49 protein-coding genes and 1 pseudogene (1 of these 50 cut by a window edge) are annotated in these 56,747 nt (G+C 72.8%); 32 read left to right on the forward strand and 18 right to left on the reverse strand.

The features are described from left to right. Both ACIODU_RS27425 and ACIODU_RS27430 read left to right on the forward strand, forming a co-directional pair. Positions 1–442: the 3' portion of a class I SAM-dependent methyltransferase gene (locus tag ACIODU_RS27425; RefSeq protein WP_401770830.1), read on the forward strand. It extends 356 nt beyond the left edge of the window; 442 of the gene's 798 nt are visible here — the last part of the coding sequence; its start codon lies beyond the left edge, outside the window; its stop codon occupies positions 440–442. Between the two features lie 75 nt (positions 443–517). Further along, complete coding sequence (locus ACIODU_RS27430) at positions 518–1,621, forward strand: S1C family serine protease (RefSeq protein WP_401770648.1); 1,104 nt, start codon at positions 518–520, stop codon at positions 1,619–1,621. Between the two features lie 227 nt (positions 1,622–1,848). Here ACIODU_RS27430 and ACIODU_RS27435 read toward each other — a convergent pair. After that, positions 1,849–2,049 (reverse strand): annotated as a pseudogene (locus ACIODU_RS27435) (hypothetical protein); the annotation flags it as partial. A gap of 93 nt (positions 2,050–2,142) precedes the next feature. Between ACIODU_RS27435 and ACIODU_RS27440 the strand changes: the two are divergent. After that, positions 2,143–3,357 (forward strand): bifunctional adenosylcobinamide kinase/adenosylcobinamide-phosphate guanylyltransferase, encoded by a 1,215-nt coding sequence (locus ACIODU_RS27440; RefSeq protein ID WP_401770651.1) that lies wholly within the window; start codon positions 2,143–2,145, stop codon positions 3,355–3,357. 94 nt (positions 3,358–3,451) lie between these two features. Beyond that, positions 3,452–4,549, forward strand: coding sequence for a nicotinate-nucleotide--dimethylbenzimidazole phosphoribosyltransferase (gene cobT / locus ACIODU_RS27445; protein WP_401770833.1), 1,098 nt, complete (start codon positions 3,452–3,454; stop codon positions 4,547–4,549). A 37-nt stretch (positions 4,550–4,586) separates the two neighbouring features. On the opposite strand, the gene ACIODU_RS27450 is transcribed toward cobT, so the two are convergent. Further along, positions 4,587–5,345, reverse strand: coding sequence for a hypothetical protein (locus ACIODU_RS27450; protein WP_356430786.1), 759 nt, complete (start codon positions 5,343–5,345; stop codon positions 4,587–4,589). Positions 5,346–5,474: 129 nt separating this feature from the next. On the opposite strand from ACIODU_RS27450, the gene ACIODU_RS27455 reads away from it, so the two are divergent. The 7 genes from ACIODU_RS27455 to ACIODU_RS27485 all read left to right on the forward strand — a co-directional run bounded on the left by ACIODU_RS27455 (position 5,475) and on the right by ACIODU_RS27485 (position 16,418). Further along, positions 5,475–6,323: an adenosylcobinamide-GDP ribazoletransferase gene (locus ACIODU_RS27455; protein WP_401770653.1), complete on the forward strand. Its 849-nt coding sequence runs from the start codon at positions 5,475–5,477 to the stop codon at positions 6,321–6,323. A 179-nt stretch (positions 6,324–6,502) separates the two neighbouring features. Beyond that, entirely contained in the window at positions 6,503–8,035 is a 1,533-nt protein-coding gene (locus ACIODU_RS27460) for a leucyl aminopeptidase (protein ID WP_327236951.1), read from the forward strand. Positions 8,036–8,329: 294 nt separating this feature from the next. Continuing rightward, complete coding sequence (lpdA, locus tag ACIODU_RS27465; protein ID WP_356430789.1) at positions 8,330–9,718, forward strand: dihydrolipoyl dehydrogenase; 1,389 nt, start codon at positions 8,330–8,332, stop codon at positions 9,716–9,718. A gap of 53 nt (positions 9,719–9,771) precedes the next feature. Next, entirely contained in the window at positions 9,772–11,691 is a 1,920-nt protein-coding gene (gene sucB / locus ACIODU_RS27470) for a 2-oxoglutarate dehydrogenase, E2 component, dihydrolipoamide succinyltransferase (RefSeq protein ID WP_401770657.1), read from the forward strand. Positions 11,692–11,799: 108 nt separating this feature from the next. Beyond that, positions 11,800–12,423: a GntR family transcriptional regulator gene (locus ACIODU_RS27475; RefSeq protein ID WP_161309229.1), complete on the forward strand. Its 624-nt coding sequence runs from the start codon at positions 11,800–11,802 to the stop codon at positions 12,421–12,423. 217 nt (positions 12,424–12,640) lie between these two features. Continuing rightward, a complete protein-coding gene (aceE, locus tag ACIODU_RS27480) occupies positions 12,641–15,325 on the forward strand; it encodes a pyruvate dehydrogenase (acetyl-transferring), homodimeric type (protein ID WP_401770659.1) in 2,685 nt (894 codons plus the stop codon). Positions 15,326–15,452: 127 nt separating this feature from the next. Beyond that, positions 15,453–16,418 carry a helix-turn-helix transcriptional regulator gene (locus tag ACIODU_RS27485; protein WP_401770662.1) on the forward strand — a complete coding sequence of 322 codons (966 nt, stop codon included), beginning with the start codon at positions 15,453–15,455 and terminating at the stop codon, positions 16,416–16,418. Positions 16,419–16,472: 54 nt separating this feature from the next. Here ACIODU_RS27485 and ACIODU_RS27490 read toward each other — a convergent pair whose 3' ends face one another. Next, positions 16,473–17,390 (reverse strand): SDR family oxidoreductase, encoded by a 918-nt coding sequence (locus tag ACIODU_RS27490; RefSeq protein ID WP_401770665.1) that lies wholly within the window; start codon positions 17,388–17,390, stop codon positions 16,473–16,475. A 159-nt stretch (positions 17,391–17,549) separates the two neighbouring features. Between ACIODU_RS27490 and ACIODU_RS27495 the strand changes: the two genes are divergently transcribed. Then, positions 17,550–18,071, forward strand: coding sequence for a DUF4240 domain-containing protein (locus tag ACIODU_RS27495; protein WP_356430812.1), 522 nt, complete (start codon positions 17,550–17,552; stop codon positions 18,069–18,071). Between the two features lie 31 nt (positions 18,072–18,102). Here ACIODU_RS27495 and ACIODU_RS27500 read toward each other — a convergent pair whose 3' ends face one another. Then, positions 18,103–18,597: a GNAT family N-acetyltransferase gene (locus tag ACIODU_RS27500; protein WP_401770667.1), complete on the reverse strand. Its 495-nt coding sequence runs from the start codon at positions 18,595–18,597 to the stop codon at positions 18,103–18,105. Positions 18,598–18,640: 43 nt separating this feature from the next. On the opposite strand from ACIODU_RS27500, the gene ACIODU_RS27505 reads away from it, so the two are divergent. Together ACIODU_RS27505 and ACIODU_RS27510 are read left to right on the forward strand one after the other, a co-directional pair. After that, entirely contained in the window at positions 18,641–19,531 is an 891-nt protein-coding gene (locus tag ACIODU_RS27505; RefSeq protein ID WP_356430799.1) for a TIGR01777 family oxidoreductase, read from the forward strand. Positions 19,532–20,642: 1,111 nt separating this feature from the next. Beyond that, positions 20,643–22,073 (forward strand): NAD(P)/FAD-dependent oxidoreductase, encoded by a 1,431-nt coding sequence (locus ACIODU_RS27510; protein WP_401770670.1) that lies wholly within the window; start codon positions 20,643–20,645, stop codon positions 22,071–22,073. Between the two features lie 22 nt (positions 22,074–22,095). On the opposite strand, the gene ACIODU_RS27515 is transcribed toward ACIODU_RS27510, so the two are convergent. Continuing rightward, entirely contained in the window at positions 22,096–23,649 is a 1,554-nt protein-coding gene (locus ACIODU_RS27515; protein WP_401770672.1) for a regulator, read from the reverse strand. Positions 23,650–23,966: 317 nt separating this feature from the next. On the opposite strand from ACIODU_RS27515, the gene lipB reads away from it, so the two are divergent. The 4 genes from lipB to ACIODU_RS27535 all read left to right on the forward strand — a co-directional run bounded on the left by lipB (position 23,967) and on the right by ACIODU_RS27535 (position 27,326). Continuing rightward, positions 23,967–24,776, forward strand: a complete 810-nt coding sequence (gene lipB / locus ACIODU_RS27520) for a lipoyl(octanoyl) transferase LipB (protein WP_401770674.1) — start codon at positions 23,967–23,969, stop codon at positions 24,774–24,776. Positions 24,777–24,985: 209 nt separating this feature from the next. Further along, positions 24,986–25,954, forward strand: a complete 969-nt coding sequence (lipA, locus tag ACIODU_RS27525; protein ID WP_401770676.1) for a lipoyl synthase — start codon at positions 24,986–24,988, stop codon at positions 25,952–25,954. 330 nt (positions 25,955–26,284) lie between these two features. Beyond that, positions 26,285–26,617, forward strand: coding sequence for a hypothetical protein (locus tag ACIODU_RS27530; protein ID WP_401770679.1), 333 nt, complete (start codon positions 26,285–26,287; stop codon positions 26,615–26,617). 10 nt (positions 26,618–26,627) lie between these two features. After that, positions 26,628–27,326: a DUF4191 domain-containing protein gene (locus ACIODU_RS27535; RefSeq protein ID WP_356430262.1), complete on the forward strand. Its 699-nt coding sequence runs from the start codon at positions 26,628–26,630 to the stop codon at positions 27,324–27,326. A 117-nt stretch (positions 27,327–27,443) separates the two neighbouring features. Here the strand turns inward: ACIODU_RS27535 and ACIODU_RS27540 are convergent, their stop codons facing one another. After that, entirely contained in the window at positions 27,444–27,911 is a 468-nt protein-coding gene (locus tag ACIODU_RS27540; protein WP_401770683.1) for an RDD family protein, read from the reverse strand. A 223-nt stretch (positions 27,912–28,134) separates the two neighbouring features. Between ACIODU_RS27540 and glnA the strand changes: the two genes are divergently transcribed. Continuing rightward, a complete protein-coding gene (glnA, locus tag ACIODU_RS27545) occupies positions 28,135–29,544 on the forward strand; it encodes a type I glutamate--ammonia ligase (protein WP_356430268.1) in 1,410 nt (469 codons plus the stop codon). A gap of 388 nt (positions 29,545–29,932) precedes the next feature. Here glnA and ACIODU_RS27550 read toward each other — a convergent pair whose 3' ends face one another. Then, a complete protein-coding gene (locus ACIODU_RS27550; RefSeq protein ID WP_401770687.1) occupies positions 29,933–32,419 on the reverse strand; it encodes a hypothetical protein in 2,487 nt (828 codons plus the stop codon). A gap of 249 nt (positions 32,420–32,668) precedes the next feature. Here ACIODU_RS27550 and ACIODU_RS27555 point away from each other — a divergent pair, with 249 nt between their 5' ends. Continuing rightward, on the forward strand, positions 32,669–32,923 hold the full coding sequence (locus ACIODU_RS27555) for a hypothetical protein (RefSeq protein ID WP_401770689.1): 255 nt from the start codon (positions 32,669–32,671) through the stop codon (positions 32,921–32,923). Between the two features lie 43 nt (positions 32,924–32,966). Here the strand turns inward: ACIODU_RS27555 and ACIODU_RS27560 are convergent, their stop codons facing one another. Then, positions 32,967–33,143, reverse strand: a complete 177-nt coding sequence (locus tag ACIODU_RS27560) for a hypothetical protein (RefSeq protein ID WP_401770692.1) — start codon at positions 33,141–33,143, stop codon at positions 32,967–32,969. Between the two features lie 68 nt (positions 33,144–33,211). Beyond that, positions 33,212–33,784, reverse strand: coding sequence for a dihydrofolate reductase family protein (locus ACIODU_RS27565; RefSeq protein ID WP_401770694.1), 573 nt, complete (start codon positions 33,782–33,784; stop codon positions 33,212–33,214). Positions 33,785–33,945: 161 nt separating this feature from the next. Between ACIODU_RS27565 and ACIODU_RS27570 the strand changes: the two genes are divergently transcribed. Both ACIODU_RS27570 and ACIODU_RS27575 read left to right on the forward strand, forming a co-directional pair. Further along, complete coding sequence (locus tag ACIODU_RS27570; RefSeq protein ID WP_356430283.1) at positions 33,946–34,377, forward strand: Rid family hydrolase; 432 nt, start codon at positions 33,946–33,948, stop codon at positions 34,375–34,377. 96 nt (positions 34,378–34,473) lie between these two features. After that, positions 34,474–35,580 carry a Gfo/Idh/MocA family protein gene (locus ACIODU_RS27575; protein WP_401770696.1) on the forward strand — a complete coding sequence of 369 codons (1,107 nt, stop codon included), beginning with the start codon at positions 34,474–34,476 and terminating at the stop codon, positions 35,578–35,580. Between the two features lie 46 nt (positions 35,581–35,626). Here ACIODU_RS27575 and ACIODU_RS27580 read toward each other — a convergent pair whose 3' ends face one another. Beyond that, positions 35,627–36,484, reverse strand: coding sequence for an NAD-dependent epimerase/dehydratase family protein (locus ACIODU_RS27580; RefSeq protein ID WP_401770698.1), 858 nt, complete (start codon positions 36,482–36,484; stop codon positions 35,627–35,629). Positions 36,485–36,614: 130 nt separating this feature from the next. Next, complete coding sequence (locus ACIODU_RS27585) at positions 36,615–37,376, reverse strand: RraA family protein (protein WP_401770700.1); 762 nt, start codon at positions 37,374–37,376, stop codon at positions 36,615–36,617. A gap of 101 nt (positions 37,377–37,477) precedes the next feature. Here ACIODU_RS27585 and ACIODU_RS27590 point away from each other — a divergent pair, with 101 nt between their 5' ends. Further along, positions 37,478–39,232: an SMI1/KNR4 family protein gene (locus ACIODU_RS27590; protein ID WP_401770703.1), complete on the forward strand. Its 1,755-nt coding sequence runs from the start codon at positions 37,478–37,480 to the stop codon at positions 39,230–39,232. Beyond that, positions 39,229–39,804 (forward strand): GNAT family N-acetyltransferase, encoded by a 576-nt coding sequence (locus ACIODU_RS27595; protein ID WP_401770706.1) that lies wholly within the window; start codon positions 39,229–39,231, stop codon positions 39,802–39,804. The genes ACIODU_RS27590 and ACIODU_RS27595 overlap by 4 nt, the downstream gene beginning before the upstream one ends. Positions 39,805–40,450: 646 nt before the next feature. On the opposite strand, the gene ACIODU_RS27600 is transcribed toward ACIODU_RS27595, so the two are convergent. From ACIODU_RS27600 to ACIODU_RS27610, 3 genes are all read right to left on the reverse strand, one after another. Beyond that, positions 40,451–41,236, reverse strand: coding sequence for an SDR family NAD(P)-dependent oxidoreductase (locus ACIODU_RS27600; protein WP_401770709.1), 786 nt, complete (start codon positions 41,234–41,236; stop codon positions 40,451–40,453). 50 nt (positions 41,237–41,286) lie between these two features. After that, positions 41,287–42,570, reverse strand: coding sequence for an RNA polymerase subunit sigma-70 (locus ACIODU_RS27605; RefSeq protein ID WP_401770711.1), 1,284 nt, complete (start codon positions 42,568–42,570; stop codon positions 41,287–41,289). A 249-nt stretch (positions 42,571–42,819) separates the two neighbouring features. After that, positions 42,820–43,095, reverse strand: a complete 276-nt coding sequence (locus ACIODU_RS27610; RefSeq protein ID WP_356430301.1) for a hypothetical protein — start codon at positions 43,093–43,095, stop codon at positions 42,820–42,822. A gap of 376 nt (positions 43,096–43,471) precedes the next feature. On the opposite strand from ACIODU_RS27610, the gene ACIODU_RS27615 reads away from it, so the two are divergent. After that, complete coding sequence (locus tag ACIODU_RS27615; protein ID WP_401770714.1) at positions 43,472–44,149, forward strand: hypothetical protein; 678 nt, start codon at positions 43,472–43,474, stop codon at positions 44,147–44,149. Between the two features lie 73 nt (positions 44,150–44,222). Here the strand turns inward: ACIODU_RS27615 and ACIODU_RS27620 are convergent, their stop codons facing one another. Then, on the reverse strand, positions 44,223–45,137 hold the full coding sequence (locus ACIODU_RS27620) for a Gfo/Idh/MocA family protein (RefSeq protein ID WP_401770717.1): 915 nt from the start codon (positions 45,135–45,137) through the stop codon (positions 44,223–44,225). Positions 45,138–45,318: 181 nt separating this feature from the next. Here ACIODU_RS27620 and ACIODU_RS27625 point away from each other — a divergent pair, with 181 nt between their 5' ends. From ACIODU_RS27625 to ACIODU_RS27640, 4 genes are all read left to right on the forward strand, one after another. Beyond that, complete coding sequence (locus tag ACIODU_RS27625; protein WP_401770719.1) at positions 45,319–46,887, forward strand: hypothetical protein; 1,569 nt, start codon at positions 45,319–45,321, stop codon at positions 46,885–46,887. Beyond that, a complete protein-coding gene (locus ACIODU_RS27630; protein ID WP_401770721.1) occupies positions 46,884–48,146 on the forward strand; it encodes an ARPP-2 domain-containing protein in 1,263 nt (420 codons plus the stop codon). Before ACIODU_RS27625 ends, ACIODU_RS27630 begins: the two co-directional genes overlap by 4 nt. Positions 48,147–48,245: 99 nt before the next feature. Further along, on the forward strand, positions 48,246–49,265 hold the full coding sequence (glnII, locus tag ACIODU_RS27635) for a glutamine synthetase (RefSeq protein ID WP_161307831.1): 1,020 nt from the start codon (positions 48,246–48,248) through the stop codon (positions 49,263–49,265). A 441-nt stretch (positions 49,266–49,706) separates the two neighbouring features. Further along, positions 49,707–50,345 (forward strand): winged helix-turn-helix domain-containing protein, encoded by a 639-nt coding sequence (locus ACIODU_RS27640; protein ID WP_356430316.1) that lies wholly within the window; start codon positions 49,707–49,709, stop codon positions 50,343–50,345. A 100-nt stretch (positions 50,346–50,445) separates the two neighbouring features. Here ACIODU_RS27640 and ACIODU_RS27645 read toward each other — a convergent pair whose 3' ends face one another. Continuing rightward, the gene (locus ACIODU_RS27645; RefSeq protein WP_401770725.1) at positions 50,446–51,984 is read right to left on the reverse strand and encodes a PepSY-associated TM helix domain-containing protein; all 1,539 of its coding nucleotides are present in this window, start codon (positions 51,982–51,984) and stop codon (positions 50,446–50,448) included. Between the two features lie 72 nt (positions 51,985–52,056). Then, on the reverse strand, positions 52,057–52,770 hold the full coding sequence (locus ACIODU_RS27650; protein WP_401770727.1) for a hypothetical protein: 714 nt from the start codon (positions 52,768–52,770) through the stop codon (positions 52,057–52,059). A gap of 130 nt (positions 52,771–52,900) precedes the next feature. On the opposite strand from ACIODU_RS27650, the gene ACIODU_RS27655 reads away from it, so the two are divergent. Then, positions 52,901–53,893 (forward strand): NAD-dependent epimerase/dehydratase family protein, encoded by a 993-nt coding sequence (locus tag ACIODU_RS27655; protein WP_401770729.1) that lies wholly within the window; start codon positions 52,901–52,903, stop codon positions 53,891–53,893. Between the two features lie 63 nt (positions 53,894–53,956). Here ACIODU_RS27655 and ACIODU_RS27660 read toward each other — a convergent pair whose 3' ends face one another. Next, positions 53,957–54,454 (reverse strand): DUF4259 domain-containing protein, encoded by a 498-nt coding sequence (locus ACIODU_RS27660; RefSeq protein ID WP_401770731.1) that lies wholly within the window; start codon positions 54,452–54,454, stop codon positions 53,957–53,959. Between the two features lie 225 nt (positions 54,455–54,679). Between ACIODU_RS27660 and ACIODU_RS27665 the strand changes: the two genes are divergently transcribed. Continuing rightward, entirely contained in the window at positions 54,680–55,942 is a 1,263-nt protein-coding gene (locus ACIODU_RS27665; protein ID WP_401770734.1) for a sensor histidine kinase, read from the forward strand. Continuing rightward, complete coding sequence (locus tag ACIODU_RS27670) at positions 55,927–56,580, forward strand: response regulator transcription factor (RefSeq protein WP_356430331.1); 654 nt, start codon at positions 55,927–55,929, stop codon at positions 56,578–56,580. Before ACIODU_RS27665 ends, ACIODU_RS27670 begins: the two co-directional genes overlap by 16 nt. Positions 56,581–56,747 lie beyond the last annotated feature (167 nt).

Raw genomic sequence — 56,747 nt, forward strand, 5'->3', positions numbered from 1 at the left:
CGACGTGGTGCTCTGTCACGGCGTGCTGATGTACGTCCAGGAGCCCGACGCGATGCTCGCGGGGCTGGCCAGGATGCTGGCGTCCGGCGGCCTCCTCTCGTTACTGGTGAGGAACGCGGACGCGCTCGCGCTGCGCCCCGGCCTCGCCGGGGACTGGCCGGGGGCGCTGAACGCCTTCGACACGGACACGTACACCAACCGCCTGGGTGTCCAGGTCCGCGCGGACCGGCTCGACGCCCTGACGGCGACGCTCGCGGGGATCGCCGCGCCGCTGCACGCCTGGTACGGGGTGCGGGTCTTCACGGACCTCGCCCCGAACGGCACCCCGCCGCCGGACGACGGTGACCTGGAGCGGCTGCTGGCCGCGGAGGACCGCGCGGGGCGGACGGAGCCGTACCGGCGGGTCGCCGCGCTGCTCCATCTGTGCGGCGTGCGGGGCTGAGACCGCGCGGACGGCACCCCCTGATCGGCCGCGTACCGCAGGCGCCCCCCTGCGGACAAAAGGGATACTCCGGGCATGAATGCTTCCCTTCTCCGGGGCCGTGCGCGCCGGCTGCTGCTGCCCCTGACCGCCGGGATCTGCGCGGTGGCCCTCGCCGCCGGCTGCTCGGGCACCGGCTCGGGGCGCGACGACACGGGGGCCGCCGACGTGGCCGGGGCCGGCCTCCCGGCGCGGGCCGCGTCCGTGGAGCGCGCCCAGAACGACCTCCAGAGCGCCTACGAGAGCGTCATCAAGAACGTGCTGCCGTCGGTCGTCGAGATCGACGCGGGGAACGCCCTCGGCTCCGGCGTCATCTTCGACACCCAGGGCCACATCGTCACCAACGCCCATGTCGTCGGCTCGAGGAAGACCTTCGCGGTCACCGTCGCCACGCGGGAGCAGCCGTTGGAGGCGCGCCTGGTCGCCAGCTTCCCGCAGGGGGACCTCGCCGTCATCAAGTTGACGAACGTCCCCTCCGGGCTCAAGGCGGCGAAGTTCGGCGACTCCTCCCAGGTGGCGGTGGGTCAGATCGTGCTGGCCATGGGGTCGCCGCTGGGCCTGTCGAGCAGCGTCACCCAGGGCATCGTCTCGGCGGTCGGCAGGACCGTGACCGAGAGCGACTCGGGCGGCGGGACGGGCGCGACGATCGCCAACCTGGTGCAGACGTCGGCGGCGATCAACCCGGGCAACAGCGGCGGGGCGCTGGTCAACCTGGACAGCCAGGTCATCGGCATCCCGACGCTGGCCGCGACCGACCCCCAGGAGGGCGACAGCGCCGCGCCGGGCATCGGGTTCGCGATCCCCGGGTCGACGGTGCAGAACGTCGCCGGGCAGATCATCAAGAGCGGGCGTGTCACCAACTCGGGCCGGGCGGCCCTGGGGATCACCGGCCGTACGTTCCTCGGCACCGACTTCCAGCCGGCCGGGGTGGCCGTCGTCTCGGCCACCAAGAACGGCCCGGCGGCCGGCGCGGGGATCAAGGCCGGGGACATCATCACGAAGGTGGGCCCCGACCAGATCACCACGATCCAGTCGCTGTCCGAGACGCTCGCGTCGGACAGCCCCGGGGAGAAGGTCCGGGTGACGTACGTCCGCCAGGGCACGACCCATACGGCGAACGTGACCCTCGGCGAGATGTAGGGGTACGGGGTACGGCTCCGGGCGCACGGCGCGCGGGGCACTGCACGCGGGGCGCGGGGCGCGGGAAAGGGCGTCCGGGGACCGCCTGGTCCCCGGACGCCCCGCCCCGGTCAGACCTGGTCGGTGGCCGGGTCCTCGGCCTTCGCGTCGGACGCCGTGTCGGACGCCGTGTCGGCCTTCGCCCCGGCCTCGGCCCCGGGCGCCGCCTCGTCGGGCGCGTCGCCCTGGTCCGCGTGCAGGCTCATCGGGCCGTAGATCTTGGTGCCGTCCTCGAAGAGGTGCACCTGGTCGGCGCCGCCCGCGAGCAGCTCCTTCCACGCCTCACCGATCCAGGACTCGGCGTCCCCCTGCGTGGTGAACTCCTCGGGCTCCACCGCCGGCGGGACCTCTGTCCCGTCGGACTTCTCGAACCGCCACGTCCACGCCATGTGCGCCTCCCGGATCCCGCCCGACTGATCAGCTTCCTGCCCGCAGCGTAGCCGGGCGCGCACCGTACGAGGCGACACGGGAGGATCATCTCCGTGGAACTGACTCTGCTCGGCACCGGAGCCCCCGCCGGACTCCCCCGCCCCGACTGCCCCTGCGCCGCCTGCGCCGCCGCCCGCGGCGCCCTGGCCCGCGCCGCGACGGCGCTGCTGGTGGACGGGGTCCTGCTGCTCGACCTGACCCCCGGGGCCGCGCTGGCCGCCGCGCGCGCGGGGCACTCCCTGGCGGGTGTCCAGCAGGTCCTGCTCACCCATCCGCACGACGGGCCCGCGGTGGAGCTGCCGGCGGGGCTTCCGGCGGCGGGGCGGGTCGCGGACGGGCGGGTGCTGACGCTCCTGAGCGGGCACCGGGTCAGGGCGCTGGCGATGGACGCGCCCGGCACGGGGTACGAGGTGACGGCGCCCGGCGGCGAGCGCCTGCTGTACCTGCCGCCGGGCGGCGCGCCCGCCGGGCTCCCGGACGGCTCCGGGAGGGGTGCGACGGCTCCGTACGACCTGGTGGCGGCAGATGTGACCGGCCGGCCCGACGCGGTGGCGCGGCTGCGGGCGGCCGGGGCGGTCGGGCCGTCCACGGACCTCGTCGCCGTCCACCTCGACCACGACGTGCCGCCCGGGGCGGAGCTGGACCGGCGGCTCGCGGCGGCGGGCGCGCGGGCGGTGGCCGACGGGACGACGGTGACGGTCGGCGCGTACCGCGCGGTGCCCCGGGTGCCGCGCCGCACGCTGGTGACGGGCGGGGCCCGGTCGGGCAAGTCGTGGGAGGCGGAACGGCGGCTGGCCACGTTCCCGGGGGTGGTGTACGTGGCGACCGGCGGCGGCCGGGACGGCGACGCGGAGTGGGACGCGCGGGTGCGGGCCCACCGGGAGCGCAGGCCGGGCAGCTGGGGGACGGTCGAGACCCGCGACCTGGTGCCGCTGCTCGCGCGGGAGGGGCCGCCGCTGCTGATCGACTGTCTGTCGCTGTGGCTGACGGACGCCATGGACCGGGTGGACGCGTGGAATGAGGAGGCGTGGGAGCCGGGGGGCCGCCGGGCGCTGCGGGAACGGACGGCGGAGCTGGTCGCGGCGGTCCGGGCGACCCCCCGCACGGTGGTCCTGGTGACGAACGAGGTCGGCTCGGGCATCGTCCCGGCGCACGTCTCGGGGCGCCTGTTCCGCGACGAACTGGGCCGCCTGAACGCGGCGGTCGCCGAGCAGTGCGAACACGTCCTGCTGGTGGTGGCGGGCCAGTCCTTGGCGCTGCGGGGGTGAGGCGGGGGCGGCGGCGGGCCGGGGCGCGCGCCGCCGCCGGTCCCTCCGCCGGTCAACCACGGCCCCGTTCGCTAATGTTCGGGCAATGAGCTCGCTGAATCTCGACGACTTCTCCGATCTGATCGAGCGCCCCGACGGCGGTACGCGGCGTGACGCCGAGGAACGCCGGGAGCGGCTGGTCGTGCCGCCCGGGGCGCTCGGGCGCCTCGACGAGCTGGGCGAGTGGCTCTCCGCCGCGCAGGGGTCCGTCCCGGTCGGGGCGATCCGCCAGCCGCGCGCGGTGGTGTTCGCCGGGGATCACGGGGTGGCCTCACTGGACGTCTCGGGACGCCCCGCCGGCAGCACCCACGCACTGGTGCGGGCGATGCTGGAGGGCGAGAGCCCCGCCGCCGTGCTGGCCCGCCGGACGGGCGTGCCGGTGCGGATCGTTGACGCCGGGCTGGACTGCGATCCCGGGCTGCTGCCCGACGAGGTCGTACGGCACCGGGTGCGGCGCGGCAGCGGCCGTATCGACGTCGAGAACGCGCTGACCGTCGAGGAGGCCGAGCAGGCCGTACGCCTCGGCATGCGGATCGCCGACGAGGAGGCGGACTCCGGTACCGATCTGCTCGTCCTGGGCGACCTGAGCGTCGGCGGTACGACTCCGGCCTCCACCCTGATCGCCGCCCTGTGCGGCACGGACGCGTCGGTGGTCACCGGGCGCGGCGGCGCGGGCATCGACGACCTGGCGTGGATGCGCAAGTGCGCGGCCGTCCGGGACGCGCTGCGCCGGGCGCGGCCGGTCCTCGGCGACCAGCTGGAGCTGCTGGCGACGGTGGGCGGCGCGGACCTGGCGGCGATGACGGGCTTCCTGCTCCAGAGCGCGGTGCGCCGGGTGCCGGTGGTCCTGGACGGTGTGGTGTCGGCGGCGTGTGCGCTGGTCGGCCAGCGGGCGGCGTTCCGCGCCCCCGACTGGTGGCTGGCGGGCCACCTGAGCGGCGAGCCCGCCCAGGCGAAGGCGCTGGACCGGATGGCGCTGGTGCCGCTGCTCGACCAGGGCGTCACGCTCGGCGGGGGTACGGGGGCGCTGTTGGCGCTGCCCCTGGTGCAGGCGGCGGCCGCCCTGGCGGCGGAACTGCCGGAGGCGCCCCTCTCCCCCGCTCCGGAGACGGACGCGGAGGACGACCCGGAGGACGGGACGGACACGGACTGACCGCGCGCCCGCCCTCGTACCGGCGCACGCGGATCCCTCAGTGCGGGGTCCGCGCGGGGTCCGGGGTGGGGGCGCCGCCGATCAGGTCCTGGAAGCGGCGGCGCGGGCCCACCCAGCGTTTGTCGTGGTGGTACGCGCGCAGCGTGCTCCTCGCCCGCTTCTTGTGGCGCCCCCGGTAGAAGCGTTTGGCCCAGGGCGAGCCCGGCCGCGCCAGCCGGATCGCGCCCGTCAGCGCCACGAACGGCACCAGCGTGCCGATCAGCGCCATGCGCAGCTTGCCCTTGAACGCCGCGATCAGCACGAACGCGAAGTTGACCAGGAGCGTCACGATGACCGACGCCCGGTTCTCCTGCTGCTGGGTCGTCAGGGAGTTGACCTCCACCGGCGAGAACCCGCTGAGCACGAGCAGCGCCAGCGCCGCCGCCGTCACCACCACCTCCACGCTCTGGCGGCCCTGTTCGGACCAGTAGACGTCCTGGAGGTGCAGGATCAGCGCGAACTCGTCCAGCACGAGCCCCGCGCCGAGGCCGAAGATCACCGCGCACACGCAGGCCGTGACCCCCTGGGTCCCGCTGCCGACCGCGCCGAAGCCGCCGATGACGGTGAGGATCACCCCCGGGACCACATGATGGATGTGCGTCCCGCCCGGTGAGATGTTCCGGAACGGCCCCTTCCCGGCCCGGATGAGCCGGGTCACCGTACGGGTCACGGCGAAGGTCAGCACGAAGGACGCGAGCGCGAGCAGGGCGGGCAGCTTGCCCGGCTCGACGATGTTCTGGTGAAACCAGTTACCCATGCCACCTGCTTCCGAGTGCCGGACGGGACGGTACGACGTGACGGTATGGGAAGTTTGCGGGATTCAGCGCCTTTTGAGGGGGCGTTGGGTGTCAGCGTCCGGTGACACCCCCCGGCTACCCTTCGCGCGATGACTTCTACGGACGGCTCCACCGACGGCTCGACGGACGGCCCCGCGGGCGGCATACCGGCGGACACCTCCCGCGCCTCGCCCGCCGACGGCGTGCGGTTCGCCTTCGGCACCCTCACGGTGCTGCCCGTCCGGGTGACCCGCTGGGACCGGCCGGCCGCCGGCGCCGGGATGCGGGCCGCGCCGCTCGTGGGCCTGGTGGTCGGCGTGGCAGCGGCGGCCGTCGGCGCCGTCCTGCTGCGAGCGGGCGCCGGGCCCCTCCTCGCCGCCGTCGCCGCCGTCGCCGTACCGGCCGTACTGACGCGGGGACTGCACCTGGACGGCCTCGCGGACACGGCGGACGGGCTGGGCAGCGGGAAGCCGGCCAAGGACGCCCTGCGGATCATGAAGCGCTCGGACATCGGGCCGTTCGGCGTGATCACGCTGCTGCTCGTCCTGCTCGGGCAGGTCGCGGCGGTGTCCGAGCTGTACGGGGAAGGCCCCGCGCACGGCGCGGTGGCCGTGGCCGTGTCCGGGGTGGCCGCCCGGCTCGCGCTCACCGTCGCCTGCCGTACGGGCGTGCCCCCGGCCCGCCCCGACGGCCTGGGCGCGGCCGTCGCCGGAGCCGTACCGGTGCGCGCGGCGGTCCTCACGGCGCTGGCGGCGACGGCGGTCTGCGCGGTGGCGGGCGGGGTGTTCGGCTTCACCGGGGCGATCCACCACGCGCTGGCGGTGGCGGCCGCGCTGGGCGCCGCACACCTGCTGCTCGGGCACTGCGTCCGGCGCTTCGGCGGGGTGACGGGGGACGTCCTCGGCGCGCTGGCCGAAACCGCCGCCACCACCGCGCTCGTCGTGCTGACCCTCGGCTGACCCCGGTACGGGCGACCGGGGCCCGTCCGCTCCGCCAACGCCCCCGTGAAGGCCGGATCTCACCGAGCGTAGGCTCGTTCCCGGCGGGCACCAGGCCGAATCGGTCTTACTATGCGGCGGGCACGGTCGGCCCATCCCTCGACCGCCGAAAAACTCAACGGAAGCGAGAATTCACCACCGTGACTGCTCTCACTCTCAGCACAGCCGGGGCGGCGACGCTGCGCGCCGACGTGATCGTCGTCGGCGTCGCGAAGGGCGCCGGGGGGCCGGTTGTCGCGCCCGGCGCCGAAGCCGTGGACCAGGCGTTCGACGGCAAGCTCGCCGCCGTCCTGGAGACCCTGGGCGCGTCGGGCGCCGAGGGCGAGGTGACCAAGCTCCCCGCCCCGTCCGGCCTGAAGTCGCCGGTCGTCCTCGCGGTCGGCCTGGGCTCCGCCCCGGACAAGGACGGGGCGTACGGCTCCGAGGCGCTGCGCCGCGCCGCCGGCGCCGCCGCCCGCGCCCTGTCGGGCACGAAGAAGGCCGCGTTCGCGCTGCCCGTCGAGGCCGCCGAGGACGTCGAGGCCATCGCCGAGGGCGCCCTCCTGGGCGCGTACGCCTTCACCGTCTACCTGGGCGGCGAAAAGTCGGCCAAGAAGAACGGCAACGGCCCGAAGCTGCCGCTCGGCGAGGTCGCCCTGCTCGGCGCCAAGCCCCGCGACAAGGCCCACAAGGCCGCCGCGGACCGCGCGATCGCGCTGACCGAGGAGGTCAACCGCGCCCGCGACCTGATCAACACCCCGCCGAACGACCTCACCCCCGAGGGCTTCGCCGCCGTGGCCACCGCCGCCGGCAAGGACCACGGCGTCAAGGTGCAGGTGCTCGACGAGAAGGCGCTCGCCAAGGGCGGCTTCGGCGGCATCCTCGGCGTGGGCCAGGGCTCGGTGAACCCGCCGCGCCTGGTGCGGCTCGCGTACACCCACCCCGAGGCGGAGAAGACGCTCGCGCTGGTCGGCAAGGGCATCACGTACGACTCGGGCGGCATCTCGCTCAAGCCCCCGGGGCACAACGAGACGATGAAGTGCGACATGAGCGGCGCCGCCGCCGTGTTCGCCGCCGTCGTCACGGCCGCCCGGCTCGGCCTGCGCGTCAACGTGACGGGCTGGCTCGCCCTGGCCGAGAACATGCCCTCGGGCTCCGCCACCCGCCCGGGTGACGTCCTGCGCATGTACAGCGGCAAGACCGTCGAGGTCCTCAACACCGACGCCGAGGGGCGGCTGGTCCTCGCGGACGCGCTGACCCGCGCCTCGGAGGAGAGCCCCGACGCGATCGTGGACGTGGCGACGCTGACCGGCGCGATGGTCCTGGCGCTGGGCAACCGCACCTTCGGGATCATGTCGAACGACGACGCGTTCCGTACCTCCATCCACGAGATCGCCGAGGAGGTCGGCGAGGCCTCGTGGCCGATGCCGCTCCCCGCCGACCTGCGCAAGGGCATGGACTCCCCCACCGCCGACATCGCCAACATGGGCGAGCGGATGGGCGGCGGCCTGGTCGCCGGACTCTTCCTGAAGGAGTTCGTCGGCGAGGGCATCACGTGGGCGCACCTCGACATCGCGGGCCCCGCCTTCCACGAGGGGGCGCCGTTCGGCTACACCCCCAAGGGCGGTACGGGCTCCGCGATCCGCACCCTCGTCAAGCTCGCCGAGCGCACCGCCTCCGGCGACCTGGGCTGAGCCTTCCGCCCGGTCCGGTCCCGCCACGGCGCGGGCCGGACCGGGCGGGCCCGCGCGGCGGGCGGCTCCCCGCGAAAGAAATACGGACGTTCGTGCGGGCGTTACGGCATCCGGGGTGCTCCATCACACGTCCCGGACCCCGGCCCCGCGTCCCGCGTGCCGTGAACAAGTGCGAAGATGGGTTCTCGGCAGGACAGGGCCCCCACCACAGGGCCGAAGAATCAGCGGCCGAAGACCAGCCGCCGCGACGGTCGTCGACGACCGCGCCCGGCGCACATGCATGGAGGACGTGACGTGGCGAACGACGCCAGCACCGTTTTCGACCTAGTGATCCTCGGCGGCGGGAGCGGCGGTTACGCCGCGGCGCTGCGCGGAGCGCAGCTGGGCCTGGACGTCGCACTGATCGAGAAGAACAAGCTGGGCGGCACCTGCCTGCACAACGGCTGCATTCCCACGAAGGCCCTGCTGCACGCGGGCGAGATCGCCGACCAGGCGCGCGAGAGCGAGCAGTTCGGGGTCAAGGCCACCTTCGAGGGCATCGACATCGCGGGCGTCCACAAGTACAAGGACGACGTGATCGCCGGCCTGTACAAGGGGCTCCAGGGCCTGGTCGCCTCGCGCAAGGTGACGTACATCGAGGGTGAGGGCCGGCTGTCCTCCCCCACCTCCGTGGACGTGGACGGGCAGCGGATCCAGGGCCGTCACGTCCTGCTCGCGACCGGTTCCGTACCGAAGTCGCTGCCGGGTCTGGTCATCGACGGCGAGCGGATCATCTCCTCGGACCACGCGCTGACGCTGAACCGCGTCCCGGAGTCCGCGATCATCCTGGGCGGCGGCGTCATCGGCGTCGAGTTCGCCTCGGCGTGGAAGTCCTTCGGCACCGACGTCACGGTCATCGAGGGCCTCAAGCACCTCGTCCCGGTCGAGGACGAGAACAGCTCCAAGCTGCTGGAGCGGGCCTTCCGCAAGCGTGGCATCAAGTTCAACCTCGGCACCTTCTTCGACAAGGCCGAGTACACGCAGGACGGTGTCCGCGTGACGCTGGCCGACGGCAAGACCTTCGAGGCGGAGGTGCTGCTGGTCGCGATCGGCCGCGGCCCGGTCTCGCAGGGCCTCGGGTACGAGGAGCAGGGCGTCGCGATCGACCGCGGCTACGTCGTCGTGGACGAGTACATGCGCACGAACGTGGAGACGATCTCCGCCGTCGGCGACCTCGTCCCGACCCTCCAGCTCGCGCACGTCGGCTTCGCCGAGGGCATCCTCGTCGCGGAGCGGCTGGCCGGGCTCAAGCCCGTCCCGATCGACTACGACGGCGTGCCCCGGGTGACGTACTGCCACCCCGAGGTCGCCTCCGTGGGCATCACCGAGGCCAGGGCCAAGGAGGTCTACGGCGCGGACAAGGTCGTCGCCCTCAAGTACAGCCTCGCGGGCAACGGCAAGAGCAAGATCCTCAAGACCGCGGGCGAGATCAAGCTCGTGCAGGTCAAGGACGGCGCCGTCGTCGGCGTCCACATGGTCGGTGACCGTATGGGCGAGCAGGTCGGCGAAGCTCAGCTGATCTACAACTGGGAGGCTCTGCCGGCCGAGGTCGCGCAGCTCATCCACGCGCACCCGACCCAGAACGAGGCGCTCGGCGAGGCCCACCTGGCGCTCGCGGGCAAGCCCCTCCACTCCCACGACTGACTCAGTCCGGGCGACGACCACCTACCGCACATTCGTTAGGAGCAACTGAAACCATGGCGGTTTCCGTAACCCTGCCGGCGCTCGGCGAGAGCGTCACCGAGGGCACTGTCACCCGCTGGCTGAAGGCCGAGGGTGAGCGCGTGGAGGCCGACGAGCCGCTGCTCGAGGTCTCCACCGACAAGGTCGACACCGAGATCCCCGCGCCCGTCGCCGGTGTGCTCGCGTCCATCAAGGTCGCCGAGGACGAGACCGTCGAGGTCGGCGCCGAACTGGCCGTCATCGACGACGGCTCCGGCGCGCCCGCGGCCGACGCGGCGCCGGCCGCCGAGCCCGAGGCCGCACCGGCCCCCGCCCAGGAGGCCCCCGCCCCCGAGCAGGCACCGGCCCAGGAGGCCCCGCAGCAGCCGGCCCCGACGGCCGAGGCGGTCCCCTCGACCGAGACCCAGGCCCCGGCTCCCGCCCCCACCGCGCAGGCGGCGGCGGGCGGCGGCAGCTCCGAGGGCACCGACGTCGTCCTTCCCGCGCTCGGCGAGAGCGTCACCGAGGGCACCGTCACCCGCTGGCTCAAGGAGGTCGGTGAGTCGGTCGAGGCCGACGAGCCGCTCCTGGAGGTCTCCACCGACAAGGTGGACACCGAGATCCCCGCCCCGGTCGCCGGCGTCCTGCTGGAGATCGTGGTCGCTGAGGACGAGACCGCCGAGGTCGGCGGCCGGCTCGCCGTCATCGGCGCCCCGGGTGCCACTCCGGCCCCGGCGGCCGCTCCGGCCGCTCCCGCCCCGGCGGCGGCTCCGGCCCCGGCTCCCGCGCCGGCCGCCCAGGCTCCGGCACCGGCGGCTCCCGCGCCGACTCCGGCTCCGGCTCCGCAGGCCCCGGCCGCGCCCGCCCCGCAGCAGGCCGCCCCGGCGCCCGCTCCGGCGGCTCAGGCACCGGCTGCCCCCGCCCCCGCCCCGGCCCCTGCCCCGCAGAAGGCCGCCCCCGCCCCGGCCAAGCCCGCCACCCCGGCCCCGGCTCCCGCCGCGACCGCCGGTGACGACGGCGCGTACGTGACCCCGCTGGTCCGCAAGCTCGCCTCCGAGAACGGTGTCGAGCTGGGCTCGGTCAAGGGCACCGGCGTCGGCGGCCGGATCCGCAAGCAGGACGTCCTCGCCGCCGCGGAGGCCGCCAAGGCCGCCGCCGAGGCCGCCGCTTCCGCCCCCGCCGCGCCGGCCCCGGCCGCCGCGCCGAAGGCACCGAAGCTGGAGACGTCCCCGCTGCGCGGACAGACCGTCAAGATGACCCGGATGCGCAAGGTCATCGGCGACAACATGATGAAGGCCCTGCACGAGCAGGCGCAGCTGACCACCGTGGTCGAGGTGGACATCACCAAGCTGATGCGTCTGCGCAACCAGGCGAAGGAGTCGTTCGCGGCCCGCGAGGGCGTCAAGCTCTCGCCGATGCCGTTCTTCGTCAAGGCGGCGGCCCAGGCGCTGAAGGCCCACCCGGTCATCAACGCCCGGATCAACGAGGGCGAAGGCACGGTCACCTACTTCGACACCGAGAACATCGGTATCGCGGTGGACTCCGAGCGCGGTCTGATGACCCCGGTCATCAAGGGCGCGGGCGACCTGAACATCGCCGGCATCTCCAAGAAGACCGCGGAGCTGGCGGCGGCGGTCCGCGCCAGCAAGATCACGCCGGACGACCTGGCCGGCGGCACCTTCACCATCAGCAACACCGGTTCGCGCGGCGCGCTGTTCGACACGATCATCGTGCCCCCGAACCAGGCCGCGATCCTCGGCATCGGTGCCACCGTCCGGCGCCCGGTGGTCATCAACCACCCGGACCTCGGCGAGACCATCGCGGTGCGCGACATGGCGTACGTCGCGCTCTCCTACGACCACCGCCTGGTGGACGGCGCCGACGCGGCCCGTTACCTGACGGCGGTCAAGGCGATCCTGGAAGCCGGCGAGTTCGAGGTGGAACTCGGCCTGTAAGGCTCTCGGAGACACCCATACGGCGACGGCGCCCCTGTCCGGATCACTCCGGGCGGGGGCGCCGCCGTATCGTCTACCCATCGACCCTGTCCCCGAGGAGCGCCTCCCATGACTCCGCCCGTCGTCCACTCGCTGCGCGAACAGATCCGCGAGCACATCGTGGAGGGGATCGTCAGCGGCCGCTGGAAGCCGGGCGAACGGATCGTCGAGCGGCGGATCGCCACCGAGCTCCAGGTCAGCCAGACGCCGGTGCGCGAGGCGCTGCGGGAGCTGGAGAGCCTGCGGCTGATCGAGTCGGCGCCGAACAAGGGTGTACGGGTACGGAACCTGACGGCGGCCGACCTGGAGGAGAGCTATCCCGTACGGGCCGGCCTGGAGCAGATCGCGGCGGAGCTGGCGGCGGAGCGGCTGGCCCGGGACTGCTCGGCGCTGGAGCCGCACGTGGCGGCGCTCTACGACGCGGACCGCACGGCCGACGGGACCGCGCAGGTGCGGCACACCGTGGGGTTCCACCGGGAGCTGGTGCGGGCCGCCGGGAACGCGGTGCTGCTGCACACCTGGGAGGGGCTGGGCATCGAGGTGTTCACCGCGCTGTCGATCCGCTGGCTCGGCACCGTACAGAAGTCGTACGCGGAGGAACACCAGGATCTCGTCGAGGCGTTCCGGCGGCGGGATCCGACCATCGGCGCTCTGGTGAAGGTCCATGTGCTCGGATGCGCGCCGCGCGCCTGATTCATGCCCTTTTGACGCGGCTTATCGAGCGTCACTGGGTGCCCTGGTCCACGGCACCGGATGCCACTTTCTTCAGAACGTGAAGTTTTACCCCGTACCCCTTTGATCGATCATCGATCAGCGATTTACAGTCGAACACGGGCTGCACCCAGTCCTTCGCCCTGTCCTGCCAGACAAGGCCTTTCTCCACCCCCCTCCTGTCCGGAAGGCGGCGACCATGCCCGACCCCGTAGGCAAGCTTCCGAGCGAGCTCGACCAGCTCCCGGACCGTGACACCGAGGAGACCGCCGAATGGGCGGCCTCCCTGGACGCCGTCACCGAGCATGCCGGCCCCCACCGCGCCGCGTACCTGCTGCGCCGCACCCTCCAGCACGCCGGGACCGCCGGGGTCCAGGTGCCGGCCCTGCTGGAGTCCGACTACGTCAACACCATCCCCACCGCCGCCGAGCCCGCCTTCGACGGCGACGAGGCGATGGAGTCCCGGATCACCGCCTGGAACCGCTGGAACGCGGCCGCGATGGTCACCCGCGGAGCCCGCTACGGCGTCGGCGGCCACATCGCCACCTTCGCCTCGGCCGCCTGGCTCTACGAGACGGGCTTCAACCACTTCTTCCAGGGCAAGGAGGGGGACGGCAGCGGCGACCAGCTCTACATCCAGGGCCACGCCTCCCCCGGCATCTACGCCCGCGCGTTCCTCGACGGACGCCTCAGCGAGCAGGACCTGGACCACTTCCGCCAGGAGGCGGGCGGCCAGGGGCTCCCCTCGTACCCGCACCCGCGCCGATTGCCCTGGCTGTGGGAGTTCCCCACCGTCTCCATGGGCCTCGGCCCGCTCTCCGCGATCTACCAGGCGCGCTTCAACCGCTACCTGGCCAACCGCGGCATCAAGGACACCTCCGCCTCGCACGTGTGGGCCTTCCTCGGTGACGGCGAGATGGACGAGCCCGAGTCGACGGCGTCCCTCGCCCTCGCCTCCCGCGAGCGGCTCGACAACCTGACCTTCGTCATCAACTGCAATCTCCAGCGCCTCGACGGCCCGGTCCGCGCGAACTTCAAGATCGTGCAGGAGCTGGAGGCCCAGTTCCGCGGCGCCGGCTGGAACGTGATCAAGTCGCTGTGGGGCTCCGCCTGGGACGAGCTGTTCGCCCTGGACACCACGGGCGCGCTGGTACGGCGCCTGCGCGAGGTGCCGGACGCGCAGTTCCAGACGTACGCGACCCGTGACGTGGCGTACATCCGCGAGCACTTCTTCGGCGCCGAGCCGGCCCTCGTGGAGCTGGCCAGGCTGCTGACGGACGCGAAGATCGCGGAGTGCTTCTTCACCTCGCGCGGCGGCCACGAGGCCCGCAAGGTGTACGCGGCCTACCGCGCCGCCCTCGCCCACAAGGGCGCGCCGACCGTGATCCTCGCCCAGACGGTGAAGGGCTACACGCTCGGCGCCAGCTTCGAGTCGCGCAACGCCAACCACCAGATGAAGAAGCTCTCGGGCGACCAGTTCCGCACCATGCGCGACCTGCTCGACCTGCCCATCCCGGACTCCAAGCTGGACGAAGGGCTGGTGCCGTACGGCCACCCCGGCGCCGACTCCCCCGAGGTCCGCTACCTCCAGGAGCGGCGCGCGGAGCTGGGCGGCCCCGCCCCGGCCCGCCGTACGCACGCGGTCGCGCTGCCCGCGCCCGCCGAGAAGCCGTTCCAGACGGTCTACAAGGGTTCGGGATCCCAGCCGGTCGCCACGACCATGGCGTTCGTCCGGCTGATGAAGGACCTCATGCGGGACAAGGAGACCGGCAAGCGCTGGGTCCCCATCGTCCCCGACGAGGCGCGCACCTTCGGCATGGAGGCGCTCTTCCCCGCGTACGGCATCTACTCGCCGCTCGGCCAGACGTACGACCCGGTCGACCGCGACCAGTTGCTCTACTACAAGGAGGCCAAGGACGGGCAGATCCTCAACGAGGGGATCACCGAGGCCGGTTCGATGGCCGACTTCATCGCCGCCGCGACGTCGTACGCGACGCACGGCGAGACGATGATCCCGTTCTACATCTTCTACTCGATGTTCGGCTGGCAGCGCACGGGCGACCAGATGTGGCAGCTCGCCGACCAGCTCGGCAAGGGCTTCATCGTCGGCGCCACCGCGGGCCGTACGACCCTGACGGGCGAGGGTCTCCAGCACGCCGACGGCCACTCCCACCTCATCGCGTCCACGAACCCGGCCGCGCTGAACTACGACCCGGCGTTCGCGTACGAGATCGCCGTGATCGTCAAGGACGGCCTGCGGCGGATGTACACGCCCACCCCCGAATCCCCCTCGGGCGAGGACGTCTTCTACTACCTGACGGTCTACAACGAGCCGATGCCGCAGCCCGCGATGCCCGAGGGCGTCGAGGAGGGCATCCTCAAGGGCCTCTACCGCTTCAAGGAGGGCGTGCCCGCCACGGCCGACGCGCCCCGCATACAGCTCCTCGCGTCGGGCACGGCGATCCACTGGATCCTGGAGGCCCAGGACCTGCTGGCCGCCGACTGGGGCGTCACCGCCGACGTGTGGTCCGCCACCTCCTGGGGCGAGCTGCGCCGCGACGGCCTCGCGGCCGACGAGGCGCTGCTGCGCGGCGAGGAGCGGGTGCCGTACGTGACCCGCGCGCTGGCCGGCGCGCCGGGCCCGGTGCTGGCGGTCAGCGACTGGATGCGCCAGGTCCCCGACCAGATCAGCCAGTGGGTCGAGCAGGACTACACCTCGCTCGGGACGGACGGCTTCGGCCTCTCCGACACCCGCGAGGCGGCCCGCAGGCACTTCGGCGTGGACGCCAGGTCGGTCGTCGTCGCGGCGCTCGCGCAGCTCGCGCGGCGCGGCGAGGTCAAGCCGGAGAAGGTCCTGGAGGCACGCGAGCGCTACGGCCTCTGAGCCGCCCGCGCCGCACCCCCCGGCCTCTCCCCCGCACGGATCCTGCCTCCCCGCACGGATTCCGCCCCGAAACCCCTGCCGCCGCGCGGCAGGGGTTTCCCGGCGTTTTCCCGGCATCATGGGAGCCATGCGCGCAGCCAGGCTGATCAAGATGGTGCTTCTCCTCCAGTCCAGACCGTCCATGACGGCCGCCGAGCTGGCCGGTGCGCTGGAGGTCTCGGAGCGCACCATCACGCGGGACGCCCAGGCGCTCTCCGAGGCGGGGGTGCCGGTGTACGCGGACCGGGGCAGGACCGGCGGGTACCGGCTGGTCGGCGGCTACCGCACGCGGCTGACGGGGCTGGCGCGCGGGGAGGCGGAGGCGCTGTTCCTGTCCGGGGTGCCAGGGGCGCTGCGGGAGATGGGGCTGGACGACGTGTCCTCGGCCGCGCGGCTCAAGGTGTCGGCGGCGCTGCTGCCGTCGCTGCGGGACGCGTCGGAGTCGGCGGCGCGGCGCTTCCATCTGGACGCGCCCGGCTGGTACCAGGAGCCGGAGACCCCCGAGCTGCTGCCCGCGATCGCGGAGGCCGTGTGGGGCGACCGGCTGCTGTCGGCCCGCTACCGGCGCGCGGACGGGGAGGTGGAGCGGGAGCTGGCGCCGTACGGGCTCGTGCTGAAGGCGGGCGTCTGGTACCTGTGCGCCTGCGCCGGGGGCAGCTTCCGGGTGTACCGGCTCGACCGCTTCACGGCGGTGGAGCCGCTGGCGGAACGTTTCGTACGGGACGAGTCCTTCGACCTGCCGGGCTTCTGGGAGGAGCGCGCGGCGCAGTTCGCGCGCTCCCTGCTCCGTACGGAGATCGAGATCCGCCTCTCCCCGGAGGGCGTCCGCGCCCTGCCGTACGCCGTGGACCGCGCGTCGGCGCACGAGGCGATCGAGGCGGCGCCCGCCCCGGACGACCAGGGCCGCGTGACGCTGACGCTGCCGGTGGAGTCCGAGGAGGTGGCGCACGGGCAACTGCTGGCGCTGGGGGCGGAGGTGGAGGTGCTGGCGCCCCTCACCCTGCGCCGGCGCTTCGCGGAGTCGGCGGAGCGGGTGAGGGCGCTGTACGGGTGAGCTCTCTGTACGTTAAGCGCCCTGTACGGGTGAGGGGCGGCCGGCTCCTCCGCCTCAGCGGTAGTCGCTCGCGGGGGCGTTCTTGCCGCCGTTCACGACGTCCGTGATGTACCCCCAGGCGTCCGGGGTGCTGCCGTCCGCGTCGGTGAACCCGTACGCCCGCGCCAGCGAGAAGCTGGACAGCGACTGGCCGGTCCAGCGGTGCCGGTCGGGGTCCGAGGCGAGCGCGGCGACCGCGCGGCCGACGAAGACCGGCGACTCGGAGATCGCGAACGCCGCGTCCTTCCGTACCCCGTCGCGCCAGTTCTCCTCCCGTACCCCGAAGTGGTCGAGCATCTGCTCCGAGCGGAGGAAGCCCGGGGTGACCGACACGGCCGTACCGCCGACGCTCCTGAGATCCTCGGCGAGGTTGAACGCCATCCTGATGGGGCCGTTCTTGGCGAGGTCGTAGTAGAAGTTCTCGCGGAAGTTCCTGTTCGACTCGGCCGTGCCGTCGGTGACCTCGACCACCAGACCGCCGGGCCTGCGGACCAGCAGCGGGAGCGCGCAGCTGCTGGTGATGGCGTGGGTCTTCACGCTCAGGTCCAGCATCCGCAGCCCCCGTTCCAGCTCGGTCTCCCACATCTTCTTGCCGAACTCGACCAGGTGCTCACCGCCCCAGACGTCGTTCACGAGCACGTCCAGCCGGCCCTGCTCCCGGTCGATCCTGGCCACCAGCGCGCGGACCTGGTCCGGCTCCAGATGGTCGGTCGGTACGGCGATCCCCTCACCGCCCGCGGCGGTCACCAGCTCGGCCGTCCCCTCGATGGTCTCCGTGGTCCGCCCGACCTCGCTGGCCTTCTCGCGGGTCGTGCGCCCCGTCACGTACACGGTCGCGCCGGCCGTCCCGAGCGCCACCGCGATCGCCCGCCCCGCGCCCCGGGTCGCCCCCGCCACGAGCGCGGTCCTCCCCGTCAACGGCTGTTCCGTCATCCGCCACCTCCATCGGTTCCGGCCAGCTCCCGGCCGTGCACCGACCGTCACACAAAATGGCGACACCTTCTGTCCGACTTCTTCCGGCTCATGATTCACCCCCTCATTTCGGTGCCTCCGCGTGCGCGGGCCCCCGCCAACCACGATGCTGGACCCGTGATGGACGAGACGGAGTTCTGGGAGATCATCGACAGCACCCGCGAGGCCGCCGACGGCGACCCCGAGGACCAGGCCGAGCTGCTGGTGGAGCGGCTGCTCCAGCTCGACCCCGACTCCGTCCTGGACTTCGCGCGGCACTTCGAGGCCCGGTACAACCGCGCGTACCACTGGGACCTCTGGGGTGCGGCGGCCGTCCTCCTCGGCGGCGCGAGCGACGACGCCTTCGACTACTTCCGCTGCTGGCTCATCGGCCAGGGCCGCGAGATCTTCGAGGGCGGGCTCCACGATCCGGACAGCCTCGCGGAGCTGCTGGACGAGTTCGACGAGGATCTGGACGGGGACGGCGAGGAGCTGGGGTACGCGGCGGACGAGGCGTACGAACAGCTGACGGGTGTGGTGGCGCCGGACCTCGGCGTGGCGGCGCAGCCGGCGGAGCCGGAGGGCACGCCGGTCGACTTCGAGGACACGACGGCGCTGGCGGACCGTTTCCCGAGGCTGTCGGAGCGCTTCGGTACGCCGTGAGGTTCCGGCCTCACGCCAGGGCCAGGGGTCCTCACCCCAGGAGCGAACGACCCATCAGCACGTCGTCCACGTACTCCCCGTCCAGCAGGAACTCCCCGGGCAGCACGCCCTCCACGGCGAAGCCCTCGGCCTCGTACAGCCGCCGGGCCGGCAGGTTGTGCCCCAGCACCCGCAGGGTCAGCCGGCGCGCGCCCTGGTTGCGCGCGTGCAGCGCCGCCGCGCGCAGCAGGGCGCGGCCCATGCCGAGTCCGCGCGCGGACTCCGCCACCGCGAGGCCCTGGATCTGCCGTACGTGCGCGTTGCACGCGAGCGGGGTGGGGCGGGCGATCCTCACGTACCCCACCAGGCGGTCGCCGATCTCCGCGACGAGGTGTTCCTCGGGGCGGTGCCGGTCGTCGAAGAACGGGTCGTAGGGCGGGCGCGGGCGGGGGGACACGGCGTGGAGCGGCGACCAGGTCTCCCGGTCGAGCCGTCCCAGCGCCTCGTCGTCGTCCTGGACGGCGGGACGTATCTGCGATTCCGACATGGCATAACTGTGCCATGGGGTGTCCCGGGGGCAGGATGGGTGCATGAGGATCGCGGTCACCGGCTCCACCGGGCTCATCGGTACGGCTCTTGTCAGCTCCCTGCGCGCGGACGGGCACGAGGTGGTGCGCCTGGTGAGACGCCCCTCGCGGACCGGCGACGAGGTGGAGTGGGATCCGGTGCGGCAGTACGTCGACACGGCGGGGCTGCACGGGTGCGAGGCGGTCGTCCACCTGGCGGGCGCGGGCATCGGCGACCACCGGTGGACCGACGCGTACAAGAAGGAACTCCGCGACAGCCGTGTCCTCGGCACGGCGGCGATCGCGGAGGCCGTGGCGTCGCTGGAGGTACCGCCCCGCGTGCTGGTCTCCGGTTCCGCCGTGGGGTTCTACGGCGACACGGGTGACCGCGCGGTCGACGAGTCGGCGCCACCCGGGGACGGGTTCCTGCCGTCGCTGTGCGTGGAGTGGGAGGAGGCCGCGTCGGCGGCGGAGGAGGCGGGCATCCGGACGGTGTTCGCGCGCTCGGGGCTCGTGGTGTCGCCCAAGGGCGGTGCGTGGGGGCGGCTGTTCCCGCTGTTCCGGGCGGGCCTGGGCGGGCGGCTGGGGTCGGGGGACCAGTACTGGAGCTTCATCGCGCTGCACGACCACGTGGCGGCGCTGCGGCACGTGATCGACACGGAGTCGCTGACGGGCCCGGTGAACCTGACGGCACCGACACCGGCGACGAACCGGGAGGTGACGGCGGCGATGGGGGCGGCGTTGGGGCGGCCCACGCTGTTTCCGGTGCCGGGGGTGGTGTTGCGGGCGGCGCTGGGCGAGCTGTCGTCGGACATCCTGACGAGTCAGCGGGTGCTGCCGGGGCGGCTGTTGGAGTCGGGCTTCACGTTCGCGTTCCCAACGGTGGGGGAGGCGGTGCGCTCCGCGTTGTCGTGACGCGGTTGTGGTTGCCCTCACGCCGGACGAGCGCCAGCCTCCCGGTGGGCGGCGACTTCCTACGAGTCCTCGCGCCGGACGAGCGTCTGCGGCCCGGTGGGGGGCGCGGCTTCCTGATTGTCCTCAATCGCCGGACGGGCTTGGTGGTGCCCGCTGCGGGCCGCGTTTTCCGGCGCGGGCCGGTTGCCGGGGGCCGGTCAGGGGTCGTGTCCTGCACTGCATGTTTTACGTCGCGTGCGACCGGTCGTATTGATTGACGATCGCCATGCGACACAAAACACGCTTTACGTTCCGGACACGACCCCTGCCCGTCCCCCTTCCAGGCCCGCGTCACTACCCGGCCAGCTCTGGGGCGGGGCGGCAGGCAGCCCGAACCCGCACCGGGGCACTTCAAGCCCGTCCGGCGTTTGAGGACATCGGTAACCCGCACCCGGCTCCGGCACGGAGGCCACCATCCAGCCCGCCCAGACGCACCCCCACCCCACCCGGACGCCCCCCAAGCCCGTCCGGCGATTGAGGACATCCCTGCCCCTCAACCGCGCACGCGCAGGGGCACCATCCAGCCCGCCCGGACGCACCCCCAGCCCGTCCGGCGATTGAGGACAACTGTGAGCCGCGCGCAACGGACCGCGGGGACCCTGGGGTGGGCGGGGTCGTTCAGTTCACCCTCGGCGTGAGGGGGGTGGGGTCGGAGGAGGTGCGTGTGTCCGGACGTAAAGCGTGTTTTGTGGCGCATGGCCCCGGTCAACTGAACGACCCGTTGAACGCGCCGTAAAACATGCAGTCCGGACATACGTGCCTCCGGAGGCCCCGCCCCCCGTCACCACGACACACCCAGCCCGTCCGGCGATTGAGGACATCAGTAAGCCGCGCCCGCGCACCGGGCAGACGCCAAAACCACGCCCGTCCGGCGATTGAGGACAAAGCAAGAAGCCGCGCCCCCACCCGGGCGCAGACGCCCGTCCGGCGGGAGGACAAGACGCAACCGCAGCGGACACCGGGCACACGCGCCGCCCATGCACCCATGCCCCACCCCACGCGCGGCCACCCCCACCGCGACCCCTTCCTACGCTCGTCGTGAACTCGGGCAGACGACCTCGGGGAGGGCCACGTGCTCCACAGCGCACACACCGGCACCGCGCACACAGCGCAAAGCGCGCAAGACGTTGTCATCATCGGCGCCGGCATCGCCGGCCTCGCCGCCGCGCATCATCTGACCGCCGCGGGCGTGAGCGTCCGCGTGCTGGAGGCCGCCCCTCACCCCGGCGGCCGCATGAGCACCGAGCTCGTGGACGGCTTCCGCCTGGACCGGGTGGGGCCGTTGCTCAGTACCGCGTATCCGGAGCTGCTCCACACCCCCGCCCTGGAGGGCATCGCGCTGCGGATGTTCTCGCCCGGCGTGCTCGTCCGGCGCAACGGGCGGCTCCACCGGGCGGGCACGATCGACAGGACCGGCCTCGCCGGAAGCGCGAGCTCAAGCACAAGCCCCGGCGCCGCCGAAAGGAGCGGCGCCACGGAAAGGCGGCGCCTCGACCTGAACCCCCGCACCCCCAGGCGCGCACACCGCGCACTCACCACCGCGCGCGCCCTCGCGAGCGCCCCCGGCCGCGCCCGCCAGGACCGGACCGCCGCCCCCGGCGACGGCGCCCCCGGCAACGCGCCCGGCCGCCGCGCACCCCGCCCCGACCGCCCCACCCACGACGCCCTCGCCGCGAGCGGACTCCCCGCCTCCGCGGTCGACGGCTTCGTGCGGCCGCTCCTGACCGCGCTGCTCGGCGACCCCGCCCTGTCGACGTCCAGCCACCGCGCCGACCTCGCGCTGCGCGCGTACGCGCGGGGCCGGCTGTGCGTCCCCGCGGGCGGCGCGTCCACCCTGCCGGAACTGCTCGCGCGGACGCTGCCGCCCGGCACCGTCGTGACGGACGTGTGCGTGACGGAGGCGTCGATCAACCGCGTCGCCACCAAGGAGCACGGCGAGATCGCCTGCCGCTCCCTGCTCGTGGCGACCGGCGCCCGCGCCGCCGCCGAGCTGCTGCCGGGGCTGCGGGTGCCGGACTTCCACCCGGTGACGGTCCTTCACCACACCGCCCCCACCGCCCCGTCGGCCGATCCGGCCCTCGTCCTGGACGCCGAGACGGGCGGCCCGGTCGCGCACACGGCCGTGATGAGCGCGGTCGACCCCTCCCGTACGCCCGACGGCCGGATCCTGGTGTCCTCCACGGTCCTCGGGACCCCGCCCCCGGCCCGCGAGCTGGACCGGCTCGTGCGGGCGCAGCTGGCCGGGGTGTACGGAACCCCCACGGACGACTGGGAGGTGCTGGCCGTGCACCACACCCCGGAGGCCGTCCCCGCGATGCCCGCGCCGCACGACCCGCACCGGCCGGTGCGGCTGCTGTCCGGCCTGTACGTGTGCGGGGACCACCGGGACACCAACACCGTGCAGGGCGCGCTGTTCTCGGGCCGCCGGGCCGCCCACGCCGTCCTGCGCGACCTGGGGGTGAAGCCCGCGCACGGCACTCCCCCGCTGTCCCCGGCGGCGTAGGACCCGGGGTGCCCGGTACGCGTCAGCCGATCGTCGCGACCCGGTCGCGGTAGGCCCGTACCGCCGCCGCGTCCCGGAACGGCTCCAGGCGGCGTTCAAAGTCGCGTACGTACTCCACCGCCCGTGCCGACCGCATCTCGGCGGCCTGCTGGGCCGCCTCCGCGCCCAGCAGGCACGCCTGGTCCAGTTCGCCGAGCCCGAGGCGGCCCGTGGCGAGCACCACCCGGCAGAAGAGCCGGCTGCGCGCCAGGGCGGGCGCGCGCAGCTGGAGGGAGCGTTCGGCGTGCTGGACGGCGCCGCGGTACTGCTGGAGGTCGCGGTAGGAGTGCGCGAACTCGTCGGCGAGCTGCGCCTCGTCGAAGTACCGGCCCCAGTGCGGTACGTCGTCCCCGGGACGTGAGGTCTCCAGGGCCCGTTCCGCCCGTACGAGGGACGAGGTGCAGGCCCGCGCCTCGCCCAGGACCCCGTGTCCGCGCGCCTCGACGGCGTGCAGCAGGGCCTGGACGACCGGCGGCGCGGAGGAGCCGACGCCCTGCTGGGCGACGCGGGCCAGCTGGACGGCCTCGCGGCCGTGGCCGAGGTAGACGGCCTGGCGGCTCATGGTGATCAGGACGTACGAGCCGTAGGCGCGGTCCCCGGCGGCCTGGGAGAGGCGCAGGGCCTGGACGAAGTACCGCTGGGCGAGGCCGTGGGCGGCGATGTCGTACGAGGTCCAGCCCGCCAGCCGGGTCAGGTCGGCCGCGGCGGCGAACAGGCGGCGCCCGGTGACCTCTCCGTACAGTCCGCGCAGTATCGGCTCGACCTCGTGTTCCAGGTACCGGACGAGGGCCTGGCGGGCGTGGCCGCCGCCGTACGCCTGGTCGAGCGCGCGGAACAGCTCGCCGACCGACCGCAGCGCGGCGATGTCCCCGGCGGTGACGCGCTGGCCGGTGGCGCGTTCGGTGCGCGGGCGGGGGACGGTGGCGGGGTGGCCCTGGGCGGGGACGCGGGCCTGGCGTTCGCGGGCGGCGGGGTCCCGTGGCCCGCGCGGGCTCTGGTCGTACGGGGCCACCGGCCCGTTGGCCCCCGGCCCGGGCGCTCCGGGCCCGGGCGCTCCCGGCCCGTTCCCGGTGGCGTGGTCGGGGCGGCCGACCCGTTCGTCGGCGCGGCCGATCAGCCAGTCGCGGCTGGGGACGACCAGTCCGGCCGGGGTGAACGCGATCTTGCGCAGTTCGGCGTGGCTGCCGGAGTCCTTGCGCCAGAGCCCGCCGACGATGTCGACGGCCTCTTCGGGGCTGGCGGCGAATTCGAGCCCCGCGTAGACCGGCGCACACGCGTCGAGCCCGAGATCCTGGGCCGAGAGCCGGCGCCCGAGCCGGCGCGTGAAGACCTCGGCGATCAGCGCGGGAGTGGTGCCGCGCGGCTGCTGCCCGCGTAACCAGCGGGTCACCGAGGTCTTGTCGTACCGCAGGTCGAGGCCGTGTTCGATGCCGAGCTGGTCCACGCGGCGGGCGAGCCCGGCGTGGGAGAACCCGGCCTCCGCGATGAGCGCGGCGAGCTGGCGGTTGGGGATGCGCTGGGGTGGTCGTTCCGACATCAGCTGTAGGGTCTCCTGCCTTCCGGGCCCCGGAGCAGCCCTCATGGAACGGCGTGAATTTAGCGGCACGGGGCGTCCGTACCGCCACCTTCGTCCTACATTCATCCGATCGTGTGAGGATTCACGGCGCCGCTGACGCAAGCGCGTGCGGCAGGGGCGGGGGGCGTGTGCCGGCGGCAACTGCCCGGCCGGCTCAGGGCAGGGTCGGCTCCGGGCCGGAGGCCCCGTACACCTGCCCGGTGGTTCCGTCCCGCGCCGCCGTACAGTGGCGAGGGCGTGACGAACGCGCCATGGAGCTTCTTGAGGAGGCACGGCCCGTGAGTGAGTTGCGGTACGTCCATCTGGGGTTCGGCGACGAGGCGGTCGAGTACCGGGAGGCCTGGGAGGAGCAGCGCCGGGTCCACGCGGCCCGCTTCGCGGACGAGCTTCCCGACACCTGTCTGATGCTGGAGCACCAGTCGGTCTACACCGCCGGACGGCGCACGGAGGACAGCGAGCGCCCCCTCGACGGCACTCCGGTCGTCGACGTGGACCGCGGTGGCAAGATCACCTGGCACGGTCCCGGCCAGCTCGTCGGCTATCCGATCCTCAAGCTGCCGCGCCCGGTCGACGTCATCGCGCACGTCCGCCGGCTGGAGGACGCGCTGATCCGCGTGGCCGCCGAGTTCGGGGTGGAGACGTCCCGGGTGGAGGGGCGCAGCGGGGTGTGGGTGCTCGGGGACCCGGTGGCGGACCGGCCGGCGACGGGCGGGCTGACGCTGGACTTCGACCCGCGCCTCCGGGACGACGAGTTCGATCCCCGGATGAACGGACCGGAGTACGCGCCGTCCAACGCCGGCCAGCGCCGGGAGGACCGCAAGCTCGCGGCGATCGGGATCCGGATCGCCAAGGGGGTCACGATGCACGGCTTCTCGCTGAACGTGAACCCGGACAACACCTGGTTCGACAAGATCGTGCCGTGCGGGATCCGCGATGCCGGGGTCACCTCGCTCGCGTACGAACTGGGGCGCGACGTCACGATCGCGGAGGTGCTGCCCTCCGTGGAGCGGCACCTGCGGGACGTACTGGAGAGCACGGAGCCGAAGCCGCGCGAGATCACGCGCGAGCCGGAGCACGCGACCGCGTAGGCCGTGTACGCCCGTCGGGGGCCGCGTGCGCCCGTACGGGAGCCGTGTGCGCCCGTGATCGGGAGCCGCGTGCGCCCGTGGTGGGGCCGACCGGGGGAACGCGCCCTCGCGGCCCCGGGTTGGCCAGACGTAATGCCGCGCAAACAACGGGCGTAACCTGGTGTTCGCCGAAGAATCGAATGCCGCGCCAGCAGAGAGAGGTGCCGGACGTGTCCGCTGTCGCACCCGACGGACGCAAGATGCTGCGTCTGGAGGTCCGGAACAGCCAGACTCCCATCGAGCGCAAGCCCGAGTGGATCAAGACCCGGGCGAAAATGGGTCCCGAGTACACCAAGATGCAGGGCCTCGTGAAGTCCGAGGGCCTGCACACCGTCTGCCAGGAAGCGGGCTGTCCCAACATCTACGAGTGCTGGGAGGACCGCGAGGCGACCTTCCTCATCGGCGGTGACCAGTGCACGCGACGTTGTGACTTCTGCCAGATCGACACGGGCAAGCCGCAGGCGCTGGACCGTGACGAGCCGCGGCGCGTGGGCGAGTCCGTCGTCACGATGGACCTGAACTACGCCACGATCACCGGAGTCGCCCGCGACGACCTGGAAGACGGCGGCGCGTGGCTGTACGCGGAGACCGTGCGCCAGATCCACGGGATGACGGCGGGGCGCGAGGCCGGCGGTACGAAGGTCGAGCTGCTCATCCCCGACTTCAACGCGGAGCCCGCGCAGCTGGCCGAGGTCTTCTCGTCCCGCCCCGAGGTGCTCGCGCACAACGTCGAGACGGTGCCGCGGATCTTCAAGCGGATCCGCCCCGGTTTCCGGTACGAGCGTTCCCTCGACGTGATCACGCGGGCCCGCGAGGCCGGTCTGGTGACCAAGTCCAACCTGATCCTGGGCATGGGCGAGGAGCGCTCGGAGGTCAGCGAGGCACTGCGGGACCTGCACGGGGCGGGGTGCGAGCTGATCACGATCACGCAGTACCTGCGTCCTTCGGTACGGCACCACCCGGTCGAGCGCTGGGTGAAGCCGCACGAGTTCGTGGAGCTGAAGGACGAGGCCGAGGCGATCGGTTTCTCGGGTGTCATGTCGGGGCCGCTGGTGCGTTCGTCGTACCGCGCGGGCCGGCTGTACCAGCAGGCGATGGACCGGCGGGGCGCGGTGGTGGGGGCCGAGGCGGCTGTGTGAGGTCGCGCGGGCGTCGTACGAGTGCGCTCGCGCGCTCGGTGTGAATCCCAGCACAAGCGATTACTGGCGATTACCGCCGAGTGGCGCGCCGGTGGAAGCCCGGCGGAACGCGGTCCGTACCCTCCCCGCAGGTCGGGGGCGGCCTACGGGCCGCGTCCGCGTTCCCGGGCGACGGCGGGGGCGTACACCGGCTCCGTACCCAGGCTTCATGGGCGTTTGACCGGTCGGTCACGCCCTGGTAACACCAGTCCGTGACGCTGAAGCCACGCGTCACGGACACGCTCCATGCCGTTCCAGGCCCCACCGGGCCGCTCCAGGGGGAATGCCACCATGCAGGTCGCGCACATACGGCCCGTCCGCTCCGTCACCCGCTCCGTCACCGCGTCCGGTGCGGACGCCAGGACGACAGTGATCCGCCCCACCACCTCCCTGCCCCGCACCTCCCTGCCCGCCGTCGCGCTCCCCTCGGTGGGGACCGCGCTGCGCGTGGTGGAGTCCCTCCTCCTCAGCGGCGGGCAGCGCACGGCCCGCCGCAACGCCTGGACCGCCGTCCAGGAGGACCGCCGCAGGGCCAGGGACCGGGTCGAGGCACAGCACGTACTGGAAGCGGTGTCGGGCCGTACTCCCGAGGCCGCGTCGGACCGCGCTTCCCGGGCCACGTAAACTCCCCTACATGGCGGCGAAGGAAAACGCAGACTCTGCTGCGAACACCGGGCGACTGAAACAGATCGCCCTTACCTACAAGATGACCCGGCGGGCCGACTCGAAGGTCGGTCTTGTCGTCGCGGGTGTGGGAATCGTCACCTTCGGTGTCTTCCTCGCGGTCGGGTTCTTGATCGACCACCCCATCTACCTGGGGATCCTGGGCTTCATCCTGGCGTTCCTCGCGATGGCGATCGTGTTCGGCCGCCGTGCCGAGCGGGCGGCCTTCGGTCAGATGGAGGGCCAGCCGGGGGCGGCGGCCGCGGTGCTGGAGAACGTCGGGCGCGGCTGGACGACGACTCCGGCGGTCGCGATGAACCGCAGCCAGGACGTGGTGCACCGGGCGGTCGGCAAGGCCGGCATCGTGCTGGTGGCCGAGGGCAACCCGAACCGGCTGAAGAGCCTGCTGGCCGCCGAGAAGAAGCGGATGGCGCGGATCGTGGTGGACGTGCCGGTGCACGACATCATCGTCGGGGACGGCGAGGGCCAGGTGCCGCTGAAGAAGGTGCGGACGACCCTGCTCAAGCTGCCGCGTGTGCTGGCGGGGCCGCAGGTGACGTCGACCAACGACCGGCTGCGGGCGCTGGGGGATCTGATGAGCAACATGCCGCTGCCGAAGGGGCCCATGCCCAAGGGGATGCGGATGCCGCGGGGCGGGAAGATGCGCTGAGCGGTCGCGTACCGCTGACGTACCGCTTGACGTATTGCTGACTGCTGACGGAGGAGGGCGGCGCGGGAAGACTCCCGCGCCGCCCTCCTCCGTTCGTTCAGGTCTTCATTTCTTGATTCAGATCCGGACCTGTACGGCGCCGGAGAGGCGGTCGTGGAGGCCGCGGCCGTCCCGGTCCCAGATGAGGGCGGGGACGGCGAGGCAGAGCAGTACGGTGCGCACGAGGACGCGCACGAGGGAGAGCCGGCCGCCGCGCTCGGCGATGACGCGGAGGCCGAAGACGCGCTTTCCGGGCGTGAAGCCGACCGTACCGACGGTGAGAAGACTGAGGACGAAGAGGACGCCGAGCGCCCAGTTGCCGGTCTTCTGCCAGTCACCCGCCGCGAGCAGCCCGTATGCGATCAGCATGCACAGCGCCCAGTCGAGGAAGAGGGCGCCGAAGCGGCGGCCGAGCGGGGCGACGGACCCCGGGCCGTGCTCCGGGAGACCGAGCCGCTCGCCCCGGTAGCCGAAGTCGACGCCCATGTGCTCGGCGGCGGCGCGGGGTCCGGAGAGCCAGGATCCGATTACTTGCCTGTTGTCCACCCGTCCACGGTACTGGGCGGGGATTTACCCCCTCTTGACGGGGGTCGGGGAGCATCCCGGCGGCGTCGTACGCGCCGGGGCTGGTTAACTTCAACGAAACAAATGGGTCACGCTTGAGAAATCCCGGAAACCTATGGTCGGCTCCAGCGTGTGCCACCGCACTGGCCGCACCACCGAGCGACAAACCCCCGCCCCTCCTCGGGTCGGGAGGAGGAGGAGCTGGATGTTCCAGAACGCCGACGAGGCAAAGAAGTACATCGCGGACAACGACGTCAAGTTTGTCGACGTCCGCTTCTGCGACCTGCCTGGCGTGATGCAGCACTTCACGATCCCGGCAAAGGCGTTCGACCCGGCCGAGGAGCTCGCCTTCGACGGTTCGTCGATCCGCGGCTTCCAGGCCATCCACGAGTCGGACATGGCACTGCGCCCGGACCTGTCCACGGCGCGGGTCGACCCGTTCCGCCGTGACAAGACGGTGAACATCAACTTCTTCATCCACGACCCGATCACGGGCGAGCAGTACAGCCGCGACCCGCGCAACATCGCCAAGAAGGCCGAGGCCTACCTCGCGTCGACCGGCATCGCGGACACCGCGTACTTCGGCCCCGAGGCCGAGTTCTACGTCTTCGACAGCGTGCGCTTCAACACCACGTCGAACGAGAGCTTCTACCACATCGACTCCGAGGCCGCCGCGTGGAACACCGGCGCCCTGGAGGACAACCGCGGCTACAAGGTCCGCTACAAGGGCGGTTACTTCCCGGCCCCGCCGGTCGACCACTTCGCCGACCTGCGCGCGGAGATCTCCCTGGAGCTGGAGGCGTCCGGGCTCCAGGTCGAGCGCCAGCACCACGAGGTGGGCACCGCCGGCCAGGCGGAGATCAACTACAAGTTCAACACGCTGCTCGCGGCGGCCGACGACCTGATGCTCTTCAAGTACATCGTGAAGAACGTCGCGTGGCGCAACGGCAAGACCGCGACCTTCATGCCCAAGCCGATCTTCGGTGACAACGGCTCCGGCATGCACGTGCACCAGTCCCTGTGGCAGGGCGGCACGCCGCTGTTCTACGACGAGCAGGGTTACGCGGGCCTGTCGGACACCGCCCGCTACTACATCGGCGGCATCCTCAAGCACGCGCCGTCGCTGCTGGCCTTCACGAACCCGACGGTGAACTCGTACCACCGCCTGGTCCCCGGCTTCGAGGCCCCGGTCAACCTGGTCTACTCGCAGCGCAACCGCTCCGCCGCGATGCGCATCCCGATCACGGGCTCGAACCCGAAGGCCAAGCGCGTCGAGTTCCGCGCCCCCGACCCGTCCTCGAACCCGTACCTGGCGTTCTCGGCCCTGCTCCTCGCGGGCCTGGACGGCGTCAAGAACAAGATCGAGCCGGCCGAGCCGATCGACAAGGACCTCTACGAACTGGCCCCGGAGGAGCACGCGGGCGTAGCCCAGGTCCCCACCTCGCTCCCGGCGGTCCTGGAAGCCCTGGAGGCGGACAACGAGTACCTCCAGGCGGGCGGAGTCTTCACGGCGGACCTGATCGAAACCTGGATCGACTACAAGCGCACGAAGGAAATCGCCCCGATCCAGCTGCGCCCCCACCCGCACGAGTTCGAGCTGTACTTCGACATCTAGGAGTCGGGGTCAGAACTGCCGCGAGGGCCGCTACCCCATGGCCGGGGTAGCGGCCCTCGCCGGCTCGCGCACGCGCTTGGGCCTCCGGAGTAGCGTCCTCGGGTGAACCTTCATCTCATCAACGATCTCCCCGACGGTGGCTTGAGCGGGACGTTCCACCAGCGGTGTCTGACGGACACCTGGTGGTGAACGGAGACGACTTCCGCGCCGCCTTCCTGTGGCTTCTGGCTGACGGCTTCGGCCCGTGGGAGGCTGCCACTTCGGGCCGGCCCGAGCCCGATTGGGCTCCGCAGGCTGTCGCGGAGCAACGGCCTTCGTCGGCTTGTTCGGTCGCCGCGCGGGGTGGCTGGTGTCATCAGCGCCGGGTGTGGGCTCTCCCGAGCCGCGCTCACCGCTCTCGGGGGCCCGACGGCCGGAACGGCCAGGGATGGGCGATCGAGCCGTCGATCTCCAGGCCGTAGCGACGTGCCCGCTCGGCCTCGTCGGCTCTGCCCGTGTCCTCCCAGTGAGCGAGGAGCGGGCCGAGGCGGCCGCCGCCGTTGACCGCCGCGCGGTGCAAGCGCTCCGCGTCGGCCGTGTTCCGGTGCCGTTCCATCAGGGCCAGCCGCTCCAGCGCGTCCAGGTCCTCCCGGTCTGCCGCGCGCCGATACAGCGCCTTGGCCCGAGCCGGACGGCGCGCCTCCTGCGACCAGGCGGCCACTGCCCAGGTCTGCGGATTCCGGAACTCCGTCAGGCGGTTCAGGACCGACTCCGCGCTGTCCTCGTCGTCGGAGCACATGCCCATCAGTACCTCGACCGCGGCGAATGTCCCACCCGGCCAAGGGCGTTGCGCAGCGCCGAGCGCGTGCCGGTCAGCCAGTTCGACGACCGTCCAGGCCAGTCGTTCGGCCTCGGTCTCGTCACCGTCATCGTGTCGTTCGATCGCCATCATGGCCAGTTCGAAACCGTCGCCGCGTTCCGCGAACGAGCGGGCCAGGCGCTCGGCCTCGGCCCACTCGCCGGCGCGGCACTTGTGCCCCACCAGTTCGCCCCTGGCATTCGGATCACCCGCCGATGCCCCCAGCCGCAGGAGCCGTTCGTACTCCGCGAGGTCGCCCGCGCTCCGGCGTACTTCGGCCAGCAGGAAGTGCGCCTCCGGATCTCCGAGTGCCACAGCCTCCGTCAACGCCGCTTCCGCCTCCGGGCCGTGGGACAGAACCGAGGCCAGCGCGGTCAGCGGGGAGGCCCGCCCGCTCGTGGTCGCTTCCCTGATCAGCCGCTCGGTCCCGTCCTGGTCGCCGAACTCGCTGAGCGTCCAGGCCAGGGCCAGCATCGGCTCGGGGTCCCCGTTCCGGAGCACCGATCGCGCCAGCGTCTCGGCCTCCTCGGTCAGTTCCCGGTACGCCATCATCGTGACGATTGCCTCCCAGGCCGGACCGTGCCCCGCCTCCCCCGCCAGGCGCAGCAGCGCGGCCGCCAGGCGCAGCCGCCCCCGGCGCTGTGCGGAACGGGCCAGTTCGTACAGGTCGGCGGTGGTCGCCGCGTGCTGTTCGACGGCGTACCAGAACGAAGCGGGCGGGAAGCACGTCCTCCGAGCTGTCCGGGCGTAGTGGTCGAGGTAGTCCGCCAGACGGCACACCCCCGGCCGGGCGCCCATGCCGTGGTCGTGGGCAACGTCGTCGAGCGCCACCACCACGTCCTTGATCCTGGTCCGCGCGAAGGCCGTCGCGGTCTCGAACCAGTCCGCCGGCGCTGCGGCGCGCTGGGCATCCGTCAGATATCCGGGCGCGGCCGCTTCCAGCAGCGCGAGCGGAAGCGGGGAGGTGTGGCCGAGTCGGCGCGCGTCCATCGCGGCCGTGACCACCGCCTTGCCGTAGCAGTCCGGTGCTCCGTCCGCCTGCTCGTACCACTGGACCAGGGACGGGCCGCCCGCCAGGGTCTGGGTGACGGAACCGTCCGGAGCGGTTCGCGCGGCGACGGCCAGCGACCCGTCGTCCGTGTCGTGCAGCCGCCCCAGCGCCGGGCCGTCGAAGACCGCGGGAACGGTGATCACGCGCGCCGCCGCGAGCAGCGCTCTCGCCTGGGGGTGGCGGTCCTGCGTACCGGTCGGGCGAGCGGTCAGTTTGTCGCGGTGGTCCGGCCAGAGGGTGGCGATGACCACCAACGGCTCCGGCCGCTCCAGCCGGCGGCGCAGGGCCGCGGCAGCGGCCTCACCGCCCTGGCCGCCGAGGAGTTCCTGGGCCTCGTTGAGCCACAACACCGTACGCGGGCCGAGGGCGTCGGCGGCAAGCAGCCGGTTCAGGCCATCGGCGTCCTTCGGATACGCCAGCGCCCAGTCGGCGAGACAGGCCGTGACCGCCTCGTACGCGGTACGGGTCTTTCCGGTGCAGCTGTACCCGCTCAGCACGAGCAGCACGGGGTCCTCTCCGGACGCCGCGTCCTCCAGGAGCTCCCGCAGTTCGTGGTCGTGGCGGCGGGCGACGTACGCCGGAAGCACGAAGCCCCGGGAGGCCGTTCGCGACGGATCGGCGATGGCCGCGTGCACACCGAGCCGCTCGGGCCGCCAGTCGGCCAGCGGACGTGGAAGATCGAGGGAGCCTACGATGCCGGGCTCTTCGAGGGAGTGCGCCGGCCGGCGCGCGGTCCCGCCGTTCTGCCCGCCGATCCGCTCGGCCGTGGAATCCCGATGCCGGCGGCGCCAGTGTTCCCCGTCGAACAGGTGCCGCTCGTCGCGCGACGGCTCCACGCCTTGGCGCTTCGCCTCGGCGCCGATCGCGCGCACCAGTCCGATCAGGCGCTCCGCGGACGTCGGCAGGTTCCGGCCGAGGAGCCAGCCGCCGACCGTCGAAGGCGACTCGACACAAGCGCTCCTCGCCAGTCTGCGCAAGCCCGGCACGGGCCGGAGTCTGCTGAGGCGCCACTCCCCCAGAGTCCGCAGGTCGGATCGGAATCGTTCCTCAGCACTGCCCGGCACGCCGCCCCGCCTGTCCGATCCGTCTCGCCCCGCCGTTGGACGGCCACGTGACGTACGCCCGGTGACCTCCCGCTCTCGGCATCGACTGTACAAACGGAGAATCCGGGTTCCGTACGAGCCACCGGACGGCGAGAGTCCCGATCGACCTGTTGTCCACGAAAGGGCCCTCTTGTGCCATTCACCGATGCCGTCCGAACCGGTGCGGCCGCGCTGTCCTCTCCGAGCGCCGTCGTCCTAGTGGTGGTCCTGGTCGTCGGCCTGGTCTTCGGCCTGGTCGTCTTCCTGTTGTTCTATCTGGGCGTGGTCCTGCCGGCGGTGTGGTCGCGTCGGAGTCATCGGCGGCACGCCGCCGCGCGGGTCTTGGAGCTGATGCTCGTCCACCCGCTGCTCGTGACGCGCGTGTTGGCCGGACTCTTCCGTCGCTGAACGACGCGGGTGGCCCGGTCGCGGGCCGGCGCGCCAGACCGTTTTACGGCACCCCCGGGCGCCGCAGCACCGAAGCCCGGCCCGTGAGGTCGAGTCCGTGGGCGAACGGGTCCAGGCGTGGCCCCGTCAGTGCGCCGAGGGCGTCGCGCAGCCACGACTCCGCCCAGGCGCGGAACGCCGACGCGTCTGCCGGAATCGCCCGGGTCACCGTCACGGTCATCCGGTCGTCGAGCGGCGTAAGAGACGAGGGGTTGAGCCTCGTACGGAACGAGGGCTCGTCCTTCGTGGTCAGTGGAGGACGTCGAAGACGTTCTTCTGGAGGCCGTTGGGGTAGGCCTCGTGTTCGGTGAGGTGGAGTTTTTGGGTGTCTTTGTCCGTGGTGCTGAACAGGCGCTTGCCCGCGCCGAGGAGGAGGGGGAAGACCAGGAGGTGGTAGCGGTCGATCAGGCCGGCGTCCGCGAGGCTGTGGTTCAGGGTGGCGCTGCCGTGGATGATGATCGGGCCGCCTTCGGTTTCCTTGAGGGCGGCGACGTCGTCGAGTGTGCGCAGGATCGTGGTGTCGCCCCAGTTCGTGACCAGGTCGTCGTCGGTGAGGGTGGTGGAGACGACGTACTTCGGCATCACCTTGTACGTGGCGAAGTCCTCCATGTCCGGCCAGACCGCGCTGAACGACTTGTAGCTGGTCCGGCCCAGGAGCATCGCGGCGGCCTCCTCCTGTTCGCGGCCCTTGATCTCGAAGGCCTCGGGGAGGAATTCCACGTCCTTGAAGGTCCAGCCCGAGTTCCGGTAGCCGGGCTCGCCGCCCGGGGCCTCCATGACGCCGTCGAGTGAGACGAAGGCGGTGCTGATCAGGGTGCGCATCTTGCTCTCCTGCGGTGACTGGTTGGTTGCTTGATGGGGTGGGTGGTTGCTTGGTTGGCTGGTTGCTCGGCAATGCTGGGTTGACCGGTGATCGTCGGGAAACTCATCGGCCCGCCGCCTACCGTTGTAGGTGGAACTCGTCCTTTGTCGATCGGAGTGCTATGGGTACGTCACGTCAGGTCGAACGTTTTGGAGTTCCCTGGGAGGAAAGCTACGGGTACGCCCAGGCTGTCAGACACGGCGATACGGTCTATCTCTCCGGTCAGGTCGCCCACGACGGGAAGGAACTCGTCGCCCCCGCTCCCGTCGACGCGGACGGACTGGTCACGGACTTCTCCCACATGGGTCAGCAGCTGCGGCAGTGTTACGCCAACGCGGCGGAGTTGCTGAAGCGGTTCGGCGCGTCGCTGGACGACGTCGTCGAAGAAGTCCTCTACGTCGTCGACGCCGACGCGGGTGACGCCGCGGCCGGGCCCGTACGCAAGGAAGCGTACGGGCGGCCCGATCCGCAGGTCGCGAGCACGATGATCGGCGTCGCTCGGCTGGCCTTCCCCGAGTTGCTGGTCGAGGTCAAACTCACCGCACGGCTTTGATCGCTCGGCGTCCAGGGGGGGACCTCTAGGGGGTGTCCGTGCGTTTATCGTTCAGCAGCGGAACAAAACCCCGTCCAGGTGCGAGGAGCGAATGACGTGAGTGCGAGTGCGGCGCCCGTGCGGTTCGGGCTGGTGGGGACCGGGTGGCGGTCGGAGTTCTTCGTGCGGCTCGCTCGGGCGCTGCCCGGTCGGCTCGACGTCGTCGGAGTGGTCAGCCGGTCCGCCGAGCGGGCCGCGGAGGTGGAGGCCGCGTGGGGCGTGCCCGTCCATCGGAGCGTTGAGTCCTTGATGGCGGGGGCGGGGGGCGCAGCCGTACCGCCGGAGTTTGTTATTCCGTCCGTGCCGTGGGACGCCACCCCCCGCGTGACCAAGGAACTCGTCGCCCTCGGCGTCCCCGTCCTCGCCGAGACGCCCCCTGCCCCGGACGCCGAAGGGCTGCGGGATTTGTGGCGGGCGACCGGTGCCGGCGGGCTGGTGCAGGTCGCGGAGCAGTATCCGCTGATGCCGGGGCACGCGGCGCGGCTCCGGCTGGTACGGGACGGGGTCATCGGCGACGTGACCTCCGTACAGCTGTCGTCCACGCACCTCTACCACGCCGTGTCCCTGATCCGGCACCTGCTCGGGACCGGTTTCGAGCCCGCCACCGTGACGGCGCGGGCGTTCACCGCGCCGCTCGCCGATCCGCTGTCCCGCGACGGCTGGACGGACGATCTGACGCCCCGGGACGCCGAGACGTGCCTGGCCTTCCTGGACTTCGGCGGCGGGCGGATGGGGCTGTACGACTTCACCGACAACCAGTGGTGGAACCCGCTGCGCGGCCGGCGCATGGTCGTACGCGGCTCGCTGGGCGAGATCGTCGACGACCAGGTGGTCCGGATGGCCGACCCCCGTACACCCGTGGAATCCCCCCTGGTCCGCCGCCTGACCGGCACCGACCTCAACCTGGAGGGGCGGGAGCTGCACCACATCTCCTTCGACGGCCGGGTGGTCTACCGCAACGAGTACGTCGGGGCGCAGCTCTCCGAGGACGACCTCGCCGTCGTCGACCTGCTGTGCCGTACGGGCGCGTGGGTGCGCGGCGAGGGGCCGGAGCCGTACCCCCTCGCCGAGGGGTGCCAGGACCATCTGCTCAGCCTGGCGATCCAGGAGTCCGTACGGACCGGGCGTGCCGTCACCACGGAACGGGAGGCGTGGGCGGGGTGACGGCGCCCCGGGTCCGGTGAGGGGCGGGACCCGGGGGGGAGAGGCGTCAGGAGGTGATCGTGTTCCGCCAGGAGTGCCGCGGTGCGAAGCCGAGCGCCTCGCGGGCGCGGTCGATGCTCAGCAGCGTCTCGTACGTGCCGATCTCACGCGTCAGCTTCACCCCCGGGAACACCTCGGCCAGCAGCTCCGCCGACGGCCGGTCCATGACGGTGTCCGCCGCCGCGATGACGAAGCTCGGCGCGCCGGTCACGGGCGCGGTGAGCCCGAGGCGGCAGGCCGCGGCGGCGTCGCGGGCGTCGATGTAGCCCCAGAGGTTCCACTTCCGCAGGTGCGGGTCCGACCAGTAGCCGGGCACCAGCCGGTAGTCGTCCTCGACGTGGACGTTGGACAGCCGCAGCGCCACGAAGGGGATGCCCGACCACTCGGCGACGTGCTGGGCGGTCGTCTCGCTCGCCACCTTGGAGAGGGCGTAGGTGGAGGTGGGGTACGGGTAGTGGTCCTCGTCCACCGGCGCGTACCGGGGCGGGACGTCGAAGGGCAGGCCGAGGGTGGTCTCGCTGGACGCCCACACCACGCGGGAGAGCTTGTTGTGCGCGGCGGCGAGGAAGACGTTGTTGTTCATCGCCAGGTTGGTGTGGAGGGTGTGGGCGGCGGGGAACAGGCCGGGCGCCGGGATGTTGGCCAGATGGACCACCGCGTCGACCTCGCTGAGGGCGTCGACGGCCTGCCCGTAGTCGGTGAGGTCGGCGAGCAGGAGGGGTACGTCCGTACCGGCCGTCCTGCCCCGCTCACCGCCGTCGGTCGCGATGTCCACGGCGAGGACGTCGAAGCCGTGATCCAGGAGATCCGCTACGACGACCCTGCCGGTCTTTCCGGTGGCTCCGGTGACTGCGACGGTGGTCATGGGTGTGCTCCCTGCTCGATGGCGTCGTTCCATCCTCCCCTGCCGGCGTCCACGTCACCACCGCGTCCGGGCGCTTGCTCCTGCCTTGTGCCTGCTCCTCGCGCCCACTCCCCGTGCCTGCTCCCCGTGCCTACTCCTCGATCGCCCCGCCCACCGCGCGAAGGTGGTCGCGGAAGGTCAGGTCGGGGGTACGGCGCCGCTCGGCCAGGTACGTGTCGAACCGGACCTGGGAGCGGAGGGAGTCCCCCGCGCGGATCCGGTCCGCCTGCCGGTGTTCCGTGTCGCGGATCGTCTCGGCCAGGGTGAGGAGGTTCCCGATCCCGGCGGCGGGCAGGAAGAGGGCGCCGTCCTCGTCGGCGACGACCAGGTCGTCGCGGCCCACGGTCCACTCCCCCACCGTGGCGGAGGTCAGGGCGTCCTCGGGGCGGGGGTCGAGGCGTTGGGGGCCGGTGGGGAGCGCGCCCAGGCTGAAGACCGGGAGTCCGATCGCGCGCAGGTCGGCGGTGTCGCGGTGCAGGCCCCAGATGACGATTCCCGTCAGTCCGGCGATACGGGCCTCCAGGGCCACCAGGTCGCCCACGCAGGCCTCGTCGTGCCGTCCGGCGTTGTCCACCACCAGGACGTCGCCGGGGTCGGCCCCTTCGAAGGCCTCCAGGAAGACGTCGACGCTGCCGGCGTGCCGGGCGGGGACGACCCGGCCGGCCAGGCGGCTGCCGGGCTCCAGGGCGCGGAGAGCGGTGGGGGCGCAGCGCACCGGGATACGGGCGCGGATGCAGGCGTCCGCCAGGTGGGCGGTGGTCAGGGCCGCGAAGCGGCTCCGGAGATCGTCGCGGTTCAACTCTGCCGTCTCTGCCGTGCCTGCTGTGTCCGCCGGGCCTGTCGTATCCGCCATGTCTGCCATCCTCGCGTCCCGTTCTCTCCCTGTACTGGGGAAAGTCTGGCATCGGCCGCCGGAATGTGTCCCTTGTCGGTGGGCGCTGGCACCATGACCGCATGAAGATCTACAACTGGCGTCCGTTCCTGGACCGGTGGAGTGCGGACTGGATCGACTCACCCGGCGTGGAGGGGCGCGAGGACGCGGCCGAGGAGATCGTCCGGGACCGCTGGCTCGGGTTCGCGCCGGCCGGCGACGAGCGGATCGCCGCCCTGGAGGAGCGGCTGGGTGCGGAGTTGCCGCCGTCCTACCGGTCCTTCCTCGCGGTGACGGACGGGTGGCGGCCGGCCGGGACGGCCGTGGGGTTGCTGGGGACGGTGGACGGGGTCCACTGGCACAAGGGCGCCGAGCTCCAGGAGTGGTACGAGAGCGCGCTGGACGAGGAGTCGTCCGACGACGAGGTTCTACGGGCCGGGATGCGGGGGCGTGCGCTCCGGCTGTCCGTCGCGTCGGACGGCACCGACCTGCTGCTGGACCCGGGTGACGTGGACGCGGACGGTGAGTGGGCCGCGTACCTCCACCGGGCGGGATCGGGTGAACTCCCGGTCCGTTACGCGTCGTTCCTCGACCTCATGCAGGCGCTCTTCCGGGACTTCCACCGGAGCAACGCGGGGCCGGAGTTCGTCAACGCGACCACGCGCGAACTCGACACGGCGGTGGAGGAGGCGAGGGTGGCGTGTCTGGCGGGCGACGACATCGACGCGCGGCTCGATGTGTTCGAGGACGCGGCGGAGCACGGCCGGCCGGGGGCGGCCGGGTTCCGGGACGAGCTGACGGCCCTGCTGGACGGCCGGCCCGGGGGCGGTGAGGGGGGCGGGCTGCTGCCGTACGAGCCGGAGGGGCCGTTCCGCCGGGCAGTCGACACCGCACGGGAGCAGGCCCGTTGGGGCGACACCGACGGAGCGTGGCGCACGCTCGCGACGGCGGTGGGCACGTGGGAGCCGTACGGCAGCGAGCGGATCGCCCCGGTCGGGCTGCTCGCCGATCCGATCCTGGGGCCGGTGATCACTCCGGAGCGGGGGCGGTACCTGCTGGAGACGCCGCGCGGGGGCGGGCAGGGCGGCGGGGAGGCTCGGGGGCCGGGTGGTGGGCAGGGTGATGGGCAGAGTCGTGGCGAGTGGGACGCGGCCGGGCTGGTGTCCCGGGAGGTCGGGCTGAGCTGGCTCGCCGACCACGTGGAGCAGCCCGGGGACTACCGTTTTGTCCTCGTCCGCGACGTGTCGCCGGAGGAGGTGGCGGCACGGGTCGGCGAGGGGCCGCTGCTCCCGCCGAGCGACGAAGCGGATGTCCAGGGGCGGCCGTTCGGCCCCGACGGCCGGCCGCCGGTGGTGGTACGGGTGGGGTCGGCCGGGGAGGGCTGGAGTTTCGCGTACGGGACGGTCCTGGAGCCCTTCGCGTCGGGCCGGTTGAACGATCCGGGCGAGCGGGCCTCACGCGGCACCGAGGCGGTCACCATATGGGTCGAGCGGGGCGACACCTCGGCGGGGCGGCCGGGCGTCTTCTACCTCTCGTGCGCGGAGGACGGGCGGCGCGTGTACGGATTCGCCGTGCGGGGGGACGAGATCGAGGAGTGGGGGGAGGTTCCCGAGGCCCTCGATCCGGAGGAGCTGTTCCCGGGCGCGGAGGTGCCGGAGGGGTACGAGGAGCCCGGGGCGCCCGAGGAGGGGCCGGCGCCGGTCGCGCTCGACGTGGACGACGAGTACGAGGCGCTCGACGCGGTGACGGAGACCTTCGGCGTCGCACTGCCCCAACTCGCCTTGCGGCGGGGGCGGTTGCACGCGGTCGCGACCGGGCCCTGGATCGCTGCCCGATGACGACCACGCTGCGGCCGGAGCCGATCGAGACGGAACGCCTCACGCTGGTACCCCTGCGGGTCGAGCACGCGCGGGAGATGGCGGTGGTGCTCTCCGACCCCGCTCTGCACGGCTTCATCGGCGGGACCCCGGAGACGGAGGCGGAACTGCGGGTGCGCTACACGCGGATGGTCGGGGGGTCCCCGGATCCGGAGGTGTCGTGGTGCAACTGGGTGCTGGGTCTCCGTACGGAGGGGGTGGAGGACGGCGGCAAGTGGCGGGGCGGCGAGGGCACGCTGGCCGGGACCGTGCAGGCCACGGTCACGTCGGCCGGCCCCGGCAGCACCCCCGGTCAGGGCGCCGTCGCCGAGATCGCCTGGGTGGTGGGAACCCCCTGGCAGGGCCACGGGCTCGCGTCCGAGGCCGCGCGAGGGCTCGTACGGTGGCTGGAGGCGCGAGGGGTCGGCACGGTCATCGCGCACATCCACCCGGAGCACGGCGCCTCGGCCGCCGTGGCCCGCGCATGCGGTCTGACACCGACCGACAGGTGGCACGACGGGGAGGTCCGCTGGCAACGGCGTCTCAACGGATGACCATGGGGGCCGGGCTACTGGTCCCTGGGCGCTGGGCGGAGGCTTCTGCCTGGGGACAGGGCGCCCTTCGGCGGAGGCGTTGCTGGGGCCGCCGCTGAACCCCGCTGACACGGCGGTGACTCGGCGGACGACGGACGTCGGGCCCCCGGCCCGGGTGGGGACGGTGGCCACGGTACGACTCATCGCCGCGACCTTCGCCGAGGACGGCGGCGCCGCGCCGTACTGAACACGGACCGGGCTGCGCCACGCTCTCACGGGCCCGGGCAGCGCGCCTGACGTCGCGGCGGGCTGCCGGGGCGCGTCGGAGATCTTGGCGTGGGTGGCCGATATGCCAAGCCGATGTCGGCTCCTTCAGCCCGCCGCATGGTGGTGTCGGCACGACGAGTCGGCGGGCGGACGGCTGACGTCGGCCGGCATCCGCCCGTGACCGTGACGAGCGCTTCGAACGAAGCACCGGGGCGACCCCCGGGTCGGTGAGGCGGCGGAGGCCATCGCGCCCGGCCCCCAGGGGGCGGTCCGCGTCGGGCCCCGGAGCCGGGCTGCCCCGACGCCGGGAAGCAGGCCGTGCCCAGCTCACGCGAAGGGGTCCGCCCAGGCCCCGAAGGCGCGGGGCGGGGCGCGTCCCCGGAGTGTCGGGCAGCCGGGGTCAGCTCGGGAACATGCCTGCCGTCGCGTTGATCCACGTGCCCGTGATCGCCGCGGCCGCGTCCGAGGACAGGAATGTCGCCAGGGCCGCGATGTCCGCGACCCGAGGGGAGCGCCTCGTCATGCGCAGGGTGTCCAGGTGAGCGACGACTCCGGCCACCGCTGCCTCGTCCATGGGCGGGGCGCCCGCCGCCGACAGCTTCTCGGGCGTCAGGGAGTCCGCCACCCCCGCCGTCCAGATGCCGCACACCCGGACGCCCGACGGGCCCGCCTCCTGCGCCAGTTGGCGGATCAGCGCGTCGATCGCGCCGTCGGCCGCGGCCGTGCCGCCCATCATCGGGCTGCCGTTGGCGGACCCGCTGTTCAGCGACAGGATCACGCCCGACCCCTGCGCCGTCATCCGGCGGGCCGCGGCGCGCGCGGTGATGAACTGGCAGGCGATGCCCCGTACCACCGGCCTCGTGTAGTCCTCCACGGACATCTCCGTGAGAGGCACCCCCTGGAGGTCCCCGCGCGGGACGAGGTTGACGGAGATGTCGATCCGGCCCGCCCGTTCGACCACCGACGCCGCGTGTGCCTCCACCGCTTCCTCGTCCTGCGCGTCGAGGACGTCGTACGCGGCGCCGGCCGCCGCGGCGGCCTTCCGCAGCGTGGACTCCGTACGGCCCGCGAGGAACACTCGCGCCCCGGCCTCCGCGTACGCCTGGGCGATGCCCGACCCCAGCGAACCCGCCCCGCCGTAGATGACCGCGATCTTGTCCTTCAGCATCGGCTGCGTGGTCTGCATGGTTTCCGCGTCCTTCCCTCGTCCGGGCGGGGCGCCGTTCGCGCCGCCCTTCACCCCGTAGGACGCGGCGGAGCGGAAAACTCATCGCTTCCCGGCAGCGTCATCGGCAGGCCGAACGACGCGAACAGGTGCGGTTCGAACGTCGTGATCTCCGCGATCCCGCCACCCGCCACCCGCAGGACGTCGATCACCTGCGCCCGGTGGACGCTGGTGCCGGGCCGCCGCAGGTAACCGGCCACCGCCAGTTGCCCGTTGGCGTGCACCGGGACGTGCCGCCAGTGGCCGGCGTACAGGGGTGAGGCCGGGTCCAGGTTCGGCCGTACGAACGCGAACAGCGCGTCCCTGGTGGTGAACCAGAACGGGTTCGGCGGCATCGTGAGCACCGCGTCCTCCCGTACCAGCGCGACCATCGCGTCGATGTCGGCCCGCGCGGACGCGTCCATGTAGCGCTCCAGCAGCGCCACGTCCTCGGCGGTCGGTTCGGCCGCCGACCAGTCCTCGCGCCGTTCGGGCAGCGCCGCCCTCAGCGCGGACCTGCCCCGCTGGACGGCGCTGTTCGCCGAGGCCAGGCTCGAACCCAGCAGGTCGGCGGTCTCCTGGGCCGACCACCCCGCGACATCGCGCAGGATCACCGCCGCGCGCTGCCGCGCGGGAAGCCGCTGGATCGCCGTCAGGAAGAGCAGTTCCAGGGTCTCGCTGGCGACGGCCTGGATGTCCGGCTCGTGCTGCGGCGCGGGGGTGTCGGGCAACTGGTCGTCGGGGAACGGCTGGAGCCACGGCAGCCGGGGCGGTGGCGGCCCGTCGCCGGAATCGAGGCCCGGGACGGGGTCGTACGTCGTCGGGCGCCGGTGGTGCTTGCGGAGGAAGTCGAGGCACACGTGGGTGGCGATCTTGTAGAGCCAGGCCCGGGGGTGCTCGATCGCGCCGCTCGTCTCCCAGGCGCGCCAGGCGCGCAGGAACGCCTCCTGCGTCAGGTCCTCCGCCTCGTCGTACGAGCCGAGCAGCCGGTAGCAGTGCGCGCGCAACTCACGCCGGTACTCCTCGGTGAGGGCGGTGAAGGCGGCTTCGCCGTGATCCGTCCCGCCGAGAGGATTCGTCACGCCGGGTAAATTCGTCACATCGAGCGGTGTGACGTTTTGCGTGTCGTCCGTGACGCCGGCGCCGGTCGTGGTGGTGGTCCCGTCGTCCCCCGCCCCCGCCAGGCGCGCCAGCCGCCGCAGCCGGGCGAACTGTGCCGACACCGCCTCCACGTCCGCCCGGAACGCGGGCGCGGGGGTCAGTCGCAACTGCCGCAGCCGTCCGCCGATCCCGGCGATCAGCTCCTCGACCGGCAATCCGTCCGGCTGCCGCCGCTCGCGGTAGGCGCGTTGGCGGCAGGCCTGCGAGCAGTACGACGCCGTCCGCCCCGGCCGCCCACCCGTCGCGATCGGCCGACCGCACGTCCGACACTGCCCCGTTCCCGAACCCGTTTCCGTCCCTCTTCCCATCCCCAACCCCATCCCCGTCCCCCTGGTCACGGCTACGACACCGGGACGCCGGACGCCGGAAACCATCCCGTACGCCCGGCGCCCCGGCCCGCTCCCCTACGCGATCAGCGCGCGCACCATCCGGCACGTCGTGTCGGACGGCGGGTGGATGCCGATCCTGGCCGCCGTACTCCTTATCCTGCGGTTGCCGGCGTTCGCCGGGTGGTACACGCCCGAGTCCAGCAGGGCGATGGCGAGGCGCATGGCCTTCAGGCGGCGGTTGTGGGTCTCGTACCACTCACGCGGCTGTCCCGCGGGCAGTGGCTTGCGCTCTGGCGTCGGCTGGATCCGGATCGTTTTTGTAGTAATTGTCGTGACTGTGGCAACGGCCATCGGCGACCTCCCGGCACGGTGGTGGAACCCTCACGAACTCCCTCAATTCTACCGCCCCCCACTGACAATCGGGCCTGGCCAGAGGCGGTTTGGCGAAGAGACGGGCGGTGAAGGAGAGGGGCGCGGTGCGGGATGGGCCGGTAGTCGGGGACGCGAGCCCGCGCCGGTGGAGTTACGCGGGGGTCCTCGACGCGTTGTGGCGCGTCTTGCCGTCGGGGTGAGACTGCTGTCGCGGGCCGGAGGGAGCCAACCGACCTGCGGAAAGGAGAAGTTGATGTTCCCGTCATTGAGCGGAACCGCCGGGGCGCCCGTATCCCAGGGCACACGGAACCCCAGCCGGTCCGCCGTGCGCGGCCGGGAACAGGAGCCCCCACACGTGTCCCGCAAGAAGACGCTCAGCCGTAAGAAGAAGATCAGCCTGCTCGTCGGGGCGGCAGCCCTGGTCGGCGGTACGGCGGTGGTGATGACCGGTACGAGCCAGGCGTCCGTCGCCTGTGACGGGTTCGCGACGGCCCTCGGCAACAACGAGGAGTTCATCGCCGGGCAGCGGTCGGCGCCCGACGCGCAGTCCGAGGCGCGGATCGCCAACCGGGTGGCGGTCATCGAGCAGATCAAGGCGCAGCAGAAGGCGTCCGGTTGCACGGTCGGCGAGGGCAGTAAGGGAGTGGTCGCCGCCGGTGGTGCGGCGCAGAAGCCCCCGGTCGCCAAGCCCCCGGTCGTGAAGACTCCGCCCGCGACGACGGCTCCGGTCAACACCCCGCCCGCGCAGCAGCAGCCCGCCCCCGGTGGGGCCACCAACGGTGCAGGGCAGGTCGTCTGCCCCGGCTCGACCGTCACTCTCTTCAACGAGGAGGGCGCCCCAGGCGCCTCCAGCGGTCAGTTCCCGGTCGGTACGACACTCCGCGTGACCAACCTCGACAACTCCAAGTCGACCACGGTGAAGGTCACTTCGACCTCGGCGAGCTGTGTCCTGCTGAACAACGCCGCGTTCGAGCAGGTCCGCGAGCCGGGCAAGTTCCTGATCCGCAAGGCCCGGATCGAGCGGATCGGCTGAGGGGGGAAGCGGGACCCTGCGGCGGTACGGGTACGGGTACGGGTTCGAGGCCCCGTACCCGTACCCCCCGCCCCTACTTCCCCGCCGCCGCCACCCGCTCCTCGGCCTCCGCCAGGATCTCGGTCAGCCGCAGTCCGAACCGCACGTCGCACGCGTGCGGCAGCCCCGAGCGGACCGACGCCAGCAGCGCGTCGACCGCCGCCCCGAAGGAACCGATCGGGTCGCCCCACTCCTCCGGCAGCGACGCGATGCCGTGCTCCCCGTTCACGACGAACCCCGTGCCCGACCCCTTAGACGGCGCGCTCAGGCTCAGCGCGGCGGTGCTCGTCGCGCCGGACGTGTGCCGCAGGACGAGGTGGGTGAGGTCGGGCTCGCCCCGTACCGCCGTCACCTCGGTGACGTCACCGAGCAGCGGGATCAGCACGGACAGCGCGTGCGGGCCGACGTCCCACAGCCCGCCCTTCTCGCGGCGCCACGGCGAGTCCGCGAACGGGCTGCTCTCCGCGCTCGGCCCGTACAGCGAGCCCAGCCAGTGCGCGTGGGCCGTGAACCAACCGCCCGTGGCGACCTGGTCGTCGATCCAGGCCGAGGTCACGGGCGAGAAGCGCAGCGTGCAGAAGACCACCGACGCGACGTTCGCGGCCGCGGCGGCGTCCGCCACGGCGCGGGCGCCCTCGACGGTCGTCGCGACCGGCTTGTCCATGATCAGGTGGCAGCCGGCGGCCGCGGCCCGCACCGCGAGCGGCGCCTGGACGTCCGGCGGCAGGGCGAAGGCGATGGCGTCGCTCTCGGCGAAGAGCGCGTCTATGCCCGCCTCGCCGGAGTGCGCGGTGGTGTCGTGGGCGGCGGCGAGGGCCGCGGCCGCCTCGGGGCGCCGCCCCCAGACACCGCTGAATTCGAGGCCGGAGTGGGCGGCCAGGGCCGGGGCGTGCGTGCGCTCCGCCCAGGGGCCGGCGCCGAGGAGTCCGATACGTGGTGGCTTGCTCATGGCGCTCAGTGTGCACCGGGCGTGCGACGGGGGCGCGGCCAGGGCGGAAACGCGCCTTGGCCGGAAAATTCCGTGGCCGCCGCGGTGGGGGTCGGTGTTACGTTGCACGGGCCGGCCGCGGGCCTCCGGCGCGACTTCCGGGACTTGCCTCTTAAGCAAACATTTCGCTGTTCGCGCCTCCATGCCCCGGCCGGCATCCGACGGCACGCACCGGGGGGACACCGTGGCCGAGACCTTCGCGGATCTGATCGCGGCCGAGGACGTGCTGCTGTTCGTGAACGCGGCCGTGACGGCGACGGGCCAGCGGGAGTTCCGGTCCGACGCGCACGCGCAGCGGCTGTCGCTGGACTTCCTGCATGAGTACGTGTGCGTCAACTACCGGCCCCTGTACGCGGCCGCGCTCGCGCTCGACATCAACGACCACAACGCGGCGCGGATCATCGAGACGCTGCTGCGCGGCGCCGGTGGGGCGGGCGCGGAGGAGAAGCGGGTGGAGGGGCGGCTGATCGCCCGGCGGCTGGCGGTGCTGCCGCCGCAGCGGGTCTACCGGCTGTTCCGCGCGCTGCGCGCGGCCCGGGTCAACAACCGCCGTACGCGCGCGATCCTGCGCGACTGGCTGGCCGCGCGGCCGGATCTGGGGCACGACGCGGTGAAGTACCGGCGGGGTCTGAAGACGGCCGCGCGGCACGCCCATCTTCCGCTCGGGGCGGGCACGGGGCGCGAGAAGGAGACGCCCGGTGAGGTCGGTGACTTCCTCTTCGCGCCCGGCCGGCGCACGAAGTACCGGCATCCGCTGCTCGACGCGCACCGCCGCGCCCACTACGAGCAGGGAGCGCTGTACGAGCTGCCGTTCACCGTCGCCGAGGGGTTCGCGGGCCGGCACGGCGTGGGCCGGGAGGCGCTCGTGGAGCGGATCGCGCCCCGGATGACCCGGCTGGAGCGGCTGCGGACCCAGGGGTCCACGGGCGTGGGGCCGGAGCGGACGGATCAGCGGACGGATCTGACCGTCATGCCGCTGACCCGGCTGGCGCTGTACGTCCTGTCGCTGCCCGTGGACGAGCGGGTACGGCGCCGGGCGGAGCTCACGAAGGCGCTGCGGGCGGCGGCGCGCCGCACGGCGGGGCCGTACCGGGGGACGTGGGGGCGGGTCGCCGCCGTACTGGACGACAGCTATTCGTCGTCCGGTTCGGGCAAGAAGCGCCGCCGCCCGCTGGGTACCGCCCTGGCCTGCCACTTCCTCTTGGAGTCCCTGGCGGCGCCGGGCGCGTACACCGCGTGGTGGACCTCGGGGGCGGCGGATCCGCTGCTGGTACGGCCCTGGGGCCCGACCCCGCTCGGTACCCGGATCCTCGACGCCCTGGAGCACGCCCCCGAGCGGCTGGTGATCGTCTCGGACGGGTGGGACAACGCGCCGCCCGGGCTGGCGGGCGAGGTGCTGCGGGTGTGGCGGTCGCGGCTCGACCGGGAGGGGCGGACGAGCGTGGTTCATCTCAACCCCGTATACGACACGGATGGTTTTGACGTACGCCGGCTCGCACCGGGCGTGCCGACGGCGGGGATCAGGGACGCGGAGGATCTGCCGGCGCTGGTGGAGATCGCGCAGTTCGCGGAGGGGCGCACGGGCATGGCGGAGCTGCGGGAGTACCTGGACCGGCGGGTGTCGCTCTTCGTGGAGGACGATCCGTTCTGTTACGTCCCGGGTGAGCCCGTGGGTGGAGCGGACGCGCCCGCGCGGGAGGGACGGCGGTGACCCGGCTCGACCTGACCGGGCTGACCACACGCCCCGCGCAGGTGTGGGGCGGCATCCGGCTCGTCCCGCTGGTGCGCGCGGAGCCGATGCCCGGACTGCGGCTGCACGCGGAGATCTACGCGGGGCTGGGCGCGGTCGCGCTCGACGACGGCACGGAGTACCTGTCGTACGTCCCGCACGGCTTTGTCGCGGACTGGTCCGGGGAGGAGACGGAACCGGGAGCGGGACAGAGACAGGGACAAGGCCAGGGACCGGGACGGGGCGACGGGCAGAAGGCCGGGCAACGCGCCTCCTACGGGACCCAGTTGGGCGCCGGGCGGCCCGACACCGTGACAGTCCACCGCCACCACCGCATGGTGAAGCGCCGCAGACCCGGCAAGGGCCTGTCCGGCGGCGCCGCCCCGACCCGCTGCCGCTTCCTGCCGCTCCACCTGGCCCTGGAGGGCTATCTGGCGCTGCACTTCGGCGGTCCCTCGGTCGCCTGGGAGGAGTGGTCGCGGCAGGCGGTACGGCAGGGGTTCTCGCCCCGCGAGGAGGAGGCGTACCTGGGACTCGACGTCCGGGGACTGGCCGACGCGCTGCGGGTCTTCGAGATCCATCCCGGCCAGTGCGGGGTGCTCGTCCACACGGCCGACTCCCTCGCCGCCGCCTTCGTCGTACCGCATCCGGACGACTACCGCGCGCTGCACCCGAGCCTGCTCCAGGACCTGTACGGCGAACTGGTCCACCAGTACGCCCACTTCGGCCCGCCCGTCGCGGAGTTCGAGGCACGGATCTCCGACCGGTACGTGACGACGCTCGCCGATCTACGGGCCCGCGCGGTGGCGCAGGAGCGGCTGTGGAGCGAGACCCACGAGGCCGTCCTGGCGCGGAAGTTGCTGACGGAGTCGTACGCCTCCGAGCGGGTCTACCGGATGGGCCCGTACGAACTGCGCCGCTTCCTGCCGCCGTTCCGGCGCGGCGGCGCGGAGCAGCACATCGGTGAGCTGATCACGGACCACAAGGGGCGCACGGCGTACCTGAAGACGTTCCGGCTGTCCGACGCGCAGATCAGGCGCGGTCATCTGCTGAGCGTGCTGGCCGCGCACGACTGGCGGCTGGACGGGACGGCGGCGGCGCTGGGCACCACGTACGAGGAGCTGGTGCGCCGGATCCGCGCCGCCGGGTTCGCGCCCCTGCTGAACGAGCACGTGGTCGCGCGGAGGATGCGGGGGACGCGGGGGACGCCGGGGACACGGGGTATCGCCGAAACAAAATAAACCTGAGTAACACGCAGTTCATGAATGGGCAACAACCGGGACATGACTGATTGCGACGCTTCTGGCCACAACTGCTGCACCCGCAAAGGATGAGGCCCCGTGACCTTCAAGGCTGAGTACATCTGGATCGACGGAACCGAGCCGACCGCGAAGCTCCGCTCGAAGACGAAGATCCTGGACGACGGTGCCGAGCTGCCCATCTGGGGCTTCGACGGATCGAGCACCAACCAGGCGGAGGGCCACGCCTCCGACCGTGTGCTCAAGCCGGTCTTCTCCTGCCCGGACCCGATCCGCGGCGGGGACGACGTCCTCGTCATGTGCGAGGTCCTGAACATCGACATGACGCCGCACGAGTCCAACACCCGGGCGCAGCTGACCGAGGTCGCGGAGAAGTTCGCGGGCCAGGAGCCGATCTTCGGCATCGAGCAGGAGTACACCTTCTTCAAGGGCGCGCGCCCGCTGGGCTTCCCCGAGGGCGGCTTCCCGGCGGCGCAGGGCGGCTACTACTGCGGTGTCGGCGCGGACGAGATCTTCGGCCGTGACATCGTCGAGGCGCACCTGGACAACTGCCTCAAGGCGGGTCTGGGCATCTCCGGCATCAACGCCGAGGTCATGCCGGGCCAGTGGGAGTTCCAGGTCGGCCCGCTGTCGCCGCTGGAGGTCTCGGACCAGCTGTGGCTGGCGCGCTGGCTGCTCTACCGCACCGCCGAGGACTTCAACGTCTCGGCGACGCTCGACCCGAAGCCGGTGAAGGGCGACTGGAACGGCGCGGGCGCGCACACCAACTTCTCGACGAAGGCCATGCGCGAGACGTACGAGGCGATCATCACGGCCGCCGAGTCGCTGGGCGAGGGCTCGAAGCCGCTCGACCACGTCAAGAACTACGGCGCGGGCATCGACGAGCGCCTGACCGGTCTGCACGAGACCGCCCCGTGGAACGAGTACAGCTACGGCGTCTCGGACCGCGGCGCGTCCGTCCGCATCCCGTGGCAGGTCGAGAAGGACGGCAAGGGGTACATCGAGGACCGCCGTCCGAACGCGAACGTCGACCCGTACGTGGTCACGCGCCTGATCGTGGACACCTGCTGCACCGCGCTGGAGAAGGCCGGACAGGTCTGACCGGCCCGCATCACAACGGGACCACACAGCTGAGGGGCGACCGCCGGGCAGGCGGCCGCCCCTCACGCATGGGGCCGCAAGCCCTCCGGGAAGCGTCCGGGAGGCGACTTCCGGGCCGCCGGAACGCGACGTCCGCGCCACCGGGAGGTGCCGCGCGACCCGTCCCGCGCCCGGCGTGCGCGTAGTCGAGTGAAAAGGGTCTGCTGCCCCGGACAGCTATCTGCTTCAATGGGGGCATGGCCAGCTTCCAGCACACCGCGACGGGTCGCATCGACCTGGAGCCGTTCTGGCCGTCCCGGCAGCATCACGATTTCGACCGGGTGTGTTGTCGCGCGAAGAACGCGCCGGCCCTCTAAAGCTTCCTTTCTGGCCTTCGGCCGCCGCGCATGACGTACGTCCTGTCGACACGACGACTCCTTCGCGCGAAAGAGCTGACCTCTCATGGCGAACCCCCGTTCCTTCTCCACGGCGACCGCCGCCGCCCCGCTCAACCAGAAGCCGCCCGCCCCCGGCCGTCACCGGCTGCGGGCCGTCGACCGTGACGAGACCGTCCCGGCCGCCTTCCCCGCCGCCGTCACCGCCGGGCAGGCCGTGGACTTCCTGCCGCCGGGGGCGACCTGGCTGCCCGCGCCGCAGCACACCCTGCCCTCCCTGCCGGGCCAGCCGCCGATGGTCGGCTACCTGGTGCTCGTCCCGGCCGACCAGCACGCGGCCGCCCTGGCCGCCTCCGTGCCGTACCTCGCCGCCGATCCCGCCGAGCGGGCGGCCCGGGGCGCCGCGCCCGGCGCGGAGAGCCCCGGCGGTCCGGTACGGATCGACAGCGTCCAGCGCACGGCCCTGGTGGACGGCGAGCAGCTGGACCTGACGTACCTGGAGTTCGAACTGCTCGCGCATCTGGTGGCGCACCCCCACCGGGTCCACACCCGCGACCAGCTGGTCACGACGGTCTGGGGCTACGGACACGTGGGCGACGGCAGGACCGTCGACGTCCATGTGGCGCGGCTGCGCCGGAAGCTGGGCGCCGAGCACCGCCACACCATCCAGACGGTACGGCGGGTCGGGTACAAGTACGCCCCCTGAGCCCACCGGGCCCCCGGCCCCGTGAGCCGCCGGCCACGACGCGCACCGGCACGAGGACGCACCGGGACCCTGACGGGCCGGTGCGTCCTCGCTTCGTGTCTCAGACCGTCTCCTTCGGGCCCTGCCTCGTCCGCGCGCGGGCCGACAGTCCCAGCGCGCCGTCCAGCAGCAGGAACGCGAGCAGGCTGATCCCCAGCAGCGGGACGAACCAGCCGACCACCGCCGTCACCGCCGCCAGCGGCAGCAGCACCTTCAGGGGCACCTTCCGCCAGGCGCCGCGCGCCATGGGCCGGCCGACGCCCGTCCGCCGCTCCTGGGTGGGCCTGCGCTGCCACCACATGCGGTAGCCCCAGAGGATGACCAGGATCAGCGACAGGGCGAGGGCGGCGAGGGCCAGCTGGTTCACGAGCCCGAGGAAGACCCCCATGTGGGCGTCGATGCCGAAGCGGGTGAGCTGGGCGAGCACGGGGTAGTCCGCGAAGCGCAGCTCGTCGATGACCATGCCGTCGGCCGGGTCGACCGCGACCGAGTCGAGCCGGACCGGGAACTGGGTGTCCGTCTGTGCGACGACGTACCCGTTCCCCTCCGTCGGCAGGGTCACCTGGAGCGGTCCGTCGAGGCCGGCCTGGCGGGCGGCGACCACGGCCAGGTCCACGCCGACGTCCATGCCCTCCATGCCCGGCATGTCGTCCGTCATGCCCGGCATGTCCTCGTGTCCCTCGTGGCCGCCGCCCGTGGAGCCCGTACCGCCGTCGAGGGTGGCCGAGACGGAGGGGGTGGAGCCGCCGAGCTGGTCCTGGATCTCGCCTATGTTCGCCCCCGCGTACGTCGACCAGGTCAGGCCCGTCGCGGAGAGCAGGACCAGCCCGGTCACGGCCCACAGGCCGAGCGAGCCGTGCAGGGTGAGCGTCCTGCGCCGGCCCGTGGCCCCGCTCTCGGGGAGGAACAGGGCGCGCTTCGAGGTACGCCTGCGGGCGAGCCACAGGACCAGCCCGCCGAGGGCCACGACCCAGAGCCAGCTCGCGGCCAGTTCGCTGTAGAGGCGGCCCGGTTCGCCCAGGTGGAGATGACGGTGCAGCTCGGAGAGCCAGGTGCGCAGCGGGAGGGCGCCCGAGCTGCCGTAGCTGGCCAGCTGCCCCCGTACCTCCGCGGTGTACGGATCCACGAAGACCGCGAGGGACTTGCCCTCGCCGACCTCGGGGGTGGACATCAGGACGCGGGTGGTGGCGCCGTCCTCGGACGAGGGGCGTACGGACGTCACCTTGCCGTCCGGGTGGGCGGTACGGGCCGCGTTGACCTGGGTGGAGAGCGGGAGGACGCGGTCGCCGACCGGGACGCGCAGCTCGTGGCGGTAGACCACCTTCTCCGCCTGGAACGAGAGCGAGTAGAGGAGGCCGCTGACGGCGGCGACGAGCAGGAACGGGGCGATGAGCACGCCCGCGTAGAAGTGCAGGCGCAGGACGAGCGGGCGCAGCGAACTCCACGCGGACGGGGTGCCGGTGGGGGTGCCGGTGGTCGTGGCGGTGCCGGCGGTGCCGGTGTCGGTGGGGGTGGCCGCCGGGTCGGTCAGGGTGTCGGAGACGGGGGCGTCGGTGCCCTTGATGGGGTCCGCGTCCTTGAGGGGATCGTCAATGGCCATGACTGTCCTAGGTGTGGGCGTGGGCAGGGGGGAAGCGGCCCCGGTGCCGGCCGGCGTCGGACAGTGAGGACGTCAGACAGTGAGGACGAGCGCGGCTCCCGGGTCCGTGGTGCGAGCGGTACGCACGACGGGCGGACCGCGCCGGGACAGGCTGTGCGCGAGGACCACGCCGCGGAAGCGGCGCGGGGCGGGGGCGCCCGGGGCGAGCGGGGCCGGCCGGGGTACGGCGGGCAGGCGGGCCGGGGTGAGCGGCAGCCGGAGCGGGACGAGGGCGAGGGCGCCGAGCGTCCGCGCGAGCTGGAAGAGCGCGGCCTCGCCCCGGGCGAGCCAGAGGGCGCAGACGGCGGCGGCGAGCACGTGCGCGGCGATCATCGCGACCGGGGTGTCGGCGACGGCCCCGAGCGCGGGCTCGGCCGCACCGCCCGCCCCCATGTCCATGCCGGGGCGCCCGCCCATGCCGAGCCCGGCGCGCGCCCCGGCCCCCGTCCCGGTCATGGAGTGCCGGTCGTGCGAGGCCGGGGACGGCCCGTACGGCAGCACCCCCGCGAAGAGCAGATGCAGCGTGCCCTGAACCGTGAGCAGCCCGGCGCCGAGGGAACGGAACCCCCGGCGGCGGCCGCCAGCGAGCCAGGCGACGCCTCCGGTCGTCCCGAAGGCGGTCAACAGCGCCCCGAACGGGATCTCGTGCCCGGACGTGTACAAATGCCCCAGCGCGGCCAGCGTCACACACACCGCCGCGAAGGCCGCGGCCCGCAGGGCGCGCATCGGCGACCGGGCATCTGTCATGGTCCGCACATGCTGCCATCCGACCGGCCCGCGCGGCAGATCCCAAAAGCCGCCGATTCGCCTGTCGGCGAACTCCACTCGAAGCGAACTTCTCTTTCCGGGGCGCGTGTCGGCGGGCAGAGTCGGTGCCATGAGACTTCTCCTCCTGGGTGGTACGGAATTTGTCGGGCGCGCCGTCGCCGAGGCGGCGGTGGAGCGGGGATGGGAGGTGACCGCCTTCCATCGCGGCCGGCATGAGGCGCCGGCCGGCGCCACGTCCGTGCTGGGCGACCGGACCGGTCCGGACGGGCTCGCGGCGCTCGCCGGCGGAGCCTGGGACGCGGTGGTCGACACCTGGTCGGCGGCGCCCTCCGTGGTGGGCGAGGCGGCCACGGCGCTCAAGGGGCGCGTCGAGCGGTACGTGTACGTCTCCAGCCGGTCGGTGTACGCCTATCCGACCCCGGCCGGGCTCACCGAGGACGGTCCGCTGGTCGAGGGCGCGTCGGCGGACGCCGGGCAGACCGCCTACCCCCAGGACAAGCTGGGCGGCGAACTGGCCGCGGAGGCCGCCTTCGGCGACCGTGCGCTGCTGATCCGTCCCGGGCTGATCCTCGGTCCGGGAGAGAACATAGGCCGGCTGCCGTGGTGGCTGGGGCGGATCGCCCAGGGCGGTCCCGTGCTCGCTCCGGGACCGCGCGACAACCCCCTCCAGTACATCGACGCACGTGACCTCGCCGCCTGGACCGTGGGCGCCGTCGAGCAGGGTCTCGGTGGCCCGTACAACCTCGTCAGCCCTCCCGGGCACACGACCATGGGCGAACTGCTCGACGCCTGCGTCCGGGGCACGGGCTCCGACGCCGAGCTGCGCTGGACCGACCCCGAGCCGATCCTCGCCGCGGGTGTCGAGCCGTGGACGGACCTGCCCGTCTGGCTCCCGCCGGGCGAGCTGCACGACACCCTGCACCGGGGCGACGTCACCAAGGCCCTGGCCACGGGCCTGCGCTGCCGCCCGGTGGAGGACACGGTCAGGGACACCTGGACCTGGCTCCGCTCCCTCGACGGCCCGGCCCCCCAGCGCCCGGACCGCCCCCCGGTCGGCCTGTCCCCCGAGGTGGAGGCGAAGCTCCTGAACGCGGGGGCGTGAGCGGCGGCGTGAGGGCCCGAGACCCGTGGACCGCGCGCCGGGGCCCTCAGAGCGCCGGGCCCCTCAGACCGAAGGCCGGACCGCCCCCGACAGCTCCGGTATCGCGGCCGGAATCGGTGCGGGTATCGGATCCGGCGCCCCCGCCACCGCCGCCGCCAGCGCCGTCCTCAACGCGACCACCCCGCGCCACCACGGACCCGCCTCGCCCTCGGCGTCCGCCCACAGCTCACGCAGCTCGGAGCCCTCCGCGAGGACGCAGTCCAGGGCCAGGACCGCCACGCCCCTCAACTCCTCCGGGAAGCGCGGCAGCGGCTCGTCGGGGCCGTACACCGTCTCCACCGGCGGGCCCCCGGGGCACTGCGCGGCCACCAGCGCCGCCGCCGCGACGGCCACCACCGCCGCGCTCTCGTCCAGGCCGCCGGGAACGCCGTCCGTACCGGTCGCCCGGACCAGCGCGTCCCGTACCAGCTCCGTCCGGCCTTCCACGGTCGCGGCGTCGAGATCGGCGGCGAAGTCCGCCGCGGTGTCGCTGTCGAAGTGTCCGGTGTCCCACGTGCCCATCGTCCGCCCCTGTTCGCCCGATCCGTCGATGGTCCGATCGTGCCACCCGCCACTGACAATCCGCTCTGACCAGGGGTGATCGGGGGGTGGTGCTGGCAACACCCCCGGCCGGGGGGCGAACCGGCTGCCCTCCCCCGCGCGCCGCCGCCAGACTGAGGGTCTGCCCGGGGGCCGGGCCGGGGCCGTCCGGCCGTGCGAGGAAGCCGTGCGAGGAAAGGGACCGTCATGAAGGCAATCGACATACGAGACGCGGTGCGGGCCGCCGGCCGGGGGCTGGTGCTCGGGCTCACCGCGATCGTGGGATCCGTCGTCCTCTTCGTCCTGACGGTGGTCTCGCTCGCGCTCACCCCGCTGGGCATCGGCTTCCTCACCACCCCGTCGGCACTGGCGGCGGTCAGGGCGCACGCCAACCACCGCCGCCTGCTGGCCGCGAAGTGGTCGGGGGTACGGATCCCGCCGCCCTACCGGCCCCTCCCCGACGACGTGCGCGGCGGACTCACCGGCCGGGTCGAGCGCACCGTACTCCTCCTCAAGGAGCCCGCCACCTGGCGTGATCTCCGGTGGCTGCTGGTGGACATGACGGCGGGCTTCACCGTCGCGATCACGGCCACCTGGCTGATGCTCTTCCCGGTGGAGGGGCTCGTCCTCGCCGCCGGCCTGTGGCGGGTGTTCACGGACAACCGGTACTGGTACGCGTTCGTCCCCGTCGACAGCCAGCTGACCGGCCTGCTCGCGTTCGCCCTCGGCCTGGTGGTCCTCGCCGCCGGCGTGCGGTTCGCCCCGGCGCTCGTACGGGCCCACTTCACCCTGACCAGGGCCCTGATCGCCCCCACCCAGGAGGAGGAGCTGGCGCGGCGGATCGAGCGGCTCACCGAGTCCCGGCACGACGCCGTCGACACGTCCGCCGCCGAACTGCGCCGCATCGAGCGCGATCTGCACGACGGGGCGCAGGCCAGGCTGGTCGCGGTGGGCATGGACCTGGGCACGGTCGAGGCGCTGATCGAGAAGAACCCGGCCAAGGCCAAGGAGTTGCTGGGCCAGGCACGGTTGTCGTCCGCCGAGGCCCTGACCGAACTGCGTGATCTCGTACGCGGGATCCACCCGCCGGTGCTCGCGGAGCGCGGTCTGGGGGACGCCGTACGGGCCCTGGCGCTGCGGCTGCCGCTGGAGAGCGAGGTCAACGTGGAGCTGCCGGGGCGGGCCGACGCACCCGTCGAGTCCGCCGCGTACTTCGCGGTGAGCGAGGCGCTGGCGAACGTGGTGAAGCACGCGGGCGCCGAGCGGATCTGGGTGGACATCTCGCACGGCGACGGGATGCTGCGGATCGCGGTCACCGACAACGGCGGGGGCGGGGCGGCGATCGGGAAGGGGTCGGGGCTGAGCGGCCTGGAGCGGCGACTCGGTACATTCGACGGAGTCCTGGCCGTCAACAGCCCTGTGGGCGGTCCCACCATGGTGACCATGGAGATTCCTTGCGCGTTGTCCTAGCCGAAGACCTCTTCCTGTTGCGCGACGGTCTGGTACGGATGCTGGAGGCGTTCGACTTCGAGATCCTCGCCGCGGTGGAGTCGGGGCCCGAACTGACCAAAGCCCTGGCGGAGTTGGAGCCGGACGTCGCGATCGTCGACGTCCGGCTCCCGCCGTCCCACACGGACGAGGGCCTCCAGTGCGCACTCGCCGCCCGCCGGGCCCGTCCCGGCCTGCCCGTCCTCGTCCTGTCCCAGCACGTCGAGCAGTTGTACGCGCGCGAGCTGCTGGCGGACGGCACCGGCGGGGTCGGCTACCTGCTCAAGGACCGGGTCTTCGACGCGGAGCAGTTCGTCGACGCGGTGCGCCGGGTCGCCGGCGGGGGTACGGCGATGGATCCGCAGGTGATCCGGCAACTGCTGTCCCGCCGGGGCCAGGACAAACCGATCGCCGCCCTGACACCGCGCGAGCGGGAGGTCATGGAGCTGATGGCGCAGGGCAGGTCGAACGTGGCGATCGCCGGTCAACTGGTGGTCACGGAGCGTGCGGTGGCCAAGCACACGTCCAACATCTTCGCGAAGCTGGGCCTGCCGGTGTCGGACGACGACAACCGGCGGGTGCTGGCCGTCCTCGCGTATCTGGACCGCGGCCGGACGTGAGCGGGCGGGGACGCGCCGCGCGAAGCCTACGGAGCCTGACGAGCCTGCGGAGCCCGGGACGAGTCGTGCGGCAATGGGGGGTATCCGCCCGTTTTGCCGCCGGAGATCTCAAGGAATTCTCAGAACCTCTGAACACTCCCCGAATGCCGTCCGTATGGAACGGAGCG

Source organism: Streptomyces sp. NPDC088261 (genome assembly GCF_044740805.1).
Lineage (GTDB): Bacteria > Actinomycetota > Actinomycetes > Streptomycetales > Streptomycetaceae > Streptomyces.

Excerpts from the sequence above, each read along its gene's own strand:
- ACIODU_RS27495 (WP_356430812.1), top strand. The coding sequence starts at position 17,550 with ATGGACGAGACGGAGTTCTGGGAGATCATCGACAGCACCCGCGAGGCC.
- ACIODU_RS27585 (WP_401770700.1), bottom strand. The coding sequence starts at position 37,376 with ATGGCGGATACGACAGGCCCGGCGGACACAGCAGGCACGGCAGAGACG.
- ACIODU_RS27535 (WP_356430262.1), top strand. The coding sequence starts at position 26,628 with ATGGCGGCGAAGGAAAACGCAGACTCTGCTGCGAACACCGGGCGACTG.
- ACIODU_RS27570 (WP_356430283.1), top strand. The coding sequence starts at position 33,946 with ATGGGTACGTCACGTCAGGTCGAACGTTTTGGAGTTCCCTGGGAGGAA.
- ACIODU_RS27455 (WP_401770653.1), top strand. The coding sequence starts at position 5,475 with ATGACTTCTACGGACGGCTCCACCGACGGCTCGACGGACGGCCCCGCG.
- ACIODU_RS27430 (WP_401770648.1), top strand. The coding sequence starts at position 518 with ATGAATGCTTCCCTTCTCCGGGGCCGTGCGCGCCGGCTGCTGCTGCCC.
- ACIODU_RS27645 (WP_401770725.1), bottom strand. The coding sequence starts at position 51,984 with ATGGCCATTGACGATCCCCTCAAGGACGCGGACCCCATCAAGGGCACC.
- ACIODU_RS27650 (WP_401770727.1), bottom strand. The coding sequence starts at position 52,770 with ATGACAGATGCCCGGTCGCCGATGCGCGCCCTGCGGGCCGCGGCCTTC.
- ACIODU_RS27560 (WP_401770692.1), bottom strand. The coding sequence starts at position 33,143 with ATGACCGTGACGGTGACCCGGGCGATTCCGGCAGACGCGTCGGCGTTC.
- ACIODU_RS27640 (WP_356430316.1), top strand. The coding sequence starts at position 49,707 with ATGGCGAACCCCCGTTCCTTCTCCACGGCGACCGCCGCCGCCCCGCTC.
- ACIODU_RS27490 (WP_401770665.1), bottom strand. The coding sequence starts at position 17,390 with ATGACGGAACAGCCGTTGACGGGGAGGACCGCGCTCGTGGCGGGGGCG.
- ACIODU_RS27505 (WP_356430799.1), top strand. The coding sequence starts at position 18,641 with ATGAGGATCGCGGTCACCGGCTCCACCGGGCTCATCGGTACGGCTCTT.
- ACIODU_RS27660 (WP_401770731.1), bottom strand. The coding sequence starts at position 54,454 with ATGGGCACGTGGGACACCGGACACTTCGACAGCGACACCGCGGCGGAC.
- glnA (WP_356430268.1), top strand. The coding sequence starts at position 28,135 with ATGTTCCAGAACGCCGACGAGGCAAAGAAGTACATCGCGGACAACGAC.
- ACIODU_RS27610 (WP_356430301.1), bottom strand. The coding sequence starts at position 43,095 with ATGGCCGTTGCCACAGTCACGACAATTACTACAAAAACGATCCGGATC.
- ACIODU_RS27590 (WP_401770703.1), top strand. The coding sequence starts at position 37,478 with ATGAAGATCTACAACTGGCGTCCGTTCCTGGACCGGTGGAGTGCGGAC.
- ACIODU_RS27665 (WP_401770734.1), top strand. The coding sequence starts at position 54,680 with ATGAAGGCAATCGACATACGAGACGCGGTGCGGGCCGCCGGCCGGGGG.
- ACIODU_RS27620 (WP_401770717.1), bottom strand. The coding sequence starts at position 45,137 with ATGAGCAAGCCACCACGTATCGGACTCCTCGGCGCCGGCCCCTGGGCG.
- ACIODU_RS27500 (WP_401770667.1), bottom strand. The coding sequence starts at position 18,597 with ATGTCGGAATCGCAGATACGTCCCGCCGTCCAGGACGACGACGAGGCG.
- ACIODU_RS27625 (WP_401770719.1), top strand. The coding sequence starts at position 45,319 with ATGCCCCGGCCGGCATCCGACGGCACGCACCGGGGGGACACCGTGGCC.
- ACIODU_RS27595 (WP_401770706.1), top strand. The coding sequence starts at position 39,229 with ATGACGACCACGCTGCGGCCGGAGCCGATCGAGACGGAACGCCTCACG.
- ACIODU_RS27450 (WP_356430786.1), bottom strand. The coding sequence starts at position 5,345 with ATGGGTAACTGGTTTCACCAGAACATCGTCGAGCCGGGCAAGCTGCCC.
- ACIODU_RS27530 (WP_401770679.1), top strand. The coding sequence starts at position 26,285 with ATGCAGGTCGCGCACATACGGCCCGTCCGCTCCGTCACCCGCTCCGTC.
- ACIODU_RS27600 (WP_401770709.1), bottom strand. The coding sequence starts at position 41,236 with ATGCAGACCACGCAGCCGATGCTGAAGGACAAGATCGCGGTCATCTAC.
- ACIODU_RS27580 (WP_401770698.1), bottom strand. The coding sequence starts at position 36,484 with ATGACCACCGTCGCAGTCACCGGAGCCACCGGAAAGACCGGCAGGGTC.
- ACIODU_RS27565 (WP_401770694.1), bottom strand. The coding sequence starts at position 33,784 with ATGCGCACCCTGATCAGCACCGCCTTCGTCTCACTCGACGGCGTCATG.
- ACIODU_RS27485 (WP_401770662.1), top strand. The coding sequence starts at position 15,453 with ATGCGCGCAGCCAGGCTGATCAAGATGGTGCTTCTCCTCCAGTCCAGA.
- aceE (WP_401770659.1), top strand. The coding sequence starts at position 12,641 with ATGCCCGACCCCGTAGGCAAGCTTCCGAGCGAGCTCGACCAGCTCCCG.
- ACIODU_RS27515 (WP_401770672.1), bottom strand. The coding sequence starts at position 23,649 with ATGTCGGAACGACCACCCCAGCGCATCCCCAACCGCCAGCTCGCCGCG.
- ACIODU_RS27655 (WP_401770729.1), top strand. The coding sequence starts at position 52,901 with ATGAGACTTCTCCTCCTGGGTGGTACGGAATTTGTCGGGCGCGCCGTC.
- ACIODU_RS27475 (WP_161309229.1), top strand. The coding sequence starts at position 11,800 with ATGACTCCGCCCGTCGTCCACTCGCTGCGCGAACAGATCCGCGAGCAC.
- sucB (WP_401770657.1), top strand. The coding sequence starts at position 9,772 with ATGGCGGTTTCCGTAACCCTGCCGGCGCTCGGCGAGAGCGTCACCGAG.